Annotated in this window: 59 protein-coding genes, 1 tRNA gene and 1 other RNA gene (1 of these 61 running past the window's edge); 54 read left to right on the top strand and 7 right to left on the bottom strand. The window is 28.1% G+C overall.

Annotated features, from left to right (window positions below; all coding sequences use genetic code 11):
- The 13 genes from PHZ07_03660 to PHZ07_03600 form a co-directional block, all read left to right on the top strand.
- On the top strand, nt 1–977 hold the 3' portion of the coding sequence (locus PHZ07_03660) for a hypothetical protein (GenBank protein ID MDD3284663.1). Its footprint begins 55 nt before the window's first position; the window shows 977 of its 1,032 coding nt (coding positions 56–1,032); its start codon lies beyond the left edge, outside the window; the stop codon is at nt 975–977.
- 36 nt (nt 978–1,013) lie between these two features.
- The gene (locus tag PHZ07_03655; protein ID MDD3284662.1) at nt 1,014–2,069 is read left to right on the top strand and encodes a YCF48-related protein; all 1,056 of its coding nucleotides are present in this window, start codon (nt 1,014–1,016) and stop codon (nt 2,067–2,069) included.
- Between the two features lie 60 nt (nt 2,070–2,129).
- The gene (frr, locus tag PHZ07_03650) at nt 2,130–2,684 is read left to right on the top strand and encodes a ribosome recycling factor (protein ID MDD3284661.1); all 555 of its coding nucleotides are present in this window, start codon (nt 2,130–2,132) and stop codon (nt 2,682–2,684) included.
- A 109-nt stretch (nt 2,685–2,793) separates the two neighbouring features.
- On the top strand, nt 2,794–3,879 hold the full coding sequence (rseP, locus tag PHZ07_03645; protein ID MDD3284660.1) for an RIP metalloprotease RseP: 1,086 nt from the start codon (nt 2,794–2,796) through the stop codon (nt 3,877–3,879).
- A gap of 1 nt (nt 3,880) precedes the next feature.
- Nucleotides 3,881–4,183, top strand: coding sequence for a hypothetical protein (locus PHZ07_03640; GenBank protein MDD3284659.1), 303 nt, complete (start codon nt 3,881–3,883; stop codon nt 4,181–4,183).
- 36 nt (nt 4,184–4,219) lie between these two features.
- The gene (locus PHZ07_03635; protein ID MDD3284658.1) at nt 4,220–5,458 is read left to right on the top strand and encodes a His/Gly/Thr/Pro-type tRNA ligase C-terminal domain-containing protein; all 1,239 of its coding nucleotides are present in this window, start codon (nt 4,220–4,222) and stop codon (nt 5,456–5,458) included.
- Nucleotides 5,459–5,478: 20 nt separating this feature from the next.
- Nucleotides 5,479–6,531 carry a rod shape-determining protein gene (locus PHZ07_03630; protein MDD3284657.1) on the top strand — a complete coding sequence of 351 codons (1,053 nt, stop codon included), beginning with the start codon at nt 5,479–5,481 and terminating at the stop codon, nt 6,529–6,531.
- A gap of 17 nt (nt 6,532–6,548) precedes the next feature.
- A complete protein-coding gene (mreC, locus tag PHZ07_03625; GenBank protein MDD3284656.1) occupies nt 6,549–7,349 on the top strand; it encodes a rod shape-determining protein MreC in 801 nt (266 codons plus the stop codon).
- Between the two features lie 2 nt (nt 7,350–7,351).
- Entirely contained in the window at nt 7,352–7,861 is a 510-nt protein-coding gene (locus PHZ07_03620; protein MDD3284655.1) for a hypothetical protein, read from the top strand.
- A 4-nt stretch (nt 7,862–7,865) separates the two neighbouring features.
- The gene (gene mrdA, locus PHZ07_03615; GenBank protein MDD3284654.1) at nt 7,866–9,815 is read left to right on the top strand and encodes a penicillin-binding protein 2; all 1,950 of its coding nucleotides are present in this window, start codon (nt 7,866–7,868) and stop codon (nt 9,813–9,815) included.
- A 69-nt stretch (nt 9,816–9,884) separates the two neighbouring features.
- The gene (greA, locus tag PHZ07_03610) at nt 9,885–10,349 is read left to right on the top strand and encodes a transcription elongation factor GreA (GenBank protein MDD3284653.1); all 465 of its coding nucleotides are present in this window, start codon (nt 9,885–9,887) and stop codon (nt 10,347–10,349) included.
- Nucleotides 10,349–11,362, top strand: a complete 1,014-nt coding sequence (locus tag PHZ07_03605) for a rod shape-determining protein (GenBank protein MDD3284652.1) — start codon at nt 10,349–10,351, stop codon at nt 11,360–11,362. The genes greA and PHZ07_03605 overlap by 1 nt, the downstream gene beginning before the upstream one ends.
- Nucleotides 11,362–12,489: a glycosyltransferase family 1 protein gene (locus PHZ07_03600; GenBank protein MDD3284651.1), complete on the top strand. Its 1,128-nt coding sequence runs from the start codon at nt 11,362–11,364 to the stop codon at nt 12,487–12,489. Before PHZ07_03605 ends, PHZ07_03600 begins: the two co-directional genes overlap by 1 nt.
- Here the strand turns inward: PHZ07_03600 and PHZ07_03595 are convergent.
- Entirely contained in the window at nt 12,484–12,786 is a 303-nt protein-coding gene (locus PHZ07_03595; protein MDD3284650.1) for a hypothetical protein, read from the bottom strand. The genes PHZ07_03600 and PHZ07_03595 overlap by 6 nt on opposite strands.
- Nucleotides 12,787–12,896: 110 nt before the next feature.
- Here PHZ07_03595 and PHZ07_03590 point away from each other — a divergent pair, with 110 nt between their 5' ends.
- From PHZ07_03590 to PHZ07_03580, 3 genes are all read left to right on the top strand, one after another.
- Entirely contained in the window at nt 12,897–13,862 is a 966-nt protein-coding gene (locus PHZ07_03590) for a hypothetical protein (protein MDD3284649.1), read from the top strand.
- An 89-nt stretch (nt 13,863–13,951) separates the two neighbouring features.
- An RNA gene (gene rnpB / locus PHZ07_03585) (RNase P RNA component class A) lies at nt 13,952–14,417 on the top strand.
- A 16-nt stretch (nt 14,418–14,433) separates the two neighbouring features.
- Nucleotides 14,434–15,816 carry a sugar transferase gene (locus tag PHZ07_03580; GenBank protein MDD3284648.1) on the top strand — a complete coding sequence of 461 codons (1,383 nt, stop codon included), beginning with the start codon at nt 14,434–14,436 and terminating at the stop codon, nt 15,814–15,816.
- A gap of 64 nt (nt 15,817–15,880) precedes the next feature.
- Here the strand turns inward: PHZ07_03580 and PHZ07_03575 are convergent, their stop codons facing one another.
- Together PHZ07_03575 and PHZ07_03570 are read right to left on the bottom strand one after the other, a co-directional pair.
- Nucleotides 15,881–16,405 (bottom strand): hypothetical protein, encoded by a 525-nt coding sequence (locus PHZ07_03575; GenBank protein ID MDD3284647.1) that lies wholly within the window; start codon nt 16,403–16,405, stop codon nt 15,881–15,883.
- A gap of 249 nt (nt 16,406–16,654) precedes the next feature.
- A complete protein-coding gene (locus PHZ07_03570) occupies nt 16,655–16,975 on the bottom strand; it encodes a hypothetical protein (GenBank protein ID MDD3284646.1) in 321 nt (106 codons plus the stop codon).
- Nucleotides 16,976–17,115: 140 nt separating this feature from the next.
- On the opposite strand from PHZ07_03570, the gene PHZ07_03565 reads away from it, so the two are divergent.
- The 17 genes from PHZ07_03565 to PHZ07_03485 all read left to right on the top strand — a co-directional run bounded on the left by PHZ07_03565 (nt 17,116) and on the right by PHZ07_03485 (nt 37,266).
- Entirely contained in the window at nt 17,116–18,219 is a 1,104-nt protein-coding gene (locus PHZ07_03565) for a glycosyltransferase (protein ID MDD3284645.1), read from the top strand.
- A 23-nt stretch (nt 18,220–18,242) separates the two neighbouring features.
- The gene (locus PHZ07_03560; GenBank protein MDD3284644.1) at nt 18,243–19,418 is read left to right on the top strand and encodes a glycosyltransferase family 1 protein; all 1,176 of its coding nucleotides are present in this window, start codon (nt 18,243–18,245) and stop codon (nt 19,416–19,418) included.
- 239 nt (nt 19,419–19,657) lie between these two features.
- Nucleotides 19,658–20,770: a glycosyltransferase family 1 protein gene (locus tag PHZ07_03555; GenBank protein MDD3284643.1), complete on the top strand. Its 1,113-nt coding sequence runs from the start codon at nt 19,658–19,660 to the stop codon at nt 20,768–20,770.
- 50 nt (nt 20,771–20,820) lie between these two features.
- The gene (locus PHZ07_03550) at nt 20,821–23,745 is read left to right on the top strand and encodes a DUF4012 domain-containing protein (protein ID MDD3284642.1); all 2,925 of its coding nucleotides are present in this window, start codon (nt 20,821–20,823) and stop codon (nt 23,743–23,745) included.
- A 58-nt stretch (nt 23,746–23,803) separates the two neighbouring features.
- Nucleotides 23,804–24,316, top strand: a complete 513-nt coding sequence (locus tag PHZ07_03545; protein ID MDD3284641.1) for an NUDIX domain-containing protein — start codon at nt 23,804–23,806, stop codon at nt 24,314–24,316.
- Nucleotides 24,317–24,404: 88 nt separating this feature from the next.
- Nucleotides 24,405–25,244: a hypothetical protein gene (locus tag PHZ07_03540; protein MDD3284640.1), complete on the top strand. Its 840-nt coding sequence runs from the start codon at nt 24,405–24,407 to the stop codon at nt 25,242–25,244.
- A 121-nt stretch (nt 25,245–25,365) separates the two neighbouring features.
- Nucleotides 25,366–26,967, top strand: coding sequence for a murein biosynthesis integral membrane protein MurJ (gene murJ, locus PHZ07_03535; protein ID MDD3284639.1), 1,602 nt, complete (start codon nt 25,366–25,368; stop codon nt 26,965–26,967).
- On the top strand, nt 26,964–28,778 hold the full coding sequence (gene lepA / locus PHZ07_03530; protein ID MDD3284638.1) for a translation elongation factor 4: 1,815 nt from the start codon (nt 26,964–26,966) through the stop codon (nt 28,776–28,778). Before murJ ends, lepA begins: the two co-directional genes overlap by 4 nt.
- A gap of 102 nt (nt 28,779–28,880) precedes the next feature.
- Complete coding sequence (locus tag PHZ07_03525) at nt 28,881–29,363, top strand: hypothetical protein (protein MDD3284637.1); 483 nt, start codon at nt 28,881–28,883, stop codon at nt 29,361–29,363.
- 183 nt (nt 29,364–29,546) lie between these two features.
- Nucleotides 29,547–30,695: an SPFH domain-containing protein gene (locus tag PHZ07_03520; protein ID MDD3284636.1), complete on the top strand. Its 1,149-nt coding sequence runs from the start codon at nt 29,547–29,549 to the stop codon at nt 30,693–30,695.
- Nucleotides 30,696–30,877: 182 nt separating this feature from the next.
- Nucleotides 30,878–31,285 carry a septum formation initiator family protein gene (locus tag PHZ07_03515; GenBank protein MDD3284635.1) on the top strand — a complete coding sequence of 136 codons (408 nt, stop codon included), beginning with the start codon at nt 30,878–30,880 and terminating at the stop codon, nt 31,283–31,285.
- Nucleotides 31,269–32,135 carry a peptidylprolyl isomerase gene (locus PHZ07_03510; GenBank protein ID MDD3284634.1) on the top strand — a complete coding sequence of 289 codons (867 nt, stop codon included), beginning with the start codon at nt 31,269–31,271 and terminating at the stop codon, nt 32,133–32,135. Before PHZ07_03515 ends, PHZ07_03510 begins: the two co-directional genes overlap by 17 nt.
- Nucleotides 32,136–32,244: 109 nt before the next feature.
- A tRNA-Thr gene (locus PHZ07_03505) sits at nt 32,245–32,320 on the top strand.
- A gap of 152 nt (nt 32,321–32,472) precedes the next feature.
- A complete protein-coding gene (gene ftsE / locus PHZ07_03500; protein MDD3284633.1) occupies nt 32,473–33,153 on the top strand; it encodes a cell division ATP-binding protein FtsE in 681 nt (226 codons plus the stop codon).
- A 32-nt stretch (nt 33,154–33,185) separates the two neighbouring features.
- Nucleotides 33,186–34,112, top strand: a complete 927-nt coding sequence (locus tag PHZ07_03495) for a permease-like cell division protein FtsX (protein ID MDD3284632.1) — start codon at nt 33,186–33,188, stop codon at nt 34,110–34,112.
- Nucleotides 34,113–34,472: 360 nt separating this feature from the next.
- The gene (locus PHZ07_03490) at nt 34,473–36,689 is read left to right on the top strand and encodes a DUF5011 domain-containing protein (GenBank protein MDD3284631.1); all 2,217 of its coding nucleotides are present in this window, start codon (nt 34,473–34,475) and stop codon (nt 36,687–36,689) included.
- A gap of 94 nt (nt 36,690–36,783) precedes the next feature.
- Entirely contained in the window at nt 36,784–37,266 is a 483-nt protein-coding gene (locus tag PHZ07_03485; GenBank protein MDD3284630.1) for a hypothetical protein, read from the top strand.
- Between the two features lie 278 nt (nt 37,267–37,544).
- Here PHZ07_03485 and rpmA read toward each other — a convergent pair whose 3' ends face one another.
- Together rpmA and PHZ07_03475 are read right to left on the bottom strand one after the other, a co-directional pair.
- Complete coding sequence (gene rpmA, locus PHZ07_03480) at nt 37,545–37,835, bottom strand: 50S ribosomal protein L27 (protein ID MDD3284629.1); 291 nt, start codon at nt 37,833–37,835, stop codon at nt 37,545–37,547.
- 45 nt (nt 37,836–37,880) lie between these two features.
- Nucleotides 37,881–39,101 (bottom strand): HD domain-containing protein, encoded by a 1,221-nt coding sequence (locus PHZ07_03475; GenBank protein MDD3284628.1) that lies wholly within the window; start codon nt 39,099–39,101, stop codon nt 37,881–37,883.
- Between the two features lie 242 nt (nt 39,102–39,343).
- Here PHZ07_03475 and PHZ07_03470 point away from each other — a divergent pair, with 242 nt between their 5' ends.
- The 9 genes from PHZ07_03470 (at nt 39,344) to murB (ending at nt 48,484) form a co-directional block, all read left to right on the top strand.
- Nucleotides 39,344–39,709: an iron-sulfur cluster assembly scaffold protein gene (locus tag PHZ07_03470; GenBank protein ID MDD3284627.1), complete on the top strand. Its 366-nt coding sequence runs from the start codon at nt 39,344–39,346 to the stop codon at nt 39,707–39,709.
- The gene (locus PHZ07_03465) at nt 39,709–39,933 is read left to right on the top strand and encodes a NifU family protein (GenBank protein MDD3284626.1); all 225 of its coding nucleotides are present in this window, start codon (nt 39,709–39,711) and stop codon (nt 39,931–39,933) included. The genes PHZ07_03470 and PHZ07_03465 overlap by 1 nt, the downstream gene beginning before the upstream one ends.
- A 4-nt stretch (nt 39,934–39,937) precedes the next feature.
- Entirely contained in the window at nt 39,938–41,110 is a 1,173-nt protein-coding gene (locus PHZ07_03460; GenBank protein MDD3284625.1) for a cysteine desulfurase family protein, read from the top strand.
- A 391-nt stretch (nt 41,111–41,501) separates the two neighbouring features.
- Nucleotides 41,502–42,548, top strand: a complete 1,047-nt coding sequence (gene mraY, locus PHZ07_03455; protein MDD3284624.1) for a phospho-N-acetylmuramoyl-pentapeptide-transferase — start codon at nt 41,502–41,504, stop codon at nt 42,546–42,548.
- A 45-nt stretch (nt 42,549–42,593) separates the two neighbouring features.
- Nucleotides 42,594–43,919: a UDP-N-acetylmuramoyl-L-alanine--D-glutamate ligase gene (gene murD, locus PHZ07_03450; GenBank protein MDD3284623.1), complete on the top strand. Its 1,326-nt coding sequence runs from the start codon at nt 42,594–42,596 to the stop codon at nt 43,917–43,919.
- Complete coding sequence (gene ftsW, locus PHZ07_03445; GenBank protein ID MDD3284622.1) at nt 43,920–45,074, top strand: putative lipid II flippase FtsW; 1,155 nt, start codon at nt 43,920–43,922, stop codon at nt 45,072–45,074.
- Between the two features lie 4 nt (nt 45,075–45,078).
- Complete coding sequence (locus PHZ07_03440; GenBank protein ID MDD3284621.1) at nt 45,079–46,146, top strand: UDP-N-acetylglucosamine--N-acetylmuramyl-(pentapeptide) pyrophosphoryl-undecaprenol N-acetylglucosamine transferase; 1,068 nt, start codon at nt 45,079–45,081, stop codon at nt 46,144–46,146.
- Complete coding sequence (gene murC / locus PHZ07_03435) at nt 46,147–47,544, top strand: UDP-N-acetylmuramate--L-alanine ligase (GenBank protein MDD3284620.1); 1,398 nt, start codon at nt 46,147–46,149, stop codon at nt 47,542–47,544. It abuts the gene before it with no gap.
- Between the two features lie 4 nt (nt 47,545–47,548).
- Nucleotides 47,549–48,484, top strand: coding sequence for a UDP-N-acetylmuramate dehydrogenase (murB, locus tag PHZ07_03430; GenBank protein ID MDD3284619.1), 936 nt, complete (start codon nt 47,549–47,551; stop codon nt 48,482–48,484).
- A 34-nt stretch (nt 48,485–48,518) separates the two neighbouring features.
- Here murB and PHZ07_03425 read toward each other — a convergent pair whose 3' ends face one another.
- Together PHZ07_03425 and prs are read right to left on the bottom strand one after the other, a co-directional pair.
- A complete protein-coding gene (locus tag PHZ07_03425) occupies nt 48,519–48,653 on the bottom strand; it encodes a hypothetical protein (GenBank protein MDD3284618.1) in 135 nt (44 codons plus the stop codon).
- 110 nt (nt 48,654–48,763) lie between these two features.
- Nucleotides 48,764–49,747 carry a ribose-phosphate diphosphokinase gene (gene prs / locus PHZ07_03420; GenBank protein MDD3284617.1) on the bottom strand — a complete coding sequence of 328 codons (984 nt, stop codon included), beginning with the start codon at nt 49,745–49,747 and terminating at the stop codon, nt 48,764–48,766.
- 143 nt (nt 49,748–49,890) lie between these two features.
- Between prs and raiA the strand changes: the two genes are divergently transcribed.
- The 12 genes from raiA to PHZ07_03360 all read left to right on the top strand — a co-directional run bounded on the left by raiA (nt 49,891) and on the right by PHZ07_03360 (nt 57,538).
- Nucleotides 49,891–50,184 (top strand): ribosome-associated translation inhibitor RaiA, encoded by a 294-nt coding sequence (gene raiA, locus PHZ07_03415; protein ID MDD3284616.1) that lies wholly within the window; start codon nt 49,891–49,893, stop codon nt 50,182–50,184.
- Complete coding sequence (gene secA, locus PHZ07_03410) at nt 50,184–52,988, top strand: preprotein translocase subunit SecA (protein ID MDD3284615.1); 2,805 nt, start codon at nt 50,184–50,186, stop codon at nt 52,986–52,988. Before raiA ends, secA begins: the two co-directional genes overlap by 1 nt.
- A 157-nt stretch (nt 52,989–53,145) precedes the next feature.
- Nucleotides 53,146–53,520 (top strand): DUF4406 domain-containing protein, encoded by a 375-nt coding sequence (locus PHZ07_03405; protein MDD3284614.1) that lies wholly within the window; start codon nt 53,146–53,148, stop codon nt 53,518–53,520.
- A gap of 27 nt (nt 53,521–53,547) precedes the next feature.
- On the top strand, nt 53,548–53,730 hold the full coding sequence (locus tag PHZ07_03400) for a hypothetical protein (protein ID MDD3284613.1): 183 nt from the start codon (nt 53,548–53,550) through the stop codon (nt 53,728–53,730).
- A 4-nt stretch (nt 53,731–53,734) separates the two neighbouring features.
- Entirely contained in the window at nt 53,735–54,325 is a 591-nt protein-coding gene (locus PHZ07_03395) for a GDSL-type esterase/lipase family protein (GenBank protein ID MDD3284612.1), read from the top strand.
- Between the two features lie 5 nt (nt 54,326–54,330).
- Nucleotides 54,331–54,852, top strand: a complete 522-nt coding sequence (locus tag PHZ07_03390) for an NUDIX hydrolase (GenBank protein ID MDD3284611.1) — start codon at nt 54,331–54,333, stop codon at nt 54,850–54,852.
- A 4-nt stretch (nt 54,853–54,856) separates the two neighbouring features.
- Nucleotides 54,857–55,351, top strand: a complete 495-nt coding sequence (locus tag PHZ07_03385; protein ID MDD3284610.1) for an NUDIX domain-containing protein — start codon at nt 54,857–54,859, stop codon at nt 55,349–55,351.
- Nucleotides 55,352–55,372: 21 nt separating this feature from the next.
- Complete coding sequence (locus PHZ07_03380) at nt 55,373–55,585, top strand: hypothetical protein (protein ID MDD3284609.1); 213 nt, start codon at nt 55,373–55,375, stop codon at nt 55,583–55,585.
- Between the two features lie 4 nt (nt 55,586–55,589).
- Complete coding sequence (locus tag PHZ07_03375; GenBank protein ID MDD3284608.1) at nt 55,590–56,012, top strand: NUDIX domain-containing protein; 423 nt, start codon at nt 55,590–55,592, stop codon at nt 56,010–56,012.
- 17 nt (nt 56,013–56,029) lie between these two features.
- A complete protein-coding gene (locus tag PHZ07_03370; protein ID MDD3284607.1) occupies nt 56,030–56,599 on the top strand; it encodes an NUDIX domain-containing protein in 570 nt (189 codons plus the stop codon).
- 4 nt (nt 56,600–56,603) lie between these two features.
- The gene (locus tag PHZ07_03365; protein MDD3284606.1) at nt 56,604–57,113 is read left to right on the top strand and encodes a GNAT family N-acetyltransferase; all 510 of its coding nucleotides are present in this window, start codon (nt 56,604–56,606) and stop codon (nt 57,111–57,113) included.
- The gene (locus tag PHZ07_03360; protein ID MDD3284605.1) at nt 57,110–57,538 is read left to right on the top strand and encodes an NUDIX domain-containing protein; all 429 of its coding nucleotides are present in this window, start codon (nt 57,110–57,112) and stop codon (nt 57,536–57,538) included. Before PHZ07_03365 ends, PHZ07_03360 begins: the two co-directional genes overlap by 4 nt.
- Nucleotides 57,539–57,671: the final 133 nt, after the last annotated feature.

Here is a 57,671-nt window from a genome sequence, read left to right as displayed (position 1 = left end):
TATTAGAATATTTACAGAGTTTGATTACAAATAAGAATTTTTGTCGTACTTATCTCTTCTCAGGACCAAAAGATATTGGCAAGAAAACAATGGCAGATTATTTTATGCAATCAATATTTTGCGAGAAATATAATTGTTTAGATGAAAAAGATAAATGTTTTCCATGCGGAGTTTGTGTTAGCTGTATAGAGGCAAAAAAACATATTCATCCAGATTTTATATCAATAGATTTGGAAGATGATAAAAAAAATATCTCAATAGACTCTATAAGAGAATTCAAGGAAAAATTTTACCTAACTCCAATAAAGTCTATTTACAAAGTTGCTATAATAAACAATGCAGATCACTTGAGTGATGAAGCATCAAATGCACTTTTAAAAATTATAGAAGATTCACCAAAAAATTCTGTTGTTATATTTATTTCAGAAAATCCAGATTTTATTTTACCAACTATAAAATCTAGAGCAGAACATATTATATTCAACAGTGTAGCAAAAGATGAAATTTTTGATCATTTGAAAAATTCTGGGCTTAATTCTGATATTGCAAAAGAATTATCTGAGTTTTCAGCAGGACTTCCTGGTATCTCTATTTATTATTCCAAAAATTTGGAGCATTGGGAAAAATACAAAGAAGATTTGAGAAACATTTTGGAAATTATAGACAACCCTGTAAATGATAAATTCAAATTTATTGAAGAACAGATTAAATTGTCAAAAACATACCCAAACCAATATATTTATTTTGATAATTTATTAAGCATATATTCTAGGTTTGCTAGGGATTTGATGGTATATAAATTAAATGAAAATATAGATTTGATACATCCATTTTTGGAAGATGTTATTTCAAAAATTTCTTCAAAATATGATAGTATAGATTTATTGGATTTTTATAAAAAAATTATAGATAGCAAAAAAATGCTTTATCAAAATGTAAATCCAAAAATTATATTTGAAAATTTATTGTTAATTTAATTAAATAATCTAAAGAAAGTTATTTAATAAAAAAATATGAAAATAAAAATTAGACTAGCGTTACTTATGATTCCACTTTTTTTAACGGGGTGTGTGATAAATTTTAATAATGGAAAAACGAGTATTGATTCTGGATTTTTTGTAAGTTTTGATAAGGGAAAAACATGGACTCAGAAAACGGAATTTTTTACTGTTGGTGATGATAAAGTTTTTTTCAAAACGGCAAATGTAACATTTTTAAAACTTGACCCAAAAGATCCAAAAGCAATTTACTTAGGGACTGTTGGAGATGGACTTTTGTATACATTTAATAGTGGAAATGGGTGGTTCAAAACTTTGTCTGGAAAAGGTGCGATAAATGATATAGCTATTGATCCAAAAGATAAGTGTACATTGTATGTAGCTGTAGTAAATAAAATATATAAATCAGATGATTGTGCTAGAAATTGGGACGAGGTTTATGTAGAGGGTCTACCAAATCAAACAATAAATGCTGTTGCAGTCGATTATTTTAATAATAATAAAGTTTATTTTGCTACAAGTGGTGGTGGGCTTTTTAAAAGTACTGACTATGGTAAATCATGGAGTTCTATTAATTGGTTCAATAATCCTATAAAGAAAATAATTATAAATCCAAAAAATTCATCTAAAATTTATGTTGCTACAAATACTGCTGGTATTTTTAAGTCAAGCGATGAGGGAGCTACTTGGTTAAATATTTCAGATGTTATAAAAGATAAAAATAAGGATATAAATTCATATAGAGATTTAGAAATTGATCTTACAAAAGATGATGCTTTGCTTTATGCAAATAAATATGGATTATTTTATTCAGCTGACGGAGGTGTCAGTTGGAAAGAATATAAATTACTTACAAAACCTAATGCTATAAATATATATTCTATTGCTATGAACCCAAACAATGCAAAAGAAATATATTATACTACTGCAAAGGCTTTGTATAAGAGTTCTGATGGGGGAGATGAATGGACAAATGAATCATTAAAAACATCAAAAACACCTGTTGATATGATGATAAGTCCATTGGATTCTAACATTATATTTATTGGAGTAAGAGAAATAAAAAAATAAATTAATAATTAATAATCTCATTTAGTCGAGCTAAACTCGATTACAGAGTAAATAAAATTTATGTCACAATTTATAGAAATTCACAATGAGGATTTTCAAAAAGCTATTTCACATTTCAAAGATGAAATTGAAAAATTAAAAGTAGGTAGAGCAACTCCACTTTTACTTGAAGGAGTTTTTGTGGATAGCTATGGAACAAGAACGCCATTAAAACAAGTAGCATCTATTTCTGTTCCAGAGACAACAATGCTTGTAATAGAACCGTGGGATAAGAGTTTGTTAAAAGACATAGAACGTGCTATTGCATCTGCAAATTTAGATTTATCTTTGAGTATATCTGATACTTCAATAAGAGCAAAAGTACAAGCACTTACAGAGGAAAAAAGAATTCATATTGTAAAATTATTACACGAGATAAAAGAAAATGCTAAAGTTAGTCTAAGACAAGTAAGAGAAAAAATAAAAAAACAAATAGAACAACAAGAAAAAGATAAGGAAATATCCGAAGATGATAGATTTAATTATATAAAAGAATTAGATGAAGTTGTAAAATTGAAAACTCAAGAATTGGAAGAAATATCAAAGAAAAAAGAAGAAGAAATAATGAAAATATAGGCTATTTGTTTATTCTAAATTAATAAATAAACCCAACTACTCATTCGAGTTTGAGTTTGATAGCTCAATTCTCGTAGTCGAAGATAGGCGGGTAAGAAAATAAAATATAATGTTATTATCAATAATTACTTTTTTAATAGTGTTGGGTATAATTGTTTTTGTTCATGAAATAGGACATTTTTACACTGCAATAAAATTAGGCGTAGGAGTAGAGGAATTTGGATTTGGATTTCCACCAAGAATTTTTGGAATTAGAAAAAAAGGAATTTTGTATTCTTTAAATGCTATTCCACTAGGTGGATTTGTAAAAATAAAAGGAGAATCTGGTGAAAGTCATGATAGTGATAGTTTTTTATCTCAACCTATATGGAAAAGAGCTATAATACTTTTTGCTGGAGTTTTTATGAATTGGATTTTTGCTTTTGTTCTTATAACTATAGGATATTTTATAGGACTACCCACTATTATTGATTCAACTGAGATAAAAGGCGCAAATATAAGAGATGAAAAGGTACAAGTAATGTACATTTATCCAGATTCAGAGGCTTATAAAAGTGGTTTTGAGCTTGGAGATTATATAATATCTGTTGATGGAAGTGTATTTAATAAATCATCAGATTTACAATATTATTTGAAAGAAAATATAGATAATAATTTCGATTTTGAGGTTTTAAGAGGAAAAGATAATTTAAATATCAAATCAAGTGCAAGTCTTATTCCGGATTATTCTCAAGATGAAAAAGTTTTGGGATTTGGTATTGTAGATAGCGCTGTGGTCTCATATAAGTGGTATAAAGCTCCAATTGAAGGTTTAAAAACCACCGCATCTGTAACATATGCTATATTTGATGCACTTTATAATGTAATAAAAGGAGTATTTCAAGGTAAGGGTTCAGGAGATATTTCTGGCCCAGTTGGAGTAGCGGTATTTACTGGGAAAGCAGTGGATAGAGGATTTATATACATTTTGCAATTTATGGCTCTTTTGTCTTTGAACCTAGGAGTTTTAAATGCACTTCCATTTCCAGCTCTTGATGGTGGTAGGTTATTATTCTTGTTTATAGAAAAAATTAGAGCTAAGAAAGTAAATGAAAGAATTGAGAATATTATTCATAATATTGGGTTTAGTCTTCTTATGATGCTTATAGTTTTAGTAACATACAAAGATATAATAAAATTCTTTTTTACAAAATAATATGGATTTCAAAGTAAAGGTGTTATTGTCAAAAAACATAAACGATGTTTTGAGAGATTGTGGGTATAGACTACATCCAAAGTATGGAGATAGTTATATTAAAAGACTTTCAAGCATATCATATTATCCTAGACTTCATTTATATTTAAAAGAAAAAGAAAATATTTATAATTTTAGTTTGCATTTAGATCAAAAAAAGGTTTCTTACAAAGGTCAAAGGGCTCATAGTGGTGATTATGATGATGTTGTAATAGAAAAAGAAGCAGAAAGAATTATAAGCATTTTGAGTAAAAATAAAAAATAATAATCAATAAAACTTTTAGTTATAAAATTAAAATATATGAAACAATCTGATTTATTTACAAGAACATTAAAAGAATCTCCAAAAGATGAAACAAGTTTAAATGCCCAACTTCTTATAAGAGCTAGTTTTATTTACAAAGAAATGGCAGGTGTTTATGTTTATTTGCCACTTGGACTTAGAGTCTTGAATAAAATAAATAATATTATAAGAGAGGAAATGAATGCTATTGGAGGACAGGAATTGCTTTTAACCGCATTGCAGAATTCAGAATTATGGAAGAAAACAGATCGTTGGGATGATGAAAAAGTAGATAATTGGTTTAAAACAAGACTTAAAAATGATACAGAATTAGGACTTGGTTTTACACATGAAGAGCCACTTACAAATATAATGAAAAATTACATAAATTCTTATAAAGATCTTCCAAAATATGCATATCAAATACAGGTCAAATTTAGAAACGAAATGAGATCAAAAAGTGGTATTATGCGTTGTCGTGAATTTCTTATGAAAGATTTATATTCTTTTTCAAAAGACGAAAAAGAGCACAATGATTTTTATGAAAAGTCCAAAATTGCTTATATGAAAATATTTGATAGATGTGGATTAGGCGACAAAACATTTTTAACATTTGCGTCAGGTGGTGTGTTTAGTAAATATTCACATGAGTTTCAAACTCTTACTAACTCTGGAGAAGATACTATATATGTTGATAAGAACAAAAAAATAGCAATAAATAAAGAAGTTTATAATGATGAAGTTTTGAATAATTTGAGATTAAATAAAAAAGATTTAGTAGAAGAAAAAGCGGTTGAAGTTGGAAATATTTTTACATTAGGAACTAGATTCTCAGATCCATTAGGACTCAAATTTACAGATGAAAATGGGAAGCAGAAGTTGGTATTTATGGGGAGCTATGGAATAGGGCCTGGTAGAGTAATGGGGACTGTTGCTGAAATTCACAATGATAAAGATGGACTTATTTGGCCAAAGGCTATTGCACCATATTATATACATATTTTAGATCTTAGAAAAAATATGAAAAGTGATGAATATTTGGTTTTACAAAAGGCAAATTTTGAAGTACTATATGATAACCGAGAGATAAGTGCTGGTGTTAAATTCAAGGATTCTGATCTAATAGGTATTCCTTATCAAGTAATTCTTAGTGATAAATTAGAAGACAAATTGGAATTAAAAGTTAGGGGAACAAAAGAGTTAAAGATTTTAACGATAGAAGAATTAATAAATTTTTTAAACAAACCTGCTTGTTAGTGAGTAGGGAATAAAAATAAATGTTGAAGAATTTTTTTGGAAAATTTTCAAAAGATATAGCGGTTGATTTGGGTACATCAAATACTTTGGTTTATGTAAAAGATAAGGGAATTATAATAAATGAACCCTCTGTTGTAGCTATAAATACAAGAACAGATCAGATATTGTCAGTAGGAGAAGATGCAAGAAGAATGTTGGGCAAAACTCCACCTCATATTTTGGCCGTACAACCACTTAGAAGCGGTATAATTTCTGATTTTGAAGTTACAGAAAAAATGATGAGATATTTTATTGAAAAAGTTCACAAAGAATCTTTTTCTCTTGTGCCAAGACCTAGAATTATAATAGGTATACCACTTGATATTACAGAAGTTGAAAGAAAGGCAGTAGAGGATGTAGCAATAAGTGCTGGAGCAAGAGAAGTTTTTCTTATAGAACAACCAATGGCAGCTGCTATCGGTAGTCGTTTACCAATACAAGAACCAAATGGAAATATGATTATAGAAATTGGTGGAGGAAAAACAGAAATAGCAGTTATATCACTTGGTGGCATAGTTACATCAAAATCTTTAAAAATCGCAGGAGAAAAATTGGATAATGATATTATAGATTATATAAGAGAAAAGTATAATATATTTTTAGGGGATAGATCTGCAGAAACTGCAAAAATAAAGGTTGGAAATGTACTTACACTTGAAAAATCCTTAAGAACAAAATGCAGAGGTAGAAATTTATTAAATGGTTTACCAAGAGAGATAATTGTAAAAAGTGATGAAATAAGAGATGCAATAAAGAGATCTGTAGATATTATAATAAGTGCAGTAAAGGATGTTGTAGAACAAACTCCACCAGAGTTAGTATCTGATTTATATCAAAGGGGAATGGTAATATCAGGTGGAGGAGCAGCTCTTAGAGGATTAGATAAACTTATATACGAAGAAACTAAAATTCCTGTAACTATAGCAGATGATTCCCTTACAACTGTTGTAAGAGGTATTGGTATGGTTTTAGAGGATTTTGATAATTTGAAAGAATTATTACTTCCTCCGACAGTTGATAAATCATATAGATAAAGAATTAAATTTATTTTATGGTTCCAAAATTAAAAAAGAAAAATTTATTCTGGATTTTTGTTGTTGGTATAGTAATTATACTTTTGCACTACTATGGAATTATATCTCCTTTAGAAAATTTATTTTTTAAAGCTTTTTCTCCGTTAAGAAATAAGGTGTATTCTACTAGTAAAGATGTTAATATTTTTGCTTTTATAAATGATTATAAAAGTCTTAAGAAAGAAAATGAAGAATTAAGTATAAAAAATATTAATAATATTATAGATGAAAGTTATATTAAGAAATTAGAAGAAGAAAATGAAGTTTTGAAAAAGAGTCTTTCTTATTTTGAAAATTCTAATAAAGAATTTGTTGTTGCAAAAGTGATTTCAGGTTTTAATTTAGAAAGTAATAATATATTGGTTATAAATAGAGGGTCTAGACATGGAATAGATATTGGCATGCCAGTTGTTTTTCAGGAGGGGGTAATAGTTGGGGTTATAATAAAAGTAGATAAAGAATTTTCAGATATTTTGTTGTTAAGTGATAAAAATAGTCTTATTACATCTACTATATATGGTCAAGATAAAACAAATGGGATAATAAAAGGAGATTTAGATTATGGTTTAGAGATGGATTATATACCTATTGATACACAAATAAATGAAGGTGATATCGTTGTCAGTGCGGGGTTAGAAAAAGAAATTCCAAATGGACTTGTAATAGGGCAAATAAAAGAAGTAATAGTTGAAAGAGGAGACTTTTTTAAAAAAGCTATAGTTTATCCATCCGTTGAGTATCAAAATTTAAATTTTGTAAGTGTAATAAAAAAATTCTAGACATGAAAAAATATATTATAGTTATTCTTTTATCACTACTATTTGTATTAATACAATCTAGTTTTAATTTTGGTGTTTTTAGAGTAAATTTATTATTTTTGTTTCTTGTCTATTTATTATTTTTTTATGATGTAAATTACGCTATAGTAGTTTTGCCAATGGTTCTGTTGATGGATCTTTTTTCTCTTAATTTTGGGGCATATTTTTTAGCATTATTTTTTGTATTAATTTTTTTGTATTATATATATCATAATGTTTTTTCAGATAATAAATTAATAGTTTATTTGGGTTTAAATTTTTCTGGATTAGTTCTTTTTTACGTTATTTATTATATTTTTAATTTATTAATAAGTTTCTTAAAATTGGGATTTTATATGTTTAATTTTCATTTTATTTTCAAAGAATTTTTATTAAGTATGACTTTTAATTTACTCATTAGTTTATTTTTATATATATTAGCAAACTTTTTTTCAAGAAAGTTTAAGGATAGATTAATGGTTGTAAGGGATTAATATTATGGATTTTTTTGAAATATCAGATTTTAATTTTTCAGAAGAAAGAAACAAAAAGTCTCTTAATCTTGATAATTATGAACTAAATAATAGTATTGGTGGTTTTATTGATACATTTTCAAGTGGTCCTGTAAAAAGTTTGGGAGTAATAATCAATAGAAATAAATTTTTATTTTTGATAGTTTTGATATCTCTTTTTGCATTTATAACTTTTGGAAGACTTTTTTATCTTCAACTTGTAGAGGGTGGATATTACAGATCTTTGGCTGATGGAAATAGAATTAGAATAAAAAGAATAGAACCAAATAGAGGAATAATATATGATAATTTACAAAAACCACTTTTAAAAAATAGTCCTAGTTTTTCTTTGCAAATAATTCCCGTGGATTTACCAAAAGACAAAGAAGATCTTTTGAAATTACAAGAACAAATTAATAAAAAATTAGGGGATACTGATATAAATTTATCAGATTATTTGTCAGATAATATTTTGGAAAATTTTCAACCTAGAATAATAAAGGAGTCTATTAGTTATGAGCAGGCTATGGATTTGATGGTTTTTTCAAATGATATCAATGGTCTTTCAATCGTAATAAATAATAAAAGAGAATATCCATATATAGGATATTTTTCCCATTTGTTTGGATATATGGGTGATATATCTGAAAATGAATATAAAAAATTGAAGGATAGTGGATATTATTTAGATGATAAAATAGGTAAGAGTGGTTTAGAATTTATTTATGAGAATTCATTAAAAGGAATTTTTGGAAAAAAGAAAATAGAGGTAGATTCTGTTGGAAAAGAAATAAAAGAGCTTGCAGTAGAACAACCTGTTGATGGAAAAAATTTACTATTGCATTTGGATGGAGATTTACAATTAACTATTACAAATTTATTAGCTGATGTTTTAAAAAAATATAATTTAAAAAAGGCAAGTGTTGTGGCTGTAGATCCAAATGATGGGGGCATTATGGCGATTGTTAGTACACCTACATTTGATAATAATTTATTTTCTGAAAAATTAACACCTGAAATATACAATAGTTTAATGAATGATCCAGATAAACCAATGTTTTTTAGAGCTGTATCTGGGGAGTATCCACCTGGTTCTACTTTTAAACTAGTCATGGCTTCAGCTGCACTTGAAGCTGGTACTATAGATAAAAATACAACCTTTTTAAGTACAGGTGGTATCCATATAGGTCAATGGTTTTTTCCTGATTGGAAATATGGTGGTCATGGTGCTACAAATGTAATAAAAGCAATAGCAGAATCAGTGAATACGTTTTTTTATAATATTGGAGGTGGCTATAATGAATTTCAAGGACTTGGACTAGAAAAAATAGATTTTTATGCAGATCAATTTGGATTATCCAAAAAGTTGGGTATAGATTTACCAAATGAAGCAAGTGGATTTCTGCCAACAGAAAATTGGAAAGAAGAAGTGATAAATGAACCTTGGTATATAGGAGATACATATCATTTAAGTATTGGTCAAGGCTATGCCCTTGTAACTCCACTTCAAGTGGCAATGTTTACATCGGCTATTGCAAATGGAGGAACGCTTTATAGCCCACAAGTAGTAGATAAAATGTTTGATAAAAATTTTGTATATGAAATAAACTTACAAATTTTGAATTCAAATTTTATAAGTAAAGAAAATATATCTATAATTGAAGAGGGTATGAATGCAGCTACAAAAGTTGGAAGTTGTAGATATTTATCTACGTTACCATTTGAATCAGCTGGTAAAACAGGTACAGCTCAATTTGGTACAGAAAACAAGACTCATGCTTGGTTTACTGGATATGCTCCATATAATAATCCAGAAATGGTTTTGACAATAATTATAGAAGGTGGTGGAGAGGGTAGTAGTGTAGCCGTGCCTCTTGCTAGAGACATATTCTTATGGTATTTTAAAGATAGACTAGAAAATGATACATCTTTATAAATAGTCTAAAATAGTCAAAATACTAACCGGAGGGGTGGTTATTTTTTCTATTATAAATTAACAAAACATATGGGAAATATAAATTATCTAACAGAAGAAGGTTTACAAAAAATTAAAGAAGAACTAGAAGATTTGAAAAATGTAAAAAGACCAGAAGTTGTAAAAAAAATAGATGCAGCAAGACAGTTTGGTGATCTTTCTGAAAATGCTGCTTATCATGATGCTAGAGAAGAACAGGGATTTATAGAGGGTAGAATTCTTGAATTAGAAAGTCTTGTCAAAAACTCTGAAATAGTTGATACGAGTGCTGTAAATAAAGACTGTATTCAGATAGGAAATCGTGTCAAAGTAGATTTTAATGGTGATAAAAAAGAATTTGAAATTGTAGGTGCTCCAGAGGCAGATCCTATAAATGGATTTATATCTTATAATTCACCACTTGGAGATTCTTTGTTAAATAAAAGACAAGGAGATGAATTTGAATTTCAAGCTCCAAAAGGTAAGATTAAATGTAAAATATTAGAAATTAAATAATGTTTAGAAAAAAAATAGGAATAGATTTAGGTACAACTACAACATTAGTTTATGTACCAAAAAAAGGGATCATTATAAATGAACCCTCCGTTGTTGCTGTTTCTTTAATTGATAAAAAAGTATTGGCCGTTGGAAATGAAGCAAAAGAAATGATAGGAAGAACTCCTGACTCTATAGTGGCTCATAGACCCCTTAAAGATGGTGTGATAGCCGACTACAAGACTACAGAGAGTATGCTTAGATATTTTATTAATAAAGCATTGTCAGGAATTAAAATATTTAGACCAGAAGTTATGATATCAGTGCCAGCAGGCATTACTTCTACAGAAAGAAGAGCTGTAATAAGCGCTACTATAGCGTCTGGTGCAAAAGCTGCATATATTATAAAACAACCTCTTGCAGCCGCTATTGGAGCTGAAATACCAATTGGTTCTGCTTCAGGTCATATGATAGTGGAACTTGGTGGTGGCACAACAGAGATAGCTGTTATATCACTTGGTGGTATTGTTACTTGTGATTCTGTAAGAATTGGTGGTACAAAATTTGATAATGCTATAGCTGAATATATAAAGAAAAAATATTCTCTTGCAATAGGAGAAACAACTGCGGAAAACATAAAAATAAAAATTGGCTCAGCTTTATTTTTAAGTGATAAAGATAAAATGAACTTAGAAATAAAAGGTCGTGATTTAGTATCAGGACTTCCTAGGATGTTGAAAATAACTTCAGATGATATTACAGAAGCACTTCAAAATGAGTTATATGGAATAGTATCAGCTGTAAAAGGAGTTTTGTATAATACGCCACCTGAATTATCTGCAGATGTTATGGAAAAGGGGATGATTTTATCTGGTGGTACTGCACAGCTTAGAAATTTGGATAAATTAATATCACAAGCAACCGGTGTCCCATGTTATGTTTCAGATCGTTCTTATTTGTGTGTTGTCAAAGGTACAGGAGTTGCTCTTGAAAATTTGGATTCATACAAAAGAAGTATTTTATCAGCAAGATAATGAAAATAGGAATAGATGCATCAAGATTAAACGTAGAAAGAAAGACAGGTACAGAGTGGTATTCATATTATATTATAAAAAATTTATTAAATATTGATTCTCACAATCAATATTTTTTGTTCTCCAGAGAAAAAATAGATAATGAATTTTTGAATTATAAAAATGTAAAAAATATAATTTTGAAATGGCCTTTTAATAAGTTTTGGACGCTTATAAGGCTTAGTACTGGTTTAAAAAAATATAAATTAAATTTATTTTTTTCCCCATCTCACAATTCACCAATTACAAGTATAAAAAAAATAATTACTTGGCATGATTTGGGGTATTTACATTATCCTCAATATTATTCAAAGTTTCAATTATTATCTTTAAAATTAGGAGCAAAACAGATTAAAAAAGCAGATATTATAATTTCTCCATCTGAATTTACCAAAAATGATATTATAGAAAATTATAAGATATATAAAGAAAAAATTTTTGTAATAAATCATGGATTAGATTTTGAAAAATACAAAGTAGTTTCAAATAAAAATCTTTTGGACTTTGGAATAAATAAAAATTATATTATTTATATAGGAAGATTAGAATCAAAGAAAAATATTTTGAAAGTAATTAAATCTTATAATTTTTTTAGAGAAAAATATAATAATGATTTAGAATTAGTTTTGATAGGTGGTGAGGGATATGGGTATGAAGAAACAAGAAAAGAAATAAAGGAATCTAAATATAAAAATGATATAAAAATATTGGGATGGCAAAATGATGCAAATAAAATATATCTATTACAAAATGCAAGTTTGTATTTGAATTTTTCTAATTTTGAAGGATTTGGAATGCCACTTTTAGAGTCTGCGTATTGTAAAGTTCCTATGATTATAAAGGATATGAAAGTATTTAGAGAATTTGATTTTCATAATTTTTGTTTTGTTGATGATGATATTGAAGTAATTTCAGATAAAATGAATTTTATTCTAAATAATCTAAATTTTAAAAATGAAATTGTAGAACATAATTATTTGATAAGTGAAAAATATTCTTGGGAAAATAGTGCAAAGAAAACTTTGAAAGTTTTTGATTCTATAAATGTGAAGAGCCAGGATTTTCCTCAAAAATCTGGCTCTCTATAGTTTTTTAATTATTTTTATAAGATATTTGAAAGGTGTTTTCTGATCACCGTTCAAACCGAGAAACTCTTCCCAAAAGATAATCATCGATTGGTTCTTGCCAATCACAATAATATTTTCGAGAAGGTTTAGTTTTATAGTTTTTTTATCCCATTCCCATGGGATTACAACTATAAAATCATTATTGACTTTTAATATCCTCAGAAGAAGATATTTTATCCAGGAATTATTCATGAAATTAAGTATTAAATTCCTAGACAATAATGATTTGGGATTTTTTAGATCACCAATAATTGTCATTTTTCCTCCTTACAAGATTTACACTATATCATATTCATTATTTTTGTCAAGATTGACTTTGTATCATATATATTATATAATACTATTATTAATTAAATATTTAAATTTATATGGGAATAGAAGAAAGATTAATGCAACAAGTTGAAAGAATGAATGAAAGAAATAAAACGAAGAATGAAACTTTTAGAAATGATGAATATCTAGATGAATTTTATGATTTTGCACTAGCAAAATTAAAAGTGGATAAAATAGATTTTTCTGATCCTAGTAATATCGATAGCGTTGAGTTGAGAAAAGTTTTTATAGAAAAATACGGAAAAGATGATGTAGAAAATGATGAAAAATATGTTTTGTTTTTAGAAAAAGAGTTTAAAGAAAAAAATGATGACACTGCAATAAGAAACAAAAAAATAGCTACAATTTTAGAAGCTTTTTTGTATAATCAAACAGAACAAAATTTGATATTTGGAATGGATGTTCATACAATAGCTACATCTAAATATGATGATTATCAAAATGGTGTAGATACAGTTTTGGAAATGGATGTAGAAGAAAATGATGAGTATGAACATTTAGCTATTGCTTATGATGCTACACTTACTTCTGACATAGATCACTTGAATAGAAAGATAAATAGTATAAAAAGAGATATAAAACTTGGTAAAATGACAACTGTTAAATATTTTAAATCAGAAAATTCAGATGAAACATCTCTTGAAAATATACCAAAATTGATTATTGGCATGGATATGCATAATTTGGAATATGTGGCTAAATTATGGAAAGATACTTCAAATGAAGTACGTGGTAGTAATCAAAAAATCTTGGATCACCCGTTTCGTTTTATAGTTATAGATGAGATACTTATGCAACTGGAATATTTTATGAATTATGCAAATAGTGTTGGGCAAATTGAAATAGCCGAAGAATTTAAAAAGTTGTTAGGGTTTTTTCAAAAGATAGATAAAGACTTGTCTCCACTTAGAAAAAAAATTATGTCAGATTTTGAAAATAAAGAAAAATATAATAATGATAAAGTACTTCAAAATTTGAAAGAAATTATGTCTTTTGAATAAATAATTTATTTAATTTAAAAATCATTAAGTTATTCGACCTGATGGTTTTTTGTTTGACAAATTGTTATATTTTATGTATATTATATTGGCTAAGTTGGTGGATGATCGAGGGTATTCCACCCCGGGGGTGCTAGCACCCACGGGGTGGAATACCCTAGGAAAGTCCGAACACCATTTTGTCAGGTTGTAAACCTGGTGGATAGTTGGTAATGCCAACCCTTTTAAAAGGTAACTTTTGAGAGAGGACAAGTGCAACAGAAAATATTCCTGCCAGCTCAGCTGGCTAAGGGTGAAATTATGAGATAATTAGCTCATACGCTTTATTGGTGACAATAGAGATGAGGTAAACTCTATTCGGTGCAAGGCCAAGAAATCCCGTTCGCGGGAGTGGTAGGCTGCTAGAGCTATATAGCAATATATAGCCAAGATAGATGGTCATCATTCGATTCGCTTCGCTCACTCATGACGAGTCCATTTTAAAAATATTGAAGGACATGTACTGAGCGAACGAAGTGAGTCGAAGTACAGAATTCGGCTTATAACCAACTTAGCATTATGATATAATATTGTTATGAGGAAAAATAAATTAATATTAGATGTTATAGAAGTACCTTTGGATTTTGTACTTTTGATATTATCTGGAATTCTTGCATATTATTTGAGATTTGCACAAATGGTAGTTCAATATAGACCAGTTATATTTGATTTACCATTTTTTTTATTTTTCAAAATTCTTATAATAGTTTCTTTTGTGGCTTTAATTGTTTTTATGTTTTCAGGATTATACAATTTTGAAAAAAGAAATTTGCAAAGCAAGGTTTCAAAAGTTTTTGTAGCATGTTCTACTTTTATTTTGATTTTGATAGTTGCTTTTTTCTTTAATCAAAGATTATTTTCTTCAAGATTTATTGTTTTGTTTTATTGGGCTTTTAGTATATTTTTTATGCTTATTGAAAGAATAATTTTGAATATTATAAGAAAGATACTTATAAAAAAAGGAGTAATACAGTCGAAAGTCGTAATAATAAATAAAGAAGATTCACAACTTATAAATGAATTTAGAAAAAATAAATCTTTGGGATTTAATATAATAAAAACATATAATACATTGGACAATAGTACGATAGAAGATTTGAAAATTTTATTAAATAATTCAAATATTGATGAAGTGATATTACTTGATCCATATGCAGATAGAGCAATGGTAAATAATTTGGTAAATATTTGTAATATTCATCATGTCGTTTATAAATATGCAGCATCACTACTTGATACAAAGATTATAAATTTTGAAATAGATACAATAGCTGGGGTTCCTATTATAGAAATAAAAGGAACACTTCTAGATGGTTGGGGTAGAATATGGAAAAGAGTTTTGGATATTTTATTGTCACTTGTTGGATTTGTTTTTTTTATACCAATTTATATTATTGTAGGAATTATAATAAATCTTGATACCAAAGGTCCAATACTTGTGCGCCTTACAAGAGTTGGTGCAAAAAATAAAGAATTCAAAATGTATAAATTTAGATCAATGGTTGTGGGAGCTGATAAAATGAAAAATGATTTAATGAAATACAATGAAAGAGGAGATGGACCACTTTTCAAAATGAAAGACGACCCAAGAATTACTTGTGTTGGAAAAGTCTTGAGAAAAACATCTATTGATGAAATTCCACAGCTTGTAAATGTATTCCTTGGAGAAATGAGTATTGTGGGTCCACGTGCTCATGAGCCAAGAGAAGTAGCGGAGTATGAAGATAATCACATGAAACTTCTTGCTATAAAACCAGGAATAACTGGAATGGCACAAGTTTCTGGAAGATCTGAACTCAAGTTTGATGAAGAAGTACGTCTTGATATTTATTATATAGAAAATTGGTCTCTATGGCTTGATATAAAAATAATTTTGAAAACTATAAAAGTTGTTTTGTTTGATAAAAATGCTGTATAATTTTTGGTTTATATAAAGTTTAAGGCGCTCCTTTGTGGGGAGCGCCTTTTATTGTTTTTTTATGTTAGAGTTCGCCTGGCTTTGCCGAAGCAATCTCTGCATACAAATATTTTTCCTCCTCATTTTTGGTGTATTCGTATTTTTGGTAATACTTTTCCACCATTTTCAGAACTTTGGCATGGTTTTTTGGGTTTTGATCAAAGAGAATTTCCCATGACCAATGTAAAGCTATTACCATTCCGTTTCTTTCTTCGAATGGTATAGAGGAAGACTCAAACCATTCTGGGTTTGGATCTTTTATCGCGAGTTTCAACATTTTGAGGGCAATGACTCTCTGTTGACGTGGGTAGATTCTGTTCCCATTACTTGGGTCTATCCACCGAGTATAGTTTGAAATTCGATCTAATTCCCAGACAGTATCTGCCTGTCTGATAATTTGGTTCAGACAGTAGATTTTTACACCAGGGACTTTGGAATAGAAATACCCATTCACAAGAGTGGTGTGTGGGATATGGATGAGACCAAATCCCAGCATGACAACTACGGTGAGCACGAACCCGCCAACCATGAGCAAAATATTATTTTTCATTTTTACCTCCTTAGGTAAGCAGCTTTTAAAATTTTTGTATAAAGCTGATTTGTAAATATATCATATTATTGTATATTTGTCAATATTATAATTATTTTATTATAAAAAATAGAAATTTTATATTAATTTTTTAAGTTTTTTTATTTAAAAATGATAGTTTTGTAGAGTAAATTTGTTTTTTAAAAAAATAAAATCCACTAGTCACATTGACAGTGGTGGCTAGTGGATTATCACTAGAGCCTTCTAGTATTACGCTTTTTCTTCTTGCATTTGTATTTGATTGTTTTCATCTATGAAAATAATCAAATTTTTTGTTGCCTTATCCTTGTCTTTTGCATCTTGCCAACCTTTGTTACTCATTATCCCGATGAGTAGTGGAGCCAACTCTTTGCATTCTTTTATGTCTTCTTCTTTTTGGGTTAAAGATATGCATATATTAACGGTTTCTTTCTCTACTGAAGTCATCTTTTTATAGACTTCAACGTCTTTCCGGTTGGTGGTGTTTGTTTTGGCAAACATCGTTGTTGTCAAGACTAGGACTGCGATGAGTATTATTATACTCTTTTTCATTTTACCTCCTACGGTAACTTTTGTTATTTCCCAAACTTTGTTTGGGTTTATAAAAGTCTAGCATATATTGTTATATTTGTCAATAGCTATGAAATATTTATAAATTGTTATAATTCTTTTAAATTGTTATAATATTTTCTATGATAGACAACAAAAAAATAGCAATAACTCATGATCATTTGTTTCAAATAGGTGGAGCTGAAAATGTTCTTTTGGAATTTCATAAAATGTTTCCTGAAAGTCCAATATATACCCTTATTTGTAATCGTAGGAGTAAGGAATTTTTGAAAGGTTGTAATATTATTACTTCAAATATTCAAAAGATTCCAGGCGCAACAAAGCTTTTCAAATGGTTTTTGGTTTTTATGCCAAAAGCTTGGGAAAGTTTTGATTTGTTAAAATACGATATAATACTTTCTTCAACTTCTGCTTTTGCAAAAGGAATAAGCAAAGCAAAAAATGCTGTTCACTTTTGTTATTGTCATACTCCAACTAGATATTTGTGGAGTGATATGAAAGAATATGTTGATGATTTGAGATTTCCAAAATTTTTGAAATTTTTTCTTATAAATATTTTAGAAAAAATGAGACATTGGGATTTTAAAAAAGCTCAAGAAGTTGATTATTTTATTGCAAATTCAAAATTTGTTGCAGAAAGAATAAAAAAATATTATAAAAGAGATTCAGAAATTATTTATCCACCAGTAGATACTGAAAAGTGTTACAGTGAAAAAAAAGAAGATTATTATATTTTGGTTTCACGACTTAGGCCATATAAAAAAGTAGATCTCGCAATAAAAGCTTTCAATCAATTAAAATTACCACTCAAAATTATTGGAGGTGGTGATAAGTATGTAGATTATCTAAAAAGTATTTCAAAAAATAATATAGAATTTTTGGGAGAAGTGAGTGATGATGTAAAGTATAAATATTTGTCAAAAGCAAAAGCATTTATTCATCCGCAAGAAGAGGATTTTGGAATATCCGCTGTTGAAGCAATGGCTTCTGGATGTCCTGTGATAGCTTATGGCTCCGGTGGAGCGCTTGAAACAGTTATAGATGGTGAAACAGGTGTATTTTTTGAAGAACAGAACTGGGAGTCGCTAGCAGAGGCAATTTTGGATTTTTCAAATAAAAGTTTTGACTGCGAATTTATAAAAAATTATGCGGAGAAATTCAATATTCAGAGATTTAGAAATGAGATAAAAAATTATATAGAAGAGAAATATAGCAACCATTTATAGTCTAGATAATAAGCCAAAAAAATATGGAAGATCAAAACATTAAATATAGAAAAATAGCTATAGATGTGAGTGCCTTGAGACAGAAAAATCTAAGTGGCGTAGGAAAGTATTTGAAAAATGTACTTGAAAGACTATTGTTGATTGATGATAAGAATGAATATTTTTTGTTTAGTTTTGGGCATAAAAATATTCCACTAAATTTAAATTTTCAAAATAAAAAAAATGTGCATTATATTCACAAAAAAATTTCCAGTAAGGTATTTTTTTTGTTGAACTTTTTGTTTCATATCCCGCATCTGGATATTTTGAAATTTGCTGGCAAAAAAAAGAAAATGGATATAATTTGGCTTCCAAATTTCAATCCATGTTCTTTGAAATACAAAAAAACAAAACTTATAACAACAATTCATGATTTGAGTTTTGTAAAATATAGAGAGTTTTTGAATTTGAAAAGAAAACTTTGGCATGATTTTTTAAAAATTCAAAAAATTGTAAAAAGAAGTAATAAATTAATAGCTGTTTCTGAAAACACATCAATGGATTTGCAAAATATTTACAAAGTCTCAAAAGAGAAAATATTGGTAAGTCCACTTGGAATTGATAAAAAATTTTGTAAGATAGAGGATGAAAATTTATTGAAAAATGTAAAATTAGAATATAATTTACCGGACAATTTTTTATTATTTGTTGGAGTAAAAGAGCCAAGAAAAAATATTCTTTCAATAATAAAAGCCTTTTCAAAATTAAAAAATGAAGATGTGTATTTGGTAATTGTAGGATCTTGTGGTTGGAAGGAAAAAAGTTGGAGAAAATTTTATAATAATTTGAGCGATACTATAAAATCTAGAATAATCATTGTAGATTATGTAAGTGATGAGGATTTACCCGCTTTTTATAATTTGGCAAAAATTTTTATTTGGCCATCATTTTATGAAGGTTTTGGTCTACCACCTATTGAAGCACTAGCATGTTCTTGTCCAGTAATTGTCTCAAATAATTCATCACTTCCTGAAATTTTGAAAAACAATGCAATTCTTATTGAAGCTTTTAATATAGAAAATTTGTATGTAGTTATAAATGAATTATTGACTGATGAAAATTTATACAATTTTTATAAATCAAAAACAATAGCTGAAGAGTTTTATAATAATTGGGACAAATCAGCACAAAAAATATTAAATTTGTTTAATAAATTATAAAATAAAATCCGTTAAATAAGATAATTTAAAACGGATAAATAATATTAATGTATAAATTTTATAAAAATAAAGAAGTAGATGAAAAATATTAGAATAATCATATGTCTGGAATAGAGGATTTGTTGAAAATATTTTAGGACTTGGGTTTTTGGACTTGGGAGTTGGGAAATTAAAATAGTATTTTATTTATTAGTATAATTAGTATGTCATTTGTATATTGGCATCATAATAATTCGTATATGAAAATAGCAATTGATGCAAGATTTTTTGGAACAAATACTGGTATTGGAAGATACTTGGAACAATTAATTTTGAATTTGGAAAAACAAGATAATGAAAATAAATATTTTATTTTAATTAATTATGAAAATGAAAATAAATATATTTCTAAAAATAAAAACTTTGAAAAAGTAATTGTTAATATTCCGTGGTATGGAATAAAAGAGCAAATTGAGCTTCCAAAAATACTAAATAAAATAAATCCAGATTTGGTTCATTTTCCACATTTCAATGTTCCATTTTTTTACAACAAACCTTTTGTTGTTACTATTCATGATTTGATACTTACAAAATATCCAAGTCGAAGAGCTACCACACTTTCTCTTATAAAATATTTTTTAAAAAATATTTTATATAGAATTATAATAAATCGTGCTGTAGTAAAATCAAAAAAAATAATAACCGTATCTCAATTTACAAAAAAAGAAATTGTAGATTTTTTTAAGATAAATGCCGATAAAGTAATAGTTACTTACGAAGGCGTTTCCGACTTGAAACAGATTAATAATATTAATAATGAAATTATAAAAAATCTTGGTATAGAATCTCCATTTTTGCTTTATGTCGGAAACGCCTACCCACACAAAAATTTAGAATTTTTAGTAAAAACTTTTTCAGAATTTTCTGAAGATAAAAGTTTGAAATTAGTTTTAGTAGGACGCGAGGATTATTTTTATAAAAGATTAAAAGAATTTGTAAATATTAATAATTACAAGAATATAATTTTTGCAGGATTTGTTAAAGATGAAGATTTAGCGTATTTATATAAGAAATGTAGTGTTTATGTTTTTCCGTCACTTTGTGAAGGTTTTGGTTTGCCACCACTTGAGGCTATGAAATGTGGCGCAATAGTCTTATCGAGTAATTATTCATGCTTGCCAGAAATATTAAAAAGTAGTGTAATATATTTTGATCCAAAAGATAAAAAAGATTTGACAAATAAGTTAAAAATCATTTTAAATGATGAAAATTTAAAAAATGAATTGATAGAAAAATCACAGATGTTGTTAAAGGAGTATAGTTGGGAAAAAATGGTTTTTGAAGTTATTGATATTTATAATAGTGTTAAATAACGCTTGCATTTTATTTTGTTTTTTTGATAAAATAAAGTATAATTTAATATATGAAAAGTACTGATAAGGCAAAGAAAAAATCTTCTCTAAAAGAAAATGGGAAGATAGTTCAGCCCGTAAAAGATAAAAAATCCAAATCAGTCAAAAAAGTTAAGTATGCTAAGAAAAATAGTAATTTTTCTGTTCGTTCAAATACAAAAAAAGTATTTAAAGATGAATTGTTGTTAGATACTGATGTAAAAGTAATAGAACCAAATGATGATTTAAGAAATGAAGAAATTTTAGATGAACCTTTTATTAATTTTTATTCAGATTTCGATAATTTTGATAATAGTTTGGATGATATATTGAGTAACGCAGAAATTTCAGAAAATACAACTATGAATTTTGATGTTGATGATTCTATAGTTTCTATAAAGTTTCCATCAAAAATAGACAAACATAATAAATATGAAAAATTTGAAGAATTGGAGAAAATGATTAATCAGGATGTAGTTTTGTCTGAGGATTTATTGTTGAGTAATAATTATAATCTCAAAATAAAAGAAGGTGATATAGAGCTAAATAAATCAAAAGAATTTAGAAAAAAATCTAAATATATAGTAAATTTACAATCTAAAAGAATTAACATTAATGTTACAAAAGAAAATATTGTTCCTGTAGAAACTGTAAGATTTGATGTCCCAAGAAAACGGACTATTTCAAATATTTCCTCTTGGTATTTTAGAGAATTTTTAAATATTTCTTCAAAAAGCAAAATATTTAAATTGTTTTATGTATTTGGAGAAGGTACGGTAAATTTTTTTGCATATTGTATTAAATTTTTCAATTTTACCATAGGATTGTTTGTAAAATTAATTTTTGTAATTTTGATAAAAATAAATAATCTAGGTAAATCATTTATAAATATATTTAATTTTAAAGATGAAAAAAAGATTGAAAAAGAAGTAAAAGTTAATTCATTTGAAAAAATAAGAGATTTTGTAGATAATTTTGATCCAATGCTTTTATTTAAAAGAAAGGGTCTTAGAAACTATGCAAGGGTTTCTGTTTTTGTGGCTGTAAGTATTTTGTGTATCTTATCTATTAGAATGTTGTCTTTTATAAATAGTTTAGATAAAGTGAAAGGAAGAGTAATGGGAATATCAGAACAGGCTTATTCTAGTTTTGGTGATGGATTGAATTCTATAATGAATTCAAATTTTGATGAAGCAAAAAATAATTTTTCAAAAGCAAATATAAAATTTAGTGAAGCACAAAATGAAGTATCGAATTATAATAGTATTCTTATAGAAATTGCGAAATTTATTCCAAGTGAAGGAAAAAAATTAGATAGCGGAATAAAACTTTTAAACGCTGGAAAATTATTTTCAGAAGCAGCTGAAAAAATTAGTTCCCAACTTTATAAAAGTGAAGATTTAAGTATAACAGAAAAAATAAGATTGATTTCTATAAATATTAGTGATACAAAATTAAAATTAAAAGAAGCGGGAAATAATATATCTTCTGTCGATGAAAGTGTATTGCCAGAACAATACAGGGCACAATTTATCTCTATAAAAGCAAAGCTTCCACTACTTATTGATAATTTAGACAAAATAGAATCATTACTAAATGTAAGTTTGGATATTTTGGGAAGTGATTATACGAAGAGATATTTGTTGTTATTTCAAAATGACACAGAAATTCGTGCAACAGGAGGCTTTATTGGATCTATTGCAATAGTTGATATAAAAGAAGGGAAAATAGTAAATTTAGAAGTACCTGTCGGAGGACCATATGATTATAAGGCTGGATTTTTTGAAAATATAGTTTCACCAGAACCTTTATGGCTTATAAATCCAAATTTTAATTTTTGGGATATGAATTGGTGGCCAAATTTTCCTACTTCGGCAAGTATGATAACAAAATATTTTGAAAAATCAGGTGGTTCTACTGTAGATGGTGTAATAGCTCTAAATAGCTCTGTAATGAAAACATTTTTGGATATTACTGGTCCTATACAACTAGAAAATAGAAATATGGAAATAAATTCTTCTAATTTTTATAATGAAGTACAGCAAACAGTAGAAATTACGGATAAAGGCGATAAGCCAAAAGCTATAATAGGTGAATTGATGGGAAAAATTTTGGACAAAGTTCTGAATGATAAAAGTTTGGATTATGTAAAATTACTTACATTATTCAAGGATTCTATAGACAAAAAAGAAGTGCAAATGTATTTTTCAGATAGTTCCGTAGAAGCAAATATAGATAGTTATGGTTGGTCTGGATCAATTGTTGACTCAAGTAAAGATTATTTGAATATTGTAAATACGAACATTGGTGGTGGAAAAACAGACTCAAGTATAAGACAACATATTACTCATAATGTAAATATTTTATCAAATGGTACTATTATAGATACTGTAAAAATAAAAAGAGTTTTTTCCGAAACGGATAACATTTTTGCTCAAACAAAGAATAGAAACTATATAAGAATTTATACTCCTATTGGTAGTAAACTTATAGAAGCATATGGTTTTGAAGGATTCCCTAAAAGTGAATACATGCAACCTATATATGGATCATATGAAGATGAAGAAATATCAAAAATTTCCGGAAGAATTTCAATTGATCAAATTTCTGGTACACAAATTTATAATGAATTCAATAAAACAGTATTTGCTGGTTGGCAGGAATTGAATATGGGAGATGAAAAAGAAATAAATTTAAGATATGAATTGCCTTTCAAAATAAACATGGAAAAAAATAGTAGTTTTTCATTGTCAAATTTGTTTTCTAAAAAAGATGAAACAATGAGTTTGGATAATTATTCTGTTTATTATCAAAAGCAATCTGGAGCTTCATCTCAGATAGAATCCAATTTTATATTTCCAAAATCGTTTGAAGTCGTGTGGTCAAATATAGAAGGAAATAATTTTATAAAAGATTTTGACAGAGATATGATGGTTGGTTTTGTTTTTCAAAAATAGTATATTTTTTAAAAATATTTTCCACTTTTGTGGTTTTTTATTTTAAATTTAAAATATTATGAAAGCATTAAAAATTAGTTTAGATAATGCAAAAAAAGACAAGCTTTTTTATTTTGTTGCAAATGTAATTGTTTATAGAGAAAGTGACAAAAAATGTTTGATTTTAAAAAGGGATAAAAGAGAAAAAGTTCATCCTGATAAATATTGTGTTTGTGGTGGAAAATTGGAATGGCGTGATTTAGATATAAATAATCCTACAAGATTAAATGGGGATGTGCTTGATTTTGAAAATGAATTAGAAAAATTATTAAAAAGAGAGGTGTTAGAAGAATCAGGCCTAGAGATTTATGACGATTTGTATTATATAAATAGCGTTGCATATATAAGAAGCAACGAGACACCAGTTATTATGATAAAGTTTGTTGCAAAATATAAAAATGGAGATGTGATATTAGAAAAAGATTCATTTACTGATTTTGCTTGGGTAGATAGTGAAGAAGTAGGACATTATGATTGTATACTTGGAATAAAAGAAGAAATAAAAAAAGCAATTGAAATTATGAATAAATAATGATTATAATTAAAGAAATCAATGACTTGACTTTTTATAAATAATATTTTAATATAAAAAATTCAAAATATACCGTAGGAGGTAAATCATGAATAACAGAAAATTGAATCAGGAGAATGGGAAATTAATCTTGTTACTGTTGTGTTTGGTAATGTGTGTATTGATGTTTGCTCCAGATTTTTTTGGAGAAAAATCAGAGACAAAAGAAACTGAAAAACCAAAGTTAATAACTGATCAAAAGGAATCACAAAATCCTGTTCCTAAACAAAAAGTTGACCCAGACTGGTATAATCCGAGAAATCGGATTGTCACCGTAGGGACCCTGGATAGCCTTTTCAGAAAGGACATTATTGCATGGCAAAATAGTCCAAGTGATTCAACAAAGGCAGGTGCTCGGTTGATGTTGAGACGTTATGTTGAGCTTGGTTCTCAAGATCTGGTACCATTACCAAGAGAACCTATTAATGTTGAAATTCCACAGCGTTCCATAGAGGAAAAGGAAAAGGCTTTGGATCTCCAAAGTCTTAGGGCTATGCTTTTTTGGAGAATCATATTCGCCAAAGAGAGTGGGCTTTTGGATAAGGAATTAACAGACAATACTTTTTTATTAGTTAGTTCCGAATGTCCAGCAATAGTACTAACGGGAATATTGGGAGATAATGTTTCTGTGGAAGAGTATGAGGAGATTCTAAAGTATGCGGTAGGAATTTCTACTGGCGGACGGTTTGTTTATGAATGTTCTTTTATTTTAGAACATCATGATAAGTTAAAAAGCCTTTGGTGGTATCCACCGATGGCAGAATCTGCTGTTCAGACCTTACACCAAAAGTCTCCCGAACGGTTGTTGTTATTGAAGCAACAAGTTATTCAGATTGAGGGTGGCAAGGAGGCTCTTGCTTCGGCAGAGAAGCTTCTTGCTATGAGATAGTTTAATTTCTTTTTTAAATGTTGCATGCCTACTTCGTAAAGGAGTAGGCATGTTTTTTTGTTTTAGCACCCGCCGGGTGGTCAACCCGCCGGGTGCTATGATATAATATTATTAATTAAATATGCTAAAAAAATTACTTCACAGGTTAAATACAACAGTAATGGGTGGCGCTATTCTTATAAGCGTTTTTTCAATTTTATCAAAAATTTTGGGACTTATAAGAGATAGAATCTTGGCTCATATGTTTGGAGCAGGAGAAATTCTTGATTCTTATTTTGCATCTTTTAGAATTCCAGATCTTATTTTTAATACCCTTATACTTGGTGCCCTTGCTAGCGCCTTTGTTCCTGTATTTGTAAAATTAAACAAAAAAGACAAAGATAGGGCAATATATGTATCAAATTCAGTTTTGAATATTATCACATTTTTACTTATTTTTTTGTGTTTGATAATAATTTTGAAATTGAATTTTTTTGTAAAATTACTTGTACCAGGATTCAATGATTTTCAATTTGATCTCACTGTAAAACTTACAAGAATAATGCTTTTTAGTATTATTATATTTGGTGCCAGTAATGTGATGAGTAGTTTGCTAAATTCTTATAAGAGTTATTTTTTTTATAGTTTGGCGCCAGTTTTTTATAATGTTGGAATAATTTCTGGAATAATTCTTTCGAAATATTATGGATATGACTATCTTGCATGGGGAGTAATATTTGGATCATTTTTACATTTTATAATACAACTTTTTGCGGTGTATAAAAAAGGATGGAAATATAAATGTATTTTTGATTTTAGAGATCAATATGTAAAAAAAATATTTTCACTTATGTTGCCAAGAACTTTTGCACTCGCATTAAATCAAATAAATCAAGTTGTAATAACTATGATTGCATCTAGCCTTGCAACAGGAAGTATTTCTATTTTTTATTTTGGTTTTAATTTGCAATCTTTTGTTTCTGGAATATTTGGTGTATCAGTTGCAATATCTATATTTCCAATTTTGTCAGACTGTGCAGATTGCGAAGATAAAAAAGAATTTAGCGAACATTTATCAAAAAATATAAAACAGGTTATATTTTTTGTAATTCCTATATCGGTATTGTTTATAATACTAAGAGCTCAAATTGTAAGAATAATTTTAGGATCAGGTGCTTTTAGTTGGCATGATACTTATTATACTGCACAAGTTTTAGGTTATTTTTCAATTTCACTTGTATTTCAGTGTCTTATTCCTATTATAGCTCGTGCTTTTTATGCACTTGAAAATACAAAAACACCAGTATATGTTGGTATTTGGAGTTTTATTATAAATATAGTTTTGGCAATTTATCTGAGTACAAAATTTGGAATAGAGGGAATAGCTATAGCATTTTCTGTGAGTAGTGTTTTTAATTTACTTGTACTTTTTATAATTTTATATAAAAAGTATAAGATTGTTAAAATAGTTCGTTTTTATGATTTCTTATTCAAAGTACTTGCAAATTCTATTATAATGGGTATTATTGTCTATATTGTCCGTTATGCAATGTCACTTGGGGTTAATATGGATAAATTTATAGGAATATTTTTGCAATTGTTGGTATGCGGATTTGTTGGAATAATAGTATATCTAATATTAAGTATTTTGTTTGATGTACAAGAAGCAAATTTATTAAAAAAATATTTTAAAAGATTTGAAATTTATTTACTAAGAAAACTAAAGAAAACAAATTCATTATGAATAATTTAAGAAATTTTTGTATTATAGCTCATATTGACCATGGCAAATCTACACTTGCTGATCGTTTTATTGAACTCACTCATACTGTTTCAGATAGAGAAATGAAAGATCAACTTTTGGATTCTATGGATTTAGAAAGAGAAAGAGGAATAACTATAAAACTTCAGCCAATTAGAATGAAGTATAAAGATTATATTTTGAATTTAATTGATACTCCTGGGCATATGGATTTTGGTTATGAAGTATCTCGTTCTATTGCTTGTGTAGAAGGAGCTATTTTGGTAGTTGATGCAACTCAAGGAATCCAAGCTCAAACTTTGGTAAATCTTCGTTTTGCTCAAGATCAAAATTTAAAAATTATTCCGGTTATAAACAAAATAGATCTTCCTACTGCTGATATAGAAAGAGCAGAAGAAGAAATAATGAATTTAATAGTTTGCGAAAGAGAAGATATAGTAAAAATTTCAGCAAAAACAGGGGAAAATGTAGATAAGCTTTTAGAGACAATAGTGAAAGAAATTCCTGCGCCAACACAAGACTTTAGTCACAATAAAGCTCTTATATTTGATTCTGTATATGATGAATATAGAGGAATTTTGAGTTATGTTAGGGTTTTTAATGGCACATTTAAAAAAGGAGACAAAATCAGATTTTTGGGCTCAAAAGTATCTACAGATATTTTGGAAGTTGGACATTTTAGAATAAAACAAGAAAAAGCAGATGAATTAAAAAGTGGCGAAATTGGATATATTATTAGCGGTGAGAGAGATTTAAGAAGTGTAAGAGTTGGAGATACTATTGTTTTAGAGAGTGAAAGAAATTCAGAGCCACTACCAGGATACAAAGTTATAAAACCAATGGTTTTTGCAGGAGTGTATTCTCAGGGTGGAGATGAATTTGAAGAGTTAAGAGAAGCAGTAGAAAAATTAAAATTAAATGATGCTTCTGTAGAAATAGAAAAAGAATCCTCCCCAGTTTTTGGTTTTGGTTTTAGGTGTGGATTTTTAGGATTGCTACATTTGGATATATTCCTTCAAAGATTAAAAAGAGAATATGATTTGGATTTGGTAGTTACAATTCCATCCGTTGCATACAAGGCTTACTTAAAAAAGGAAATATTAGCAAAATACAAAGGTGATTTGTATAAAGATGATTTAGGGGATTATACAATTATTACAAAGCCAGCAGAATATGATCCACAAATTGTAGATATTATAGAAGAACCAATAGTGAATATGGATATAGTAGTTCCATCTGAATACATGGGTTCTGTGATGAAGTTGGCTGATGAAAGAAGAGGATTGTATCAAAATACAGAATTTTTGAACAAAGATTTAGTAGTTTTGAAATATAAAATTCCACTTACTCCAATACTCGTAGATTTTTATGATAAGCTAAAAAGTGTGAGTCGTGGTTATGCATCGCTAAATTATGAATTTAGTGACTATCAAATAGTAGACCTTATAAAACTTGATATTTATATCGCAGAGCAACTCATAGAACCATTATCAAGTTTGGTTTACAAAGATGAGGCATATAGTATAGGCAAATCAATAGTAGGTAGATTGAAAAATACTATACACAAACAACAATTTGTAGTAAAAATACAAGCATCTATTGGAGCAAAAATAATAGCTTCTGAAAGACTTAGTGCGCTTCGAAAAGATGTAACTTCCAAATTGTATGGAGGAGATGTAAGTAGAAAGAAGAAATTATTACAAAAACAGAAAAAAGGTAAAAAAAGAATGCAGTCTTTTGGAAAAGTAGAACTGCCTCAAGATGTTTACCTCTCTGTATTAAAAAGGGATTAATTGCTAAAATAAATATGTAAGACCTGAGCCAAATACAATCATACTCAGAACCATTATAGAAGCAAGAATAACCCAAATTGTTTTTAAATGTTTTCTTTTCATATGTCGTATAAGTATTTTAGCAAATATTTGGAAAGTAATGAAGAGATATTAGATATTATCTATAGTGTTAGATTTTTTCTTTATATAAAATTTTTTATTTGTTTTTTAGTATTTTTGATTCCGTTTTTTTTTATGGTACCTGTTATGTCTCTTGGCGTGAAAGGTATTTTTTTATTTTTGATAATAATACTTATTTCTATTTTTTCTGGAATTATTTTTCAAATTAGGCAAAATTTTAATTGTATTATAATAACTGAAGAAAAATTATACAGATGTTATCAGGATTGGATATTTGATAGAGAATTAAAAGAATTTTTTATAGAAAATATAGAAAAGATTTACGTGGAATATAATAATTTTTTCTACAAATTATTCAAAGTAGGGGACTTGGTAATATTGCTTTACAATGGAGTAGAATTGGGACTTGATAATGTAAAAAATCCTCAGTCTATAAAAAATAGAATATTGGAATTAAAAAATTAATATAATATTTATAAATAATTTAATGCTCAAATAATTGGGTATTTTTTAATTTGACAAAAAATAGCTTTTGGTGTATAGTATATGGTTCTATAGTAAAATAGACAAGATAGTGTCTGTTAATAAGATAATGTCTAAATAGTAAATAAAAAAACAAACTAAAAAGGTTTCAATAAGGAGGAACCAATGAAATTCAGCACTCTAAAGGCGATTTATTTGATAATTGCCTTATTCCTAGCTTTTATAGAGCTAGTCGTATTGAAGTACACCCTACCGATTTTTTTTAATCTAATTGGAGGGATGCAATATATATGGATAGGATATATAGTCTTGATGTTTTGTGGTGTATTAGGGATTGTTTTATTTTATGTAAAAAACTCTATTTACATAGGAACAAACGTGGCTATCGTAATCCAAGGTTTTGTAAATGGATTTTTTACTGGATCTAACAAACCTGAAAGGCTTGGCAGAGTAATTTTTAACTGGCCAAGATTTATATACAGATCAAGGACTACAATACCCCTATCAATACAAGTAATTCCTTTAAAAAGGATTGAGAACAATCAAGAAATTGATATAGCAGTGACATCGAAAGATGGAATGCTTGTAAAAGTAGTTGGTTCTTTCGAATTCCAGATAACGGAAATAATGTTGTTCTACGACAAGATCTGGGAACTTGGGATGAATTGGGATAAGAGTTTAGTAAAGGCCGGAAATTTACTCTCACGAATATTAGAGACATATATAGAAAATGTAGTAAGTAATAATTATGACTTGGAAGATATGGATCCTAATAAGAAAAAAATTAGCGAAGAGTCTTTGGAAAAAATGCGTTCAGAGAAACTTCCCAAAAATGAGTTTGCAGAGTATGGTGTTAGACTTGTGAGGCTTCACATCACCGATTTTGATGGCGATGACATAATTGCCTTTCGTAAAAATGAAGCTGCAATACAGGAGCAGGAAAACAAGCTTGCTCTTTCGGATGAAGAGAAAAAAACTCAGCTTGGTATCTTGGCTAACAAGCAGGAAGTCCTCGCTAAAGAAAATGAAGTGATTGATACGGAAAGAAAAGTAGCGGAAGCAAAAGCAGAAATGGAAAAAGCTATCAAGCTTATACAAGCCCATGGATTGGCTGATGCTATGAAGATAGACCTTGCAGCTAAGAAAGAGTTCCAGGAAATATTTAAATACGTTAATGGACTTGAAGCTCTTGTCGAAGCCGTTAAGGCTGATTCTTCCAGAAATCCGCAACTTACGTCAAGGGTCGGTGGTATTAATGAGCTTGAGGGTATAGTGTCTTTTTGGAAAGCATTCCAACAAGCCATAAACCAATAACAGCTGATAAATCAGCAACTACAACAACCATTTTTTTTCGTAAGGTTGCTCTCTTTCTGAGAGCTATGGTGTTGTGTAATATATAACAAGGTAGTAGAGTGATCTTTTCGAAAGAAAAGGTTGCTCACTACCTTTTTTGTTTTTTTATTGATAAATATGAGTTTTTTTATTATAATAAACTTATGATAAGGCAAAATAATTCATCATTTTTTAGAATTTTATCTTCTAAGCTTTTTTTCTTTATATTTTTTGTTGTTGTAGTTTTTATGTCTATAAATGTTTACTCTTCTATGAAACAAAGAATGCAGGTAAATAAAGAAATAGAAAATTTAAAATCAGAAATAAATAATTTGAAAAAAGAAAACACAGAGCTTGATAGTTTGGTGAAGTATTTTAATAGTGATGAATATATAGAAACTTCTTCGAGGGAAAAGTTGGGTTATAAAAAACCAGGCGAAAAAATAGTTGTATTTACTCAAGAATCAGATATAAAAAAAGAAGAGGCAAAAATTAACAAAGAGAGCAAATCTAATATAAGATTGTGGTGGGATTATTTTTTTAATATAAAAACAAATGAAGAAAACACATAAAAAATATATTTTGTATTTTTTTGTATTATTAATATTTGTATCTTTACTTGGAATGTTTGATTTTTATTTTTTTGGAAATAAAATTTTTTTAGGAAAGTTTACTTCAAAATTTATTTCTTACCCAGTAATGCTTGTAAATGGAGATTTTGTAAATTATAAAGAATACAAAAAATTTGTAAATGATTTTGATACATATTTTCCTAATTTAGAAAAAAATGACATTATAATTTCAAAAATGATAATACAAGACAAAATTTTGGAAGAACAAATAAAAAATTTGAAGATAATTATAAGAGATAAAGACTTTAGAATTTTTGCAAATGATTTTTATGAAATAAATAATATTGCTTCAAAAGAAATGAATTATTTAAAAGATAATTATAATTGGGACAAAAATTTATTTGAATATTATGTTATAAGACCATTGTACTTGGAGAATTTAATAGCAGGTGTAATAAAAAGTGATGAATTTAATATAGAAAATAAAATAAAAATAGAATCTGTTTATGAAGATATTTCAAAAAATCCGAATAAATTTGAAGAATATGCTACAATATATAAAGATGATACATTGTTCAATGAAATAGGTTGGATGACATATAAGGACTTGCCATCTAATTTGAGTGGTAAAGTTGATAAATTAGAAGTAGGAAATTTCACTACTGTTTTAAAAAGTATTTCTGGTTATCATATTTATAAATTAAAAGGTAAAATAAAGGCAGAGGACAGTGAAGAATATTATTATAAGTTTACTCAAATTTTTCTTCCTATAAAAAGTATAAGCTCTTATTTAGATGATACTTTAAAGAAAAGCAAGATACATTATTTTTTGAAATTTGATAATAAATAAAATATGCCATCTTAGCTTCCCGCAATCATTTCACTTATGCGGGATCTCCGTTTCGCTACGACAGTTTGATTTGTATATATAAAATTGAAAATAGTAATTAAAAATATACGCCATCTTAGCTCAGTTGGTAGAGCAACGGTATCGTAAACCGTAGGTCGTCGGTTCGAAGCCGGCAGATGGCTCCAAATATATAAATTAAAAAAAGTTATAAAAAATTAAAAAATAAAAATATAAATAAAATATAGATAGTTATTAAGTATAAGTTTGTCAGTAATTAAAAACTGAAAGCTGAAAACTGAAAGCTACCTGTTTGCCGGTAGGTAAGAAAGCTAATACAATGATAAAAGTAACGAATCTTTCAAAATTTTATCAGCCAAATGTTTGGGCTTTAAATAAAATATCTCTACAAATAAATCCAGGGGAATTTGTTTCTGTTGTAGGTCAAAGTGGTACAGGAAAATCAACTCTTGCAAAAATTTTGTTTGCAGAAGAATTACCAACAGAAGGACAAGTAGAAATAGGTGGTTGGGATATTACAGGTATAAGACAAAATGAAATTCCATATTTGAGAAGACAAATAGGTTTTGTGTTTCAAGATTTTAAACTTCTTAAGAAAAAAAATATTTATGAAAATATATCTTTTGCAATGGAAACTTGTGGTGAAAAAAAAGATAAAATAGAAAAAATAGTTCCACAAATTGTAAAAATTGTTGGTCTTCATGACAAAAAAGATAGATATCCACATCAATTATCTGGAGGAGAACAACAAAGAGCAGCAATAGCACGTGCTCTTGTACATCAACCAAAATTATTAATTGCAGATGAGCCTACTGGTAATTTGGATTCTATAAATTCAAGAGAAATAATAGATTTATTACTTAGAATAAATAAATTAAATACAACTATAATTTTAGTTACACACAATAGAGATATAGTAAATAGCTTAGGAAAACGAGTTATTACATTGGACTCAGGTAGGGTTATAAGTGATCAAAAAGTTGGTAGATATATATTGTAATTTTTTATAAATAACAAAAATAATAAAAACTTATGTATTCCTCTTTATCAAGAATTTTTAAACTTGCATTTCAAAATTTTTTTAGAAATATTTGGCTTTCTGTTATAAATATTACAATTATTACCCTTACATTACTTACTGTAAATTTTTTGATTATTTTTAATTTATTAGCAGATAATGCAATAGATTTGGTAAAAGACAAAGTAGATGTAAGTGTTTATTTCAAACAAAGTGTAACAGAGGATCAAATAAGCGAATTCAAGGACAAAATTTTGTCTTCGGAATATATAAAAAGTGTTGAATATGTATCTTCTGAGACAGCACTTTCAAAATTTGAAAATAAATATTCATCAAATGAGGATATAATAGATGCAGTTGATGAATTAAAACAAGATGGTGGTGATGTATTTTTGCCAAGTTTGAAAATAAAGGCAAAAGACATATCTCTTTATGATGATATTTTAACAGAACTGAAAGAGAGTCAATATAGCAATTTGTTTGATGTGGACGAAAGTCAATTTCAAGATTATGCAACTGTTACAAATAGAATTGATTCTGTATCTAGTAAAATAAAAATTGCTGGATATATAGTTTCAATATTGTTTATGATTATGACTCTTATGATGGTTTATAATTCTATAAAAATAGGGGTTTATACATATAGAGAAGAAATATCAATAATGAAGCTTGTCGGTGCTACAAGTAATTTTATAAAATCTCCATTTATGTTGGAAATATTGCTTTATAATATTATTTCTATTTTTATTGTAATATTGTTGGTTTATATATCTTTATCTATTTTAAATCCTATTGTTGTGAGATTGTTTGAAGGTTATCCCACAAATTTATTGACATATTTTAATTCCAATTTCATAATTATATTTTTTAGTGAATTTGTTATATCTAGTTTGTTTTCTGGATTTAGTAGTCTTATAGCTATGAAAAAATATCTTAAATAATAGATTAATCCCGCCTCTATATAATTTATAATTGTTGCGGGATAGAATAATAGCATAATAGTTTAATTGCTTAATAGTCGAGTCCACGGTATACCGCCATGGTGTGTATTTGACCTGACAGGATTAATTGCTTGATAGTATAAAAAGCAGTTATTTGTTTTATTATTTATATTTTGATTATAGCGTTTGCTTTGCAAGAGTTTATTTTTTTATAAATAATTTTTTATTAATCTACCCCCCTCATATTTTGTGATATAATAAATTTATTAAAATTATCAATTAAAGGTAATAATAAAATATATTAAATCTATTAGATAATATATTTATATTAATTTAAATTTAAATAAATAAAATAATATTATGAAAAATCATTTTAAAGTATATGTATTCATATTAATATCTTTTTCTTATTTTTTATCTAACCCAATAATGGTAGATGCATCAGTAGAACCAACAATGATAAAAGATATTTATCCTGGTAGTATTGGTTCTTCTCCATCCTGGATTACAAACGTAAACGGAGTAGCATATTTTTTCGCTAATAATGGAACAAATGGAAAAGAACTATGGAAATCAGATGGAACAAGTGAAGGCACAGTAATGATAAAAGATATTTATACTGGTATTAGTAATTCTAATCCACAATTCCTTACAGATGTAAACGGAGTATTGTATTTTCAAGCTAATAATGGAACAAATGGAATAGAACTATGGAAATCAGATGGAACAAGTGAAGGTACAGTGATGGTAAAAGATATTCGTCCTGGTTTTAGTAGTTCTTCTCCAATCTACCTTACAGATGTAAATGGAGTATTATATTTTAAAGCCAATAATGGAACAAATGGAGAAGAACTATGGAAATCAGATGGAACAAGCGAAGGAACAGTGATGGTAAAAGATATTCGTCCTGGTGTTAGTGGTTCTTCTCAAGACTACCTTACAAATCTAAACGGAGTATTATATTTTTTCGCTAATAATGGAACAAATGGATTAGAACTATGGAAATCAGACGGAACTAGCGAAGGAACAGTGATGGTAAAAGATATTCATCCTTTTAGTAGTTCTTATCCATCCTACCTTACAGATGTAAACGGGGTATTGTATTTTCAGGCTAAAGACGGAATAAATGGAATAGAACTATGGAAATCAGATGGAACAAGTGAAGGCACAGTAATGGTAAAGGATATTTCTTCTGGTGGTGATTCTTCCCCATCCTACCTTACAGATGTAAACGGGGTATTGTATTTTCAGGCTACAGACGGAACAAATGGATTAGAACTATGGAAATCAGACGGAACTAGCGAAGGAACAGTGATGGTAAAAGATATTCATCCTTTTAGTAGTTCTTATCCATCCTACCTTACAGATGTAAACGGGGTATTGTATTTTCAGGCTAAAGACGGAATAAATGGATTAGAACTATGGAAATCAGATGGAACAAGTGAAGGCACAGTAATGGTAAAGGATATTTCTTCTGGTGGTGATTCTTCCCCATCCAATTTTACAGATGTAAACGGAGTATTGTATTTTAGAGCTACAGACGGAACAAATGGATTAGAACTATGGAAATCAGATGGAACAAGTGAAGGCACAGTAATGGTAAAGGATATTTCTTCTGGTGGTGATTCTTCCCCATTCAGCCTTACAAACCTAGATGGAGTATTGTATTTTCAGGCTAATGATGGAGTAAATGGAGCTGAGTTATGGTTATTAGAGGATGGTATAGCTCCAACCATCTCAGGTCTATCAAACGACACTACACCAACAAAGACTAAAACATGGAACTGGAGTAGTAATGAAGAAGCTACATATAGATATATAGTAAATCAAGTAGAAACACATGAATTTACTGATGAAGTATATGGTACTACAACATCAACAACACAATCTAGTGGTGATGGAACATATTATTTACACATTCAAGCAAAAGATACAGCTGATAATACTAGCACTACAACAGTATCAGCAATACTTGATAATACTAGTCCAATAATAACTATACTAGGATCAAATCCACTATCAATATACAAAGGAGATAGTTATTATGATGAAGGAGCTACAGCTACAGATGCAGTAGATGGAGATATAACAAATGATATAGTAACAACTAGTAATGTAGATATAAATACTATAGGATCATATACTGTCACATATGTAGTAAGTGACACTGCTACTAATACAAGTACTTCTACAAGAGTAGTAAATGTGATAGCAAGACCATCATCTGGTTCAACAGGTGGAGGATGGACTGGTTCTACAATAGTTACACCACCAACTATACCAACATATTCTACTACTGTTACACCAACAAATGGTGGAACACTTAATTATACATTTACTGATAGTTCTGCTATTACTGTTGTAGTACCATCAAACACTGTAACATCTAATACTACTATTACTGTAAGTCAAGGAATATTAAGTACTGATAATACACCAACTGTTACAACAGGTGCATTTATGATAGGTGGAAGTATATTTAATATATCAGCAGTTGATACTAATAATATTTCTATTACATCATTTACTAACAATCTAACTATTATATATAATTACAATACCATCTCTTCCAGATAATACATCTAATCTAGGAGTATATTATTATGATTCAATATCTGATAGTTGGATATTAATACCAGGTGCTGTATTTGACACAGTTACAAATAAAGTTGTGTTTACTGTAAATCATCTAACAAAGTTTGCAATATTTAACATTACTGGAGTACCATCTACCATTGATACAAAAGATGTAGGAAGTAGTATTCCACAATCATTCTGGACTACAGGTAAGTGGGTAAAGACAGAGGATACTAGTACAGTGTACTTTGTAGATACTGACAACATTAGACATTCATATGTAAATGAAAAGATATGGTATTCATACTTTGATAATGATTTTTCATTTGTAACTACAATAACCAAAGAAGAACTAGCTACTTATACACTAGGAAAGAATGTTCCATACAATGCTGGTATACTATTTAAAATACCAACAGTAGCTAAAGTATATCTAGTGGGAAGTAATGGAACTATAAGATGGATAAAGACAGAAGAAAAAGCAATAGAGTTATATGGTACTAATTGGAATAAACTAGTTCATGACTTACCAGATGCTTTCTTTGGGGATTATACACTAGGTGAAGTGATTGAATAGAAATATAAAATAACCTCACCCCCCTGGCTACGCTAAAGCTATGCCAAGGCGAGCAACCCCTCTCCATTTATAATGGAGAGGGGAGAAAAGCTTAGATTATATATCAAAGCAATCACCCCTCTCTATCTTGAGCGAAGTCGAAAGATGGAGAGGGGATGGGGGTGAGGTAAATATGATAATTTATAATTGTTGCGGGATCCCGCTTCGCGGGATAAATAAGTTATATAAACAAAAAAGTATCTTTTAAAAGATACTTTTTTGTTTATAAAAGTTTTGAATTATTTTTTTGAAGTTACGGGTTCTACAGATACAGTATTTCTAGGTTTTAAATTTCCATCAAATCTTATTACTTTTTTTTTGGAATATTTTACAGTACCAGAGTTTATTGCAAAAAGAGTATCATCTCCACCTTTTTTTACATTTTTACCAGGATAATATTTTGTACCTCTTTGTCTTACTATAACTTGTCCTGGTTTTATAAATTGTCCATTGTTTATTTTTATTCCAAGTTTCTTTGCTTTTGAGTCTCGTCCAAGCGAGGTAGAACCACCAGCTTTTTTATGTGCCATATTATTAGTTTATTTAGTAATGTAAGAAATTATATCAAAAATAGTCTAATTGTCAAATTTTATGCTAGGTTTTATAAGTGTTTTGAGTTTACCTATTACAGGTAGAGTCTGATATTCTTTTGGTATTTTATCTAAAAATTTAAGCATTTCATAGGCAGATTTGTTGTATTCTTGCATTGTTATATAAAATCCATAGGTCCAAGCATTTATTTCATTTTCTTTCAACCTTTTAAACTTTTTACTTAGTCCTATGGCTGTTTTTTTACCAATTTCAGTTGGTTCTATATTTTTATATAGAAATATGGTCCATTTTTTTTGTATTTCATCTATCTTTTTACTTTCTAATTTTTTGGGCTTTAGTATGGAATTTATTATATTTTTTAAATTTTTTGTTTCATTGTCTCTAAAATATTCCATTACATTGGTATCATATTGAGAGTGAATGGAATTTTTCTGTCCAAGCATATAAATATTTAAATGTTCTAATGCTGTTCTATATCCTCCAGATTTTTCAATTTCATCTTGAGCTCTTAGTGTTATTTTCATGTCATCTTTAAAATTTGTTTTGAAAAATTTTCCCATAGACCCATCGTGCATATGGCTTTTATTTAAAATAAGATAATCTCTTGCTACAAGAAAAGCTCCATTTGCGTCCAATCTATCTGCAAAGCGAGGATATTGAAAAGACATCACAACTTTATTATTCAAAATATATTTATATGGCTCTACTTTGAATTTTTTGAAATAATAGACTTTTAAGTATGTTGTATGAGCTGCTATTGCATAACAAATTAAAAACTCTTCTTCTTTGTTTAGTATTTTTAATTTTTGAGATATTCTCTTAAAAAGTAATGCTCCCATTTCAGCATGGCGTACTAATCTTTGTGATTCGCTGTATCTTTCTATAAGAGATGAACCAATGTCATGAAGCGCTGCCCCTATTATTCCTATAAAGAGTTCTTTTGGTTTTGTGTTATTGTCTTTGTATGCCAATCTTAGCGCATTTATATAATCTCTTGTCATGTGTCCTATGCCATGACCTGGATCCATTTTTAAAATATCTATTTTTTGTTTGTCTAATTCTTTGAGTATTGATTTTATTACAAATATGCTTTTTGAAATTGCTTCCTTTTTATTTTTTATATTTACATTGTCAAAAAAATCAATATTTATTTTGGATTTTAATTCTTTGATTTCTTTCCAATTTTCTAGCTCATTTTCCAAATGAAGTATTTTTATAAGTTGTATATTTTTTGAGTTTAGCATATTTTTTTTGTCCAGTTGCTCGCCTCGCTGAAGCTTCTACGAAGCGGGGTATAACTGGATGATTTTTATAATTTTAGTATCACATAATATTTTTATAGTGTCAAAATTAAGATGTAAATATTTTGATTTATCTGCATAATTTCAGGGATTTTTTGACTTTTTATGTTTATAATGTTATTATAAATTGCGTTGAATTAAGTATTTCAATGGTTTTATTTAATTTATTTTATTAATATTAAAATATGTATTCAAAAAAAGTTTTAGATAATTTTAAAAATCCAAAAAATCAAGGAGTTATAAAAAATGCTGATGCTATAGGACAAGTAGGTAATCCTATTTGTGGAGATATTATGAAAATTTATTTAAAAATAAAAGATGACAAAATACAAGATATTAAATTTGAAACACTTGGTTGCGGAGCAGCTATTGCGTGTTCTTCGGTTGTTACACAAGTTGCAAAAGGTAAAAAATTAAGTGATGCTATGGATATTGGAAAAGATGTAATTTTGGAAAAACTTGGTGGACTACCTGAACCAAAAATTCATTGTTCTATGTTATCTATAGAGGCACTAAAAAAAGCAATAAATAATTATTTAACAAAAAAATAATGAATATAAAATTAGATAAAAAAATAGAAAAAATAAGAAAATTTTTAAATTCTGATGGTGGGGATTTGAAAGTTTTGAAATATGATGAGAAAAAAAATATTTTGGACATAAAATTATTAGGTGTTTGTAATCATTGTCCAATGGCTGAAATGACTATAAAAGGTTTTATTCAGGAAGAATTGGAAAAAGATTTTCCTGGGATAAAAATAAAAAGAACAAAATAATTATATGTCTAATAAAAAAAGAATATATTTAGATAGTGCAGCAACAACTTCTGTAGATAAAAAAGTTTTACAAGCCATGATTCCATATTTTACAGATGATTTTGGTAATGCTTCCTCAATTCATAGTTTTGGTCAAGATGCAGAGGCCACGATTTTGAAATCAAAAGATATTATATCTAATTTTTTAAATTGTGATCCAAGTGAAATAATTTTTACTTCGGGCGCATCAGAAAGTAACAATACAGTTCTAAAAGGTGTATTTGATGATTTTAATGGGCATCTTATAACTACTATGTTTGAACATCCAAGTGTGCTTGAAGTAGCTAAGTATTTATCAAGACGAGGAGTGGATGTAACATTTATAAAACCAGAAAAAAATGGAATCATTGATTACAATAAGGTATTAGATGCTATAAGAGAAGATACTAAGCTTGTGTCTATAATGTACGTGAATAATGAAATAGGTACAATACAACCAATTGCCAAAATTGGAAAAAAAATTAATGAAATAAATACTAATAGAAAAAATAAAATTTTGTTTCATACAGATGCTGTTCAAGCTTCTTATTTTTTGCAAATGGACGTAAAGAGATTGTATTGTGACTTTCTTTCGATGTCGTCTCATAAAATTTATGGACCAAAAGGCGTTGGACTTTTATATGTCAAAAAGGGGATTCATCTTACGCCACTTATTCACGGTGGGCATCAAGAAAATGGACAAAGAGCGGGTACGTATAATACTCCTGGTATTGTTGGTTTTGCGAAGGCGGTGGAATTTATATTAGCCAAAAATCATAATATAGAAATTTCAAAAATTACAAAACTTAGAGATTTTATGATAAAAGAAGTTTTGAAAATAAAAGGAGTTTCTTTGAATGGTTCTTTGAGAGATAGACTTCCAAACAATGCAAACTTTTTATTTAAAAATGTAGAAGGTGAAGCATTACTTTTGAAGTTAGATTTGGAAGGTGTAGCGTGTTCTACTGGTTCTGCTTGTGCTTCTGGATCACTTAGTGCTTCTCATGTACTTTTATCAATTGGAATAAATCCAGAGGATGCTCATGGATCACTTCGGGTAAGTTTAAATAAAAACAACACCTTGTCTGAAATAAAAATATTTATAACAGTTTTGAAAAAAGCAGTCAAAGATTTAAGAAATTTTTCACCTTTTAAATAAAATATGATAAGTTTAATAGATAAATTTAGAAATTTTTTTGGTAAGAGGACTGTTTTTTGGTCTATAATAGGTACATTATCTTTAAATTATTATATTTGGTATATAATTAATTATTATATAGATTTCTCTAAAAGTTCTCATGTTTTGCATTATAATGTTTATTTTGGCATTGATTTGCTAGGATCTCCTCTTAACTTATTTTTTGCCCCAGTTATTGGTCTTTTGGTTTTTTTGGTTAATTTGATCTTTTCTTTTTATATTTATAATCCCAAAAAAAACTCATTATTACTTTCTTATTTTTTGCTTTATACTAGTTTATTTATAAACTTGGAATTAGTTATGTATATAGTTCTTATAGTGGGAATATAATATTAATAAATTTATCAAATAAATGTTAAATGAAATTATATTGAAAATTTTTATATTGACTACCTTTTCTTCTTTTATAGCTTTTTTGGTTACACCACTCATTACTCATTTTCTTTATAAATATAAACTTGGAAAACAAATTAGATCCGAAAGTGAAGCCCCTGTTTTTTTTAATTTACATAAAATAAAAGCAGGAACTCCTACTATGGGAGGAATTATAATTTGGCTTACAATTTTGATAGTTGTTTTTATTTGTTATTTTTTGAGTATTATTTTTCCAAATACATATATTGGAATGTTTAATTTTTTATCAAGGTCTCAAACATTGTTGCCATTTGGAGCTCTTATAGCAGCAGCTTTTATAGGACTTTTGGATGATTATTTGGGAATTAGAAAAATAGGCCCAAGGGGTGGAGGACTTAGTATATCACAGAAATTAGTTTTATATTTTGGTATATCACTTTTATGCGCTTTGTGGTTTTATTTCAAACTCGATTGGGATATATTACATATTCCCTTTATAGGATCTTTTAATATTGGTTGGTGGATTATACCAATATTTACAATAGTTGTTTCAGCAACTTCTTTTAGTGTAAATGAAACTGATGGTTTGGATGGTCTAGCAGGAGGCTTATTACTTGTATCATTTTGTGCGCTTGGGGTAATTAGTTTTATGCAAGGTAGATATGATTTGGCTATTTTTTGTGGTGTGATAATAGGGGCTCTTGTTACTTTTTTGTGGTTCAATATTCCACCAGCTAGATTTTTTATGGGAGATACAGGCTCTATGAGTTTAGGTATAACACTTGGAATTATAGCCATGCTTACAAATTCTTTGTTATATTTACCATTATTTGCAGGAATATTTATTTTGGAATCGTTATCTGTATTAATACAGATTACATACAAAAGAATACATAATGGAAAGAAATTATTTAAATCTACTCCAATACATCATCATTTTGAAGCAATAGGGTGGCCAGAGTCAAAAATTGTTATGCGTGCATGGCTTTTGGGTGGTATTTCTGCAGTTCTTACTTTGATAATTTATTTTTTTGATAAAATATAATTTATTTTAGATTATAAATTATAATATTTTTTTATAAAAATGTTTATGAATTTATCTGATTTTAAAAACAAAAAAGTTCTTATAATGGGACTTGGAACTATTGGAAAAGGTTTGAAAGATGCTTTGTTTTTTTATGAAGCTGGATCTATTGTTACGGTAACAGATCTAAAAACAAAAGAGCAATTACAAAGTTCTATAGATGTTTTGTCAAAATACAAAAATATTACATTACATTTAGGAGAACATTTGGAATCTGATTTCATAGAAAATGACATTATAGTTAGAAATCCTGATGTAAAATATGATTCTCCATATTTAGAAATTGCAAAAAAGCATAATAAAAAGATTATAATGGATGAGTCATATGCTTGTACGCAAACTGATGCAAAAATTATAGGAATAACAGGTACTCGTGGAAAAACCACAACTACAACACTTGCCTATGAAATATTAAAAGAAGCAAAAAAAGATGTGTATATTTCTGGTAATATAATGGGAACTGCAACTATTCCGCTTTTAGAAAAGCTAAACAATAATTCTTTTCTTGTTTTAGAATTATCTTCTTGGCAGTTGCAGGGATTTAAAGATGAAAAATTTTCTCCTGAATTTGCATTAATTACTAATATTTATGAAGATCATCTTAATCGTGGAGTTGGAATGGATGATTATGTTGGTGATAAAAAGAATATTTATAAATTTCAAAATAGTTCAGGGATATTATTTTTAAATAAAGATAGAAAAGATAAATATCATGATCAGTTCAAAAAAGAAGCAAAAGGAAAAATAATTTATTTTTCAAAAAATGATGTTATAGATTACAAAACAAATCTTTTAGGTGATCATAATTTAGAAAATATAGCAGCGGCAAGAATAATTTGTCTAAATCTTGGAATAGAAGAAAAAATTATAAAAAAAGTTGTAAAAAAATTTAATCCAATTGAATTTAGATTGCAAAAGATTAGAGAAATAAATGCTATAAGTTTTATAAATGATACTACAAGTACGTCTCCTATTGCAGGAATAAAAGCCTTAGAATCTTTTGATAAAAAGGTTATACTTATTTGTGGTGGAGCTACAAAATATTTACCACTTGATGAGTTTGCTGAAAAAATAGTAAAGAAGTCAAAATTTGTAATATTGTTATCTGGAACAGAGACAGATAATCTCAGAAAAAAAATAGAGCATTTTGGTGGGGAAAATTTGATAGTTGGAGTATTTAATGATTTTAAAAAAGCAATAGTAGTAGCATATAAAAGAGCTGAAAGAAAAGATGTAATATTATTATCTCCAGGATGCGCTAGTTTTGGTATGTTTGAAAATGAATATGATAGAGGATATAAATTTAATAAAATAGTTAATGATTTAAAATAAATGCATAGAAAGTCTAAGTTAAAAAAATTGATAGATGATGTATTCCATGTTAAGGGTAATCTGAATGATATAAATTATTTATTATTTTTTATTTTTGTGTTTTTGATTTTTTTTGGAATACTTATGCTTATGTCTGCAAGTTCTGTTTATTCTTATCAAAAATTTGGAAGCACTTATTATATGTTTTGGCATCAAATTTTGTATGGATTTTTACCGGGTCTTTTTGCTTTTTATTTTTGTTTGAAATTTGATTTTCGTAATTGGAAAAAATTTGCATTTTTGATGCTTATAATTTCTATTGTATTGTTGGTTGTAGTTTTTATTCCTGGAATTGAGGCTAATTATGGAAAAGCTAGAAGTTGGATAAATGTTTTTGGTATTTCCGTTCAGCCATCTGAAATTGTAAAACTTACTTTTCTTATATATTTAGCATCTTGGCTTGATTCAAAAGGTGACAAAAAAATTAGAGATTTAAATACAGGACTTTTGCCATTTGTTGTAATTGTATCTATTGTTGCAATACTTATGCTTTTACAGCCTGATTTAGGAACTCTCAGTATTATAATTGCTATTTCACTTATTAGTTTTTTTGTAGGTGGAGCTGATGTAAAACATATGTTATGGATGCTTACTTCTGCATCGGGATTGTTGTTTTTAGCAATAAAATTTGCTCCATACAGAGCTGCTAGGCTTATGGTATTTTTAGATCCAAGTAAAGATCCACAAGGTATTGGTTATCATTTAAATCAGTCTCTTATAGCTGTTGGTTCAGGTGGTATTTTTGGTGTAGGATTGGGATATTCTAGACAAAAATATGGATATTTGCCAGAAGTAGCAGGAGACTCAATTTTTGGAATAATTGGAGAAGAATTGGGATTTTTAATATGTATAATTTATGTTTTTGTTATTTTTGCGTTTGTTTATCAAGGTTTCAAAGTAGCCAAACAATCCAAAAGTTATTTTGGAAGAATTTTGGCTACTGGGATAGTTTCTTGGCTTGGTTTTCAGAGTTTTATAAATATTTCATCAATGATAGGACTTTTGCCTATGACAGGAGTTCCACTTCCATTTGTAAGTTATGGTGGAACAGCTATGATTATGAATATGGCATCAGTAGGAATTCTTTTAAATATTTCTAAGAATACAAATAGTTAATTATATGAATAAGTCTTTTAAATTAATGTTTTCGGGTGGCGGAACTCTTGGTCCCGTAACTCCACTTGTAGCAATAATAAATAAAATAAAAAAAATTCATCTAAATGATGAAATATTTTGGGTTTCTACAATAAATGGAATTGAAAATAAATTTTTGAATAATCTAGGAATAAAAACATATCAAATATCATCTGCAAAATTTCGTAGATATTTTAGTTTGAAAAATTTTTCTGATATTTATAATTTTAAAAAAGCAATTTTACAGTCGCACAAACTTTTGAAAAAAATGAGTCCTGATATTGTAATAAGTGCTGGTGGTTTTGTAAGTGTTCCACTTGTAATAGTTTCAAAGATATTGGGCAAGAAAATACTTGTTCATCAACAAGATGTAAAAATTGGTCTTGCAAATAAACTGATGTTTCCATTTGCCGACAAAATAACAGTAACATTTGAAGATCATTTACAAAAGTTCAAAAAAGATAAAGCAATTTTTACAGGAAATCCTTGTAGATTTGATATAGAAATATTAAAAAATTTAGATAAACAAAAAATTATAGAAAAATATAATTTCAATCCAGAGCTCAAAATAGTTTTGATACTTGGTGGTAGTTCAGGAGCAAATGATTTAAATGAAGTAATATATCAAAATATTGATAAATTAACAGAAAAATATCAAATAATTCATGTAACTGGTAATGGAAAACATAAAATCATAAAAAATGAAAATTATTATCAATATGAATTTATTGAAAAAGAAACTTTGGATTTTATGTTTGTTTCGGATTTAGTGGTATCTCGTTCCGGACTTGGAACTCTTACTGAATTATCATTTTTAGAAAAATGTGCAATCCTTCTTCCTTTAAAAGGTCATCAAGAATTAAATGCAAAATATTTTTTAGATAAAAATGCAGTAGAGCTTGCTAATGAGCAAAATTTAATTGAATATATTTTTATGTTACTAGAAAATAAATTAAAACGTGAAACACTATCAAGAAATATATCTAGTATTATGCCAAAAGATGCAACGGAAAATATAATAGATATAATTTATTCTTTAATAAATAAATCATAAATGGATTTAACAAAATACAAAAAAGTTTATTTGTCTGGAATTGGTGGAATTGGAATATCAGCAATTGCAAAAATGATGTTAGAATTAGGAAAAGAAGTCTATGGTTCTGATTCTTTTAGATCTGATATTACAGATGACCTGAAAAGACGTGGAGTAAAAGTTTTTTATAAACAAGAAGCTAATAATATCACTTCTGATATAGATCTTTTAGTTTATAGCCCGGCTGTGCCAGTTACTAGTCCAGAATTAAAAAAAGCAAAAGAATTGAAAATATTATTTCTTTCGCATTTTGAATTTCTCGGAGGACTTTCAAAGGATTATACTACAATAGCAATAAGTGGAACGCATGGAAAATCTACTACAACAGCACTTTTGTCTATGATAATGATAAATGCAGGACTTGATCCTACTATATTTGTAGGAAGTCAAATATGTTCTATAAATACAAATTTTCGTCTTGGAAAAAGCAAATATTTAGTTGTAGAAGGTGATGAATACAATTTCAAGATGTTGAAACTTCACCCAGATTATATTGGGCTTACATCGCTTGATAAGGATCATTTGGATGTTTATGGAAGCTTGGAAAATATCAAAAAAGCATTCCAAGAATTTGTAGAAAAATTAAATGATCCAGAAAATTTAATTTATAATATTGACGATGTAAATATAAAAGATTTAAAAATATCAAAAAAATCTTTTTCTGTGAGTATAACAGGAGATTCACTTTTGTACGTCAGCGATGTTGTGAAAAAATACAACAAACAATATTTTAATTTACATTTGTGTAAAAAATCAAAAACAAGTGAACAATGCAAAAAACTCTGTGAAATAGAAACAGCTTTGCCAGGATATTATAATATTTATAATATTTTGGTAGCATCGGCTCTAGCAATAAAGTTAGGAATTAATCCAAAAATAATATCAGAAACTATAAAAGATTTCAAAGGTTTATGGAGGAGATTTGAAAAGTTGGGAAAATGGAAAACAAATATAATATTTTCTGATTATGCACATCATCCAACTGCTATAAAAGCACTTCTTTGTGGTGTGAGAGGATTTTATCAAAACAAAAAAATAGTTATTGTTTTTCAGCCACACCAAGAAGATAGAACCGAAAAACTTTTTGATGAATTTTTAACAAGTTTTGATATGGCTGATTCAATAATAATTTGTCCAATATATAAGGTTTCTGGCAGAAGAAAAAAAGCCAAAGTTAGTTCTTATGATTTATTTAAAGAAATAAAAAAATCTTATTTAAAAGAAGATCAAGAAATATTTTATGCAAATGATTATAAAAAAATAAAAGGCACAATTGCAAAATATAGCGATGCAATAATTCTGGTAGTGGGAGCAGGGGATATAGATAATTTTGCAAGACATTTTTTGAGATATGATTAATTATATGATTATTACAGATTTCAAAAACATAAAAACAAATTATAATTTAGCAAAACTTACTACTTTTGGGGTAGGGGGCGATGCAAAATATTTTTTGCAAACTGATGATATAGAAGAAATTCAATCTATTCTTAAATTTTGTAAAAATGAAAATTTGAAATTCAAGATAATTGGAGGTGGAAGTAATTTGCTTATAAGTGATGATGGATATGATGGATTAATTTTAAAAATTGATAACAAAAATATACATATTGATAATAATATTTTTTCAGTTGGTGCTGGAGTTCTGTTGAGAGATTTTGTAAATTTTGTTATAAAAAATAGTTACGTTGGGTGTGATTTTATTTTTGGAATTCCAGGAACTATTGGCGGAGCTATTTATGGAAATGCAGGTAGTTTTGGTGGAGATATTTCAAATATTATAAAATCAGTAAGGTTTATAAATTCAAATAGTGAAATAAAAGAATTAGATAAAAAAGAATGTAAATTTTTCTATAGAGAAAGTATTTTTAAGCATCATGATTTTGTAATATTTGATGCAAAATTTGACTTGCCAAAAGGAGATGTAAATGCATTTAAGAAAATAATGCTAGAAAGAATAAAACTTAGAAATTCAAAACAGCCATGGGAATACAAAAGCGCTGGTTCATTTTTCAAAAATGTAGAGATAAATAATGATATTAGAAAAAATTTGGAAAATATTTTGGATTTATCAAAATTTATAGATAATATTCCTGCGGGATTTTTGATAGAGAGCGTTGGACTCAAAGGATTTTGTATTGGAGATGCTCAGGCTTCAGAAAAACATGCAAATTTTTTGATAAATAAAGGAGATGCAAAAGCAAAAGATATTTACAATTTGGCAAAAATTATAAAAGAAAAAATAAAAAAAGAATATAATATAAATTTAAAAGAAGAGGTTCAGTATTTAGGATTTTAAATATTTTCAAAAGACGGGCTATAAAAATTGTTATTTAGTCCGTCTTTTTTTGTTGTTTTTCCCATTTTTTGCTTTTGTAGTAATCATTTATCCTAAGTATTATTCCCCAAACTCCAACTATAATACTTATAATAAATGTTATATTAGCAATCCAGTTTATTGTATTCATATTAACCTCCTTGTTGATAATAAATATTATAACTATAAAATTTTTTGTCAAATAAAAAAACGCTGACTATGTATTTGGGGTACAAGTCAGCGTCAGTTGAAGTTGTAGGTTTAATATTGAATGAACATTTCACTCAGAGATTCGTCTTCGTGAATTTTGAATATACATTTCGCCAAAAAGAGAGATGGATCCAAGACTTGAACCTTTGAAGATAGATTATTTGGAACAGGTATTGTGTCTGTGATAATTATCTTATCCGCACAACAACCAACAAGGTTATTTATGGTACCATCTATGAAGTCTGGATGTACGACATGAAGCGTTATACTTTTCGGATTATGTTTTCTTATTATATCAAGAGCGATTTTCATGGTCTTGAAGCTTTGAATCATGTCATCAAATATATGTACATCCTTATTACGTACATTACCGAGAATTTTGCTTTTTTCGATATCAATTTCTTTGGAATCGTGTTTTTGTATTTTTTGTACTACGCATACATCACTGATTCCTGTTATTGCAGAAATTGCTTGGACTCTTTTTGCAGAGCCCAGATCTGGACTACATAGGATAGGTTTTTGATTTGGTGAATTTTCAATTTCAGATTGCATCTCTTCTATGAGTATGCGCATGATGTATACAGAATCCACTGGTATATCAAATAGTCCAGCTGTCGCAGAGTTGTGAACATCACACAGTAGAACTCTGTCTGCTCCAGATCTTGATAATCTTTTACAGACCACACGGAATGCTCTTGTCTCTCTTGAAATTGTTTTGCGATCCTGTTTTGCATATCCTATCCAGGAGGCGATAATCGTAATTCTGCGTGCAGAGTCTCTTATACAATCAATCAGAAATTCGATTTCCTCGATTGTGCTGTACGGTAATTGGCAGTGCATGGATTGAACTATAAAAACATCACATCCACGGACATTTTCTTTGACTCTGGCATATAATTCGCCATTGGGCCATCTTTTTAAGATAGTTGGTACAAGCTCTATATTTCTGTCTGTTATTTTAGACAGTTGTTCACAGATTCTTATAGCTAAATCTGGATGACCAGTACCGGTTATAATCTTCAAATCATTTCTCATTATATCCTCCCTAGATATATGAATTATTTTTTCTACCTTTAGATTAACTCTTAGATAATATTTGTCAAATTTTGTTTTTATTGTTAATATTCTCTTACTAAAGTATAATAAATAGTGTATTTATTAATAAATAACAAAAACAAATGAATATACAATTTTATGCTAAAAATGTAGAGTTAACTCAAAATTTAAAGGATTATGTTGATGAAAAAATAGGTTCTTTGGACAAGTATAATTTTGGAATTACAGAATGCAAGGTGGATATTTCAAAAAGTAGTCATCATCAAAAAGGTGATGTATATAGATTTGAAGTAAATATAACTTCAAGTCATAAAAAAGGACTTATAAGAATTGTTGTAGATTCTAATAATATTATGTCTGCAATTGATGAAGCAAAAGATAAATTAGGAAGACAAATTACAAAATATAAAAAATAATATTTATGGGCTTATTATCAAAGATAATAGGAGATCCAAATAAAAAGTATTTGGATTCTTTAAATCCTATTATAGAAAAAATAAATTCTTTAGAAGATGAAATAAAAAAATTAAGCAAAGAACAGCTTAGAGAAAAAACATTAATCTTTAAAGAAGATTTAAAAAAAGGCAATGTAACTCTAGAAGATATTCTTCCAGAAGCTTTTGCAATGGTAAGAGAAGCGGCTATAAGAACTCTTGGTCAAAGACATTATGACGTACAGCTTATAGCGGGGATTACACTTCACAAAGGTAGAATTGCTGAAATGAGAACAGGAGAAGGAAAAACTCTTTCTTCAACACTGCCATTATACTTAAATGCACTTACTGGAAAAGCAGTTCATTTGGTCACCGTAAATGATTATTTGGGAAAAAGAGATTGCGTATGGATGGGACAAATTTATAATTATTTAGGACTAACAGTTTCAGCAATAGAACATGAAGCTTCATATATTTACAATGAAGGCTCAAAAGATTCAGTTAGCGATGATGATGGTATAAAAAATATAAAAGTAGTTGAGGATTATTTGAAACCAGTATCAAGAAAAGAAGCATATGAAGCTGATATTGTTTATGGTACAAATAATGAATTTGGATTTGATTATTTGAGAGATAATATGGCTATATCTAGGGATCAAATAAGTCAAAGAGGTTTTTATTATTGTATTATTGATGAGGTTGATAGTGTGCTTATTGATGAAGCAAGAACTCCGCTTATCATAAGTTCTCCAGATGTACAGTCAACAGATCAATATGCAAAATTTTCACAAGTAGTAAATGGTTTAATAGAAAATCAAGATTATAATATTGATGAAAAAATGAGATCAGTGACATTTACAGAAGATGGGCAAAATCATATTGCTGAGAGACTTGGCAGAGATCCTTGGTCTACTGCTGACTTTGATACTATTTTTCACCTTGAATCAGCACTCAAGGGGGAATTATTATTCAAAAAAGACAAAGATTACATAGTAAAAGATGGAGAAGTTATAATAGTAGATGAGTTTACTGGGAGACTTATGCCAGGAAGAAGATATTCAGAAGGAATACATCAAGCAATAGAAGCAAAAGAACATGTAAAAGTCCAAAGAGAAAGTTTGACTCTTGCAACTGTTACATTTCAGAATTATTTTAGAATGTATGAAAAATTGTCCGGTATGACAGGAACTGCTGCAACTGAAGCAGAGGAATTTGCAAAAATTTATGGTTTGGAGGTAAACATAATTCCTACAAATAAAGAAATTAAAAGAAAAGATTTGAATGATCAGATATACAAAACAGAAGAACAAAAATTTAATGCTATTGTTCGTGAAATAAAGCAAAGACATGAAAAAGGTCAGCCAGTTTTGGTTGGTACTATATCTATTGAAAAAAATGAAATTTTGGGAGATTTACTAAAACGAGAAGGTATTCCACATAATTTGTTAAATGCAAAGCAACACGAAAGAGAAGCTGAAATAATATCTCAAGCAGGCCGTGCTGGGGCAGTTACTGTTGCTACAAATATGGCTGGTCGTGGAGTTGATATTATTTTGGGTGGAAATCCTTTCAACAAAGAAGAATATGAAAAAGTAAAATCATATGGTGGGCTTTTGGTTCTTGGTACAGAAAGACATGAATCTCGTCGTATTGATAATCAGCTTCGAGGTCGTTCTGGAAGACAAGGAGATCCTGGTTTTTCTCAATTTTATGTTTCTATGGATGATGATCTTATGAGAATTTTTGGTTCAGACAGAATTAGAAGTATTATGAATACTTTGAAATACCCAGATGACACTCCAATTGAACACAAAATGATTTCAAAATCTATAGAAAAAGCTCAAATGAAAGTAGAGGGTTATAACTTTGATGTCCGTAAGCATTTAGTAGAGTATGATGATGTTATAAATAAACAAAGAGAAATAATTTACAAAAAAAGAAAAGATATTTTGTCTTTGGCTGAGGGTGAAAAAATAGAAAATTATGAAAGTTTAAAAGATTATATATTTGAGATGATTGACTCTGAAATATCAGAAGTAATTTCATTTCATACTGCGTCTCTAGATGGAACGGTTTGGAATACAAAAGAAATTATAGAAACAGTAAAAACAATATTTCCACTCAAAGATGAGGAAGTTGAAAAAATAAAAATATTTGATTCTTCAAAAGATAAATTATCAGAAGCTCAAATTAGAACAGAAATTATAGATTATATTTCATCTCTTTCAAGAAATAGATTTGAAATGTTGGAAGAAAGATTAAATACTGCATTAAGTGGTATGGGAATATCTGATCCAGTAGCAGAACTTCAAAAAGGAGTACTTTTAAAAACAATTGATAGTTTTTGGATAGATCATTTGGATAATATTTCACATTTACGAGCAGGTATTGGTCTTCGTGGATATGCTCAAAATGATCCATTAGTAGAATATAAGCGAGAATCCTATGATTTGTTTGTATCTTTATTAAATAGTATTCAAAATCAAGTTGTTTATAGTATATTTAAAATTGGTCCAGCATTTGATCTTATAAACAATCCTGGCAAGCAAAATATAATCTTAAATAACCCTACAAGCAATGCAAGTAGGCAATTTGATGTTTCTGATAGCCCAATGGCAGGGGAAGCTCAACAGTCTCTTGAAGTAAAAAACAAATCAGTTTTGAAGAATGATGAAGTAAAGAAATTTGGTCATAAAGTTGGCAGAAATGATGATTGTCCGTGTGGAGCGAAAAAAGAAGATGGAACTCCTGTTAAATATAAAAATTGTTGTGGAAAAAATGAGTAGTGAAGAATAGCAATTATTTGTCGTTTCGAGGGAAGTCCAGCTCAGCTGGACTGAGTCGAGAAACCTCGAAGTTACATTTATTTAATTTAATAATAACGAGATTTCTCCACTCCGGTCGAAATGACTACAAAAAATATTTATTTAAAATTTTAAATTTATGAAAATTGTATTTATTGCTGGCCCACTAACTACTGGTTGGGACAAAAAAGATAAAAATTTTGTTCTATATAATATAAAAAAAGCAGAATCTTTTCAAAAAGCATTAGCATCTCACAATATAGGTTTTTATTGTCCACATATTCATACTTCATCTCGTTGGGATGATGATATATCAAATGATGAATTCTATAAAACTATGAACAAAAGATTTCTAACAGATGTTAGTGATTCAGTTTTGGCTATGCCAGGATGGGAGGAATCCCGTGGTGCAAAAGATGAAGTTGATTATGCAATAGAAAATAATATTCCTATTTTTTATCCAAAATTTCCTGATGATATAAATGATATTATTGTTTGGGCTAAAGAAAAATAAAAATAATATTTTTAATTAATTTTTATTATGATAGATTTAAATGAAATAAAAAATGATTTAGAACAGCTTTTGTATAAAACTGGAGAAATTGTTAAAAAAGGTTATGAAGATAAAAATATTATTAAATTTATTAGAACTCAATTAGAAGAAGACTGGAGAAAACCACTTATAAAATTTTTAAACGAATTGAGTAAGAAATATAATAAATAATCTTATGAATATTTGTATATATGGCGCAAGTATTACTTGGGGAGCAAGTGATTCACAATGTGGTGGTTGGGCTGAGCGACTAAAATCTTATTGTATAGAAAATCATGATGATATAAATGTTTACAATCTTGGAATTCCAGGAAACACAACAAAAGATTTGCTAAAGAGATTTGAATCTGAAGCAAAAATAAGAAAATCAGATTTTGCTATATTTGCTATTGGAACAAATGATTCTAGCTATATAAAAAGCAAAGACAATCCACTTGTAAGCTTAAAAGAATTCAATAAAAATTTTTTGCGTCTTATAAAAATTGCAAAGAAAATGAAAAACAAAGTTGTCTTTGTAGGTCTTACGCGTGTTGATGAGTCAAAAACAATGCCTGTGTATTGGGATGATAGAGTGTATTATGATAATGAAAATATAGAAAAATATGACACAGAAATAAAAAACATTTGTAGTGAAAATAAATTTGATTATGTAGAAATGAAAAATATTGTAAGTTTAAATGATTTAGATGATGGAATTCATCCAAACTCACAGGGGCATGAAAAAATGTTTGAAGAAGTTTTTAAAATTATGAAAAAATATTTGTAAAATTTATGCAGTGGAAAAAAATAGATGAAAAATTGATAAAAGATGGTTGGAGAAAAGTAACTCTCAAAAAATTTATTTTGCCAAATGGAAAAGAACAAGATTTTGAAATTTTCAAAGAAGGTCAAAGTGTTTGCGTATTGGCTCTTACAAAAGAAAACAAAGTGCTTCTAGCAAAACAATTTAGACCTGGCCCTGAAAAAGAATTTTTGGAACTTCCTGGTGGAGGTATGGAGATTGGTAAGGAAACCAAAGAACAAGCAATTGCGAGAGAATTGTTAGAAGAAACTGGTTATGTTGGTAATATAAAATTTGTAGCATCAGGTCCAAATGATGCCTATTCATCAAGAGTAAGACATTGTTTTGTAGCTACAGATTGTTATAAGAAGCAAGAACCAAAATCAGATGATTTGGAATTTATAGAAATAGTTGAAATGACAATTCCTGATTTTAGAAAATATTTAAAAACTGGACAGTCAACTGATTTACAAGCTGCTTATTTAGGTTTGGATTTTTTAAATTTATTGTAAATTTATGAGTGAAAAAATAATAATTGTTGATGAAAACGATAATGAAATTGGATCAAAGAATAGAAATTTTGTTATGAAAGATGATATTTATCGCGTTTCAGCTTTGTGGATTACAAATAGTAATGGCGATATTTTACTTGCTCAACGTGCCCTTACAAAATCTCATGATCCAGGAAAATGGGGACCAGCAGTAGCAGGAACAGTTGATGAGGGAGAAAGTTATGAAGAAAATATTATAAAAGAGGCGGAGGAAGAAATTGGACTAAAAAATATTAAGTCATGTATTGGTCCAAAGAAGAGAATGAGAGGAGATCATAATTATTTTGATCAATGGTATTTCTTGAAAATTGATAAATCAGAGGAAGAATTTGTATTACAAAAGAGTGAGGTTGAAAGTATAAAGTGGTTTACAAAAGAAGAATTGAAACATGAATTAGAAACAAACCCCGATAAATTTTTAAAAAGTATAAAAGATTTATTTGATGAGTTTTGTCCTTAATATTTAATATATATTATTAATATGAAAAAAAATACAACAATTATATTTCAAGACGATGGAAGTGAAACAACAAAAGAAATAATTGGCGGAATACCACTTTCAAAAGGTGAAATTATTAGAGTTCATGAAAAAGATGAAATAATTTTTTATGAAGTAATAGACAAAATAGTAGATTGTTTTTTGAATAATGAAGAACAAACTACTGATATTGTTTATGTTGTAAAAAAGAAATAATTTTATGGCATATTATAATAAAATTGGATTATTGGTACTGAGTAAAAATGAGGATAGTTTTTTGGTTTGTGAACCAGGTGAAAAATATGAAGATAAAAGTGTTGTACAATATTTGATGCCTGGCGGACAATTTGAGAAAGAGTCAGATATCAAATGTTTGCAAAGAGAAATAAAAGAAGAATTAAATTGTGAAATAGATATTGGTAGTATAAAATTTATAAATGAATATACTGACATAGCTGCTACACCAGGAAAAGACGTCATGATAAAATTGTATATAGGAAAATTAGTAGGTGAGCCAGTTGCACACTCAGAAATAGGATCTTTGCATTGGATTTCCAAAAACGATATCAATAATGAAAAAGTATCCCCAATAATTAGAAACAAAATAATACCAGATTTAATTAATAAAAATATTTTGAAATAATTAATATTCAAAAATATATGTCAGAACAAGATATATTAGACATTGTAAATGAATATGATGAAGTAATAGGTAGTGATACAAGGGATAATGTACACAATAATGGATTATTGCATAGAGAAATTGTTGTATGGATTTTTAATGATAATGGAGAAATAGCTATGCAAAAAAGATCAAAAGGAAAAATATTTTTTCCTGGACTTTGGTCAGCATCAACTTCTGGGCATGTTGATTTTGGAGATTCTTATATATCTACTGCAATAAGAGAATTAGAGGAAGAAACTAGTATAAAAGCCAGAGAAGAAGATCTAATTTTTATAGATAAAATATATATATCATATATTTTTTCAAATGAAGCTAGAATATATAAAAACAATATATTTACAAGTGTCTATGCTTATAAATTTAAAAATAATATTGATAAATTGAGAATTGAAAAAGGAGAGGCCGAAGAATTTAAGTGGTTTAAAATTGATGAATTATTGAATTCGGACGAGGAAGAAAGGAATAAAAATTTTGTTCCTACAATATATAATAATCAAATACAAAATATTTTAAAAAAAGCAAAAGAATTATTTATAGAAAATTAAAAATATGAATTTAGAAAAAGAACAAAATTTTGAAAAAAGAGAAAATTTGAATATTAGTACAGAAACAATTACTAGTGACGAGCTTTTAAATATTATTTATCAAAATGAATCTTTACCGCAAGATGAGCGTTTTTTGGATTCTAAAAAAGGTGGGGTTTTTAAGTATTTCCGTGTTTCTGAATTATCAGAAAACAAAGAAAATAAGTATTATTCAATTATTAAGATAAATGATATAGTTGTTGGATTGTGTGAGTTGGAAAAGAATCCTTATCGGGAAAATATATATTGGATAAAATTTTTGTCTATTGATCCAGAATATCAAGGTATGGGATATGCTAGCAAATTGACAGAGGAAGTTTTCAAATTTGCAAAGAAAAACTGTTTTGGACTTGAGTCATCATCTTATTCTACTGATGGTGAAGAAAAATTAAAACCACTATTTCAAAAATTATCCAAAGAGACTGAAGTTGATTTTATAGATACAGATAAAAAATTATATAATAAGTCAAAATGATAAATGAAAATATAATGCTACAAGTTGGGGTAAAAATTTTATTAAAAAATAAAGAGAATAAATATTTATTACTTCGTCGATCACTAGAAAAATATCCAGAAACAAAAAATACTGGAAGATGGGATATTGTTGGCGGAAGAATTGAATCTGGGATTACACTTTTGGAAAATTTAAAGCGTGAAATAAAAGAAGAAACAGGACTAGAATTTACTGATAGTCCAAAATTTATAGGAGCTCAAGATATTCTTATAGTTCCAGGTCATCATATTGTACGCCTTAGCTATACAGGAAATATTGATGGGGAAGTAAGAATAGATGAAGACCATGATATGTATAGATGGTTTAGTAAAGAAGAATTGATAAATTTAGAAGATATAAATATCTATTTTAAGGAATTATTGGATAGTAAAGCCTTTTTATTGTAATAGTATTGTACAGTTAACAGTCAAGGGTTACACTTTCTAAATACTTTTCATGAGGAGTAAGTCCGTTAAGGGTTAAATGTATTCTTTTAAAATTGTAATAATTTAGCCATTCATAAGGAGTGTTCCAAATTCT

The organism is Patescibacteria group bacterium, from assembly GCA_028692545.1.
Taxonomy (GTDB): Bacteria; Patescibacteriota; Patescibacteriia; order UBA1558; family S5-K13; genus STD2-204.
The sequence above is the reverse complement of the archived record's forward strand: the minus strand, read 5'-3'. Positions and strand labels throughout refer to the sequence as shown.

Bases quoted from the DNA above. Each gene is read 5' to 3' on its own strand.
- PHZ07_03640 (MDD3284659.1), top strand. From the start codon at position 3,881: ATGGATTTCAAAGTAAAGGTGTTATTGTCAAAAAACATAAACGATGTT.
- PHZ07_03560 (MDD3284644.1), top strand. From the start codon at position 18,243: ATGGAAGATCAAAACATTAAATATAGAAAAATAGCTATAGATGTGAGT.
- PHZ07_03570 (MDD3284646.1), bottom strand. From the start codon at position 16,975: ATGAAAAAGAGTATAATAATACTCATCGCAGTCCTAGTCTTGACAACA.
- PHZ07_03375 (MDD3284608.1), top strand. From the start codon at position 55,590: ATGGCATATTATAATAAAATTGGATTATTGGTACTGAGTAAAAATGAG.
- PHZ07_03465 (MDD3284626.1), top strand. From the start codon at position 39,709: ATGAATATAAAATTAGATAAAAAAATAGAAAAAATAAGAAAATTTTTA.
- PHZ07_03475 (MDD3284628.1), bottom strand. From the start codon at position 39,101: ATGCTAAACTCAAAAAATATACAACTTATAAAAATACTTCATTTGGAA.
- PHZ07_03600 (MDD3284651.1), top strand. From the start codon at position 11,362: ATGAAAATAGGAATAGATGCATCAAGATTAAACGTAGAAAGAAAGACA.
- ftsW (MDD3284622.1), top strand. From the start codon at position 43,920: ATGCATAGAAAGTCTAAGTTAAAAAAATTGATAGATGATGTATTCCAT.
- rseP (MDD3284660.1), top strand. From the start codon at position 2,794: ATGTTATTATCAATAATTACTTTTTTAATAGTGTTGGGTATAATTGTT.
- PHZ07_03630 (MDD3284657.1), top strand. From the start codon at position 5,479: ATGTTGAAGAATTTTTTTGGAAAATTTTCAAAAGATATAGCGGTTGAT.
- raiA (MDD3284616.1), top strand. From the start codon at position 49,891: ATGAATATACAATTTTATGCTAAAAATGTAGAGTTAACTCAAAATTTA.
- PHZ07_03400 (MDD3284613.1), top strand. From the start codon at position 53,548: ATGATAGATTTAAATGAAATAAAAAATGATTTAGAACAGCTTTTGTAT.
- PHZ07_03460 (MDD3284625.1), top strand. From the start codon at position 39,938: ATGTCTAATAAAAAAAGAATATATTTAGATAGTGCAGCAACAACTTCT.
- PHZ07_03395 (MDD3284612.1), top strand. From the start codon at position 53,735: ATGAATATTTGTATATATGGCGCAAGTATTACTTGGGGAGCAAGTGAT.
- lepA (MDD3284638.1), top strand. From the start codon at position 26,964: ATGAATAATTTAAGAAATTTTTGTATTATAGCTCATATTGACCATGGC.
- PHZ07_03545 (MDD3284641.1), top strand. From the start codon at position 23,804: ATGAAAGCATTAAAAATTAGTTTAGATAATGCAAAAAAAGACAAGCTT.
- PHZ07_03580 (MDD3284648.1), top strand. From the start codon at position 14,434: ATGAGGAAAAATAAATTAATATTAGATGTTATAGAAGTACCTTTGGAT.
- PHZ07_03525 (MDD3284637.1), top strand. From the start codon at position 28,881: ATGTCGTATAAGTATTTTAGCAAATATTTGGAAAGTAATGAAGAGATA.
- mraY (MDD3284624.1), top strand. From the start codon at position 41,502: ATGTTAAATGAAATTATATTGAAAATTTTTATATTGACTACCTTTTCT.
- PHZ07_03360 (MDD3284605.1), top strand. From the start codon at position 57,110: ATGATAAATGAAAATATAATGCTACAAGTTGGGGTAAAAATTTTATTA.
- murD (MDD3284623.1), top strand. From the start codon at position 42,594: ATGAATTTATCTGATTTTAAAAACAAAAAAGTTCTTATAATGGGACTT.
- PHZ07_03605 (MDD3284652.1), top strand. From the start codon at position 10,349: ATGTTTAGAAAAAAAATAGGAATAGATTTAGGTACAACTACAACATTA.
- PHZ07_03470 (MDD3284627.1), top strand. From the start codon at position 39,344: ATGTATTCAAAAAAAGTTTTAGATAATTTTAAAAATCCAAAAAATCAA.
- PHZ07_03520 (MDD3284636.1), top strand. From the start codon at position 29,547: ATGAAATTCAGCACTCTAAAGGCGATTTATTTGATAATTGCCTTATTC.
- murB (MDD3284619.1), top strand. From the start codon at position 47,549: ATGATTATTACAGATTTCAAAAACATAAAAACAAATTATAATTTAGCA.
- PHZ07_03635 (MDD3284658.1), top strand. From the start codon at position 4,220: ATGAAACAATCTGATTTATTTACAAGAACATTAAAAGAATCTCCAAAA.
- PHZ07_03490 (MDD3284631.1), top strand. From the start codon at position 34,473: ATGAAAAATCATTTTAAAGTATATGTATTCATATTAATATCTTTTTCT.
- PHZ07_03390 (MDD3284611.1), top strand. From the start codon at position 54,331: ATGCAGTGGAAAAAAATAGATGAAAAATTGATAAAAGATGGTTGGAGA.
- PHZ07_03540 (MDD3284640.1), top strand. From the start codon at position 24,405: ATGAATAACAGAAAATTGAATCAGGAGAATGGGAAATTAATCTTGTTA.
- PHZ07_03590 (MDD3284649.1), top strand. From the start codon at position 12,897: ATGGGAATAGAAGAAAGATTAATGCAACAAGTTGAAAGAATGAATGAA.
- rpmA (MDD3284629.1), bottom strand. From the start codon at position 37,835: ATGGCACATAAAAAAGCTGGTGGTTCTACCTCGCTTGGACGAGACTCA.
- PHZ07_03515 (MDD3284635.1), top strand. From the start codon at position 30,878: ATGATAAGGCAAAATAATTCATCATTTTTTAGAATTTTATCTTCTAAG.
- PHZ07_03495 (MDD3284632.1), top strand. From the start codon at position 33,186: ATGTATTCCTCTTTATCAAGAATTTTTAAACTTGCATTTCAAAATTTT.
- murC (MDD3284620.1), top strand. From the start codon at position 46,147: ATGGATTTAACAAAATACAAAAAAGTTTATTTGTCTGGAATTGGTGGA.
- PHZ07_03550 (MDD3284642.1), top strand. From the start codon at position 20,821: ATGAAAAGTACTGATAAGGCAAAGAAAAAATCTTCTCTAAAAGAAAAT.
- murJ (MDD3284639.1), top strand. From the start codon at position 25,366: ATGCTAAAAAAATTACTTCACAGGTTAAATACAACAGTAATGGGTGGC.
- PHZ07_03425 (MDD3284618.1), bottom strand. From the start codon at position 48,653: ATGAATACAATAAACTGGATTGCTAATATAACATTTATTATAAGTATT.
- PHZ07_03440 (MDD3284621.1), top strand. From the start codon at position 45,079: ATGAATAAGTCTTTTAAATTAATGTTTTCGGGTGGCGGAACTCTTGGT.
- PHZ07_03510 (MDD3284634.1), top strand. From the start codon at position 31,269: ATGAAGAAAACACATAAAAAATATATTTTGTATTTTTTTGTATTATTA.
- ftsE (MDD3284633.1), top strand. From the start codon at position 32,473: ATGATAAAAGTAACGAATCTTTCAAAATTTTATCAGCCAAATGTTTGG.
- mrdA (MDD3284654.1), top strand. From the start codon at position 7,866: ATGGATTTTTTTGAAATATCAGATTTTAATTTTTCAGAAGAAAGAAAC.
- prs (MDD3284617.1), bottom strand. From the start codon at position 49,747: ATGAGAAATGATTTGAAGATTATAACCGGTACTGGTCATCCAGATTTA.
- PHZ07_03620 (MDD3284655.1), top strand. From the start codon at position 7,352: ATGAAAAAATATATTATAGTTATTCTTTTATCACTACTATTTGTATTA.
- PHZ07_03365 (MDD3284606.1), top strand. From the start codon at position 56,604: ATGAATTTAGAAAAAGAACAAAATTTTGAAAAAAGAGAAAATTTGAAT.
- PHZ07_03565 (MDD3284645.1), top strand. From the start codon at position 17,116: ATGATAGACAACAAAAAAATAGCAATAACTCATGATCATTTGTTTCAA.
- greA (MDD3284653.1), top strand. From the start codon at position 9,885: ATGGGAAATATAAATTATCTAACAGAAGAAGGTTTACAAAAAATTAAA.
- PHZ07_03385 (MDD3284610.1), top strand. From the start codon at position 54,857: ATGAGTGAAAAAATAATAATTGTTGATGAAAACGATAATGAAATTGGA.
- PHZ07_03370 (MDD3284607.1), top strand. From the start codon at position 56,030: ATGTCAGAACAAGATATATTAGACATTGTAAATGAATATGATGAAGTA.
- PHZ07_03575 (MDD3284647.1), bottom strand. From the start codon at position 16,405: ATGAAAAATAATATTTTGCTCATGGTTGGCGGGTTCGTGCTCACCGTA.
- frr (MDD3284661.1), top strand. From the start codon at position 2,130: ATGTCACAATTTATAGAAATTCACAATGAGGATTTTCAAAAAGCTATT.
- PHZ07_03555 (MDD3284643.1), top strand. From the start codon at position 19,658: ATGAAAATAGCAATTGATGCAAGATTTTTTGGAACAAATACTGGTATT.
- PHZ07_03595 (MDD3284650.1), bottom strand. From the start codon at position 12,786: ATGACAATTATTGGTGATCTAAAAAATCCCAAATCATTATTGTCTAGG.
- PHZ07_03380 (MDD3284609.1), top strand. From the start codon at position 55,373: ATGAAAAAAAATACAACAATTATATTTCAAGACGATGGAAGTGAAACA.
- PHZ07_03655 (MDD3284662.1), top strand. From the start codon at position 1,014: ATGAAAATAAAAATTAGACTAGCGTTACTTATGATTCCACTTTTTTTA.
- mreC (MDD3284656.1), top strand. From the start codon at position 6,549: ATGGTTCCAAAATTAAAAAAGAAAAATTTATTCTGGATTTTTGTTGTT.
- PHZ07_03405 (MDD3284614.1), top strand. From the start codon at position 53,146: ATGAAAATTGTATTTATTGCTGGCCCACTAACTACTGGTTGGGACAAA.